The organism is Providencia sp. 2023EL-00965 (assembly GCF_033550225.1).
In the GTDB taxonomy this organism is placed as follows: domain Bacteria; phylum Pseudomonadota; class Gammaproteobacteria; order Enterobacterales; family Enterobacteriaceae; genus Providencia; species Providencia manganoxydans.
Window position 1 is genome coordinate 57,672 of record NZ_JAWUEH010000014.1, and the last position, 57,671, is coordinate 115,342.

57 protein-coding genes and 1 pseudogene (1 of these 58 only partly in view) are annotated in these 57,671 nt (G+C 38.2%); 37 read left to right on the top strand and 21 right to left on the bottom strand.

Translation table 11 applies throughout. The features are described from left to right. Positions 1-136 precede the first annotated feature (136 nt). The 3 genes from SC428_RS16775 (at position 137) to SC428_RS16785 (ending at position 1,252) form a co-directional block, all read left to right on the top strand. Positions 137-265, top strand: coding sequence for a type I toxin-antitoxin system Hok family toxin (locus tag SC428_RS16775; protein ID WP_257644857.1), 129 nt, complete (start codon positions 137-139; stop codon positions 263-265). Between the two features lie 365 nt (positions 266-630). After that, positions 631-759 carry a type I toxin-antitoxin system Hok family toxin gene (locus SC428_RS16780; RefSeq protein ID WP_257644857.1) on the top strand — a complete coding sequence of 43 codons (129 nt, stop codon included), beginning with the start codon at positions 631-633 and terminating at the stop codon, positions 757-759. Between the two features lie 364 nt (positions 760-1,123). Further along, positions 1,124-1,252: a type I toxin-antitoxin system Hok family toxin gene (locus SC428_RS16785; protein ID WP_261785760.1), complete on the top strand. Its 129-nt coding sequence runs from the start codon at positions 1,124-1,126 to the stop codon at positions 1,250-1,252. A gap of 97 nt (positions 1,253-1,349) precedes the next feature. On the opposite strand, the gene SC428_RS16790 is transcribed toward SC428_RS16785, so the two are convergent. The 4 genes from SC428_RS16790 to SC428_RS16805 all read right to left on the bottom strand — a co-directional run bounded on the left by SC428_RS16790 (position 1,350) and on the right by SC428_RS16805 (position 5,017). Further along, a complete protein-coding gene (locus SC428_RS16790) occupies positions 1,350-2,294 on the bottom strand; it encodes a phosphatidate cytidylyltransferase (RefSeq protein ID WP_070929936.1) in 945 nt (314 codons plus the stop codon). Then, positions 2,291-2,932 carry a lysophospholipid acyltransferase family protein gene (locus tag SC428_RS16795; RefSeq protein WP_318708973.1) on the bottom strand — a complete coding sequence of 214 codons (642 nt, stop codon included), beginning with the start codon at positions 2,930-2,932 and terminating at the stop codon, positions 2,291-2,293. Before SC428_RS16795 ends, SC428_RS16790 begins: the two co-directional genes overlap by 4 nt. Before the next feature lie 356 nt (positions 2,933-3,288). Next, positions 3,289-4,038, bottom strand: a complete 750-nt coding sequence (locus tag SC428_RS16800; protein ID WP_140183219.1) for a M48 family metallopeptidase — start codon at positions 4,036-4,038, stop codon at positions 3,289-3,291. Positions 4,039-4,474: 436 nt separating this feature from the next. Next, the gene (locus tag SC428_RS16805) at positions 4,475-5,017 is read right to left on the bottom strand and encodes a Spy/CpxP family protein refolding chaperone (RefSeq protein WP_070929933.1); all 543 of its coding nucleotides are present in this window, start codon (positions 5,015-5,017) and stop codon (positions 4,475-4,477) included. A 154-nt stretch (positions 5,018-5,171) separates the two neighbouring features. Here SC428_RS16805 and cpxR point away from each other — a divergent pair, with 154 nt between their 5' ends. The 23 genes and pseudogenes from cpxR to SC428_RS16920 all read left to right on the top strand — a co-directional run bounded on the left by cpxR (position 5,172) and on the right by SC428_RS16920 (position 29,370). Then, on the top strand, positions 5,172-5,870 hold the full coding sequence (gene cpxR / locus SC428_RS16810; protein ID WP_042846693.1) for an envelope stress response regulator transcription factor CpxR: 699 nt from the start codon (positions 5,172-5,174) through the stop codon (positions 5,868-5,870). Continuing rightward, positions 5,867-7,237 carry an envelope stress sensor histidine kinase CpxA gene (gene cpxA / locus SC428_RS16815; protein WP_070929932.1) on the top strand — a complete coding sequence of 457 codons (1,371 nt, stop codon included), beginning with the start codon at positions 5,867-5,869 and terminating at the stop codon, positions 7,235-7,237. Before cpxR ends, cpxA begins: the two co-directional genes overlap by 4 nt. A gap of 488 nt (positions 7,238-7,725) precedes the next feature. Further along, entirely contained in the window at positions 7,726-9,165 is a 1,440-nt protein-coding gene (locus SC428_RS16820; RefSeq protein WP_318708982.1) for a capsule assembly Wzi family protein, read from the top strand. A 1,088-nt stretch (positions 9,166-10,253) separates the two neighbouring features. Next, positions 10,254-10,322 (top strand): annotated as a pseudogene (locus SC428_RS16825) (NAD-dependent epimerase/dehydratase family protein); the annotation flags it as partial. 26 nt (positions 10,323-10,348) lie between these two features. Beyond that, complete coding sequence (locus SC428_RS16830) at positions 10,349-11,941, top strand: lipopolysaccharide biosynthesis protein (protein WP_318708985.1); 1,593 nt, start codon at positions 10,349-10,351, stop codon at positions 11,939-11,941. After that, positions 11,938-13,017, top strand: coding sequence for an NAD-dependent epimerase/dehydratase family protein (locus tag SC428_RS16835; RefSeq protein ID WP_318708988.1), 1,080 nt, complete (start codon positions 11,938-11,940; stop codon positions 13,015-13,017). Before SC428_RS16830 ends, SC428_RS16835 begins: the two co-directional genes overlap by 4 nt. Beyond that, positions 13,017-14,765, top strand: coding sequence for a 2-succinyl-5-enolpyruvyl-6-hydroxy-3-cyclohexene-1-carboxylate synthase (gene menD, locus SC428_RS16840; protein ID WP_318708990.1), 1,749 nt, complete (start codon positions 13,017-13,019; stop codon positions 14,763-14,765). The genes SC428_RS16835 and menD overlap by 1 nt, the downstream gene beginning before the upstream one ends. 3 nt (positions 14,766-14,768) lie before the next feature. Further along, a complete protein-coding gene (locus SC428_RS16845; RefSeq protein WP_318708992.1) occupies positions 14,769-15,884 on the top strand; it encodes a polysaccharide pyruvyl transferase family protein in 1,116 nt (371 codons plus the stop codon). Further along, positions 15,877-16,857: a glycosyltransferase family 2 protein gene (locus tag SC428_RS16850; RefSeq protein WP_318708994.1), complete on the top strand. Its 981-nt coding sequence runs from the start codon at positions 15,877-15,879 to the stop codon at positions 16,855-16,857. The genes SC428_RS16845 and SC428_RS16850 overlap by 8 nt, the downstream gene beginning before the upstream one ends. A 185-nt stretch (positions 16,858-17,042) precedes the next feature. Further along, positions 17,043-18,170 carry a hypothetical protein gene (locus SC428_RS16855; RefSeq protein ID WP_318708996.1) on the top strand — a complete coding sequence of 376 codons (1,128 nt, stop codon included), beginning with the start codon at positions 17,043-17,045 and terminating at the stop codon, positions 18,168-18,170. Beyond that, complete coding sequence (locus SC428_RS16860; protein WP_318708998.1) at positions 18,160-18,828, top strand: glycosyltransferase family 32 protein; 669 nt, start codon at positions 18,160-18,162, stop codon at positions 18,826-18,828. The genes SC428_RS16855 and SC428_RS16860 overlap by 11 nt, the downstream gene beginning before the upstream one ends. After that, a complete protein-coding gene (locus SC428_RS16865; protein ID WP_318709000.1) occupies positions 18,825-19,619 on the top strand; it encodes a hypothetical protein in 795 nt (264 codons plus the stop codon). Before SC428_RS16860 ends, SC428_RS16865 begins: the two co-directional genes overlap by 4 nt. Next, positions 19,594-20,439, top strand: a complete 846-nt coding sequence (locus SC428_RS16870) for a hypothetical protein (protein WP_318709002.1) — start codon at positions 19,594-19,596, stop codon at positions 20,437-20,439. The genes SC428_RS16865 and SC428_RS16870 overlap by 26 nt, the downstream gene beginning before the upstream one ends. 20 nt (positions 20,440-20,459) lie before the next feature. After that, on the top strand, positions 20,460-21,626 hold the full coding sequence (locus tag SC428_RS16875) for a nucleotide sugar dehydrogenase (RefSeq protein ID WP_140179879.1): 1,167 nt from the start codon (positions 20,460-20,462) through the stop codon (positions 21,624-21,626). 15 nt (positions 21,627-21,641) lie between these two features. Continuing rightward, on the top strand, positions 21,642-22,388 hold the full coding sequence (locus SC428_RS16880) for a glycosyltransferase family 2 protein (RefSeq protein WP_239605898.1): 747 nt from the start codon (positions 21,642-21,644) through the stop codon (positions 22,386-22,388). 15 nt (positions 22,389-22,403) lie between these two features. Beyond that, positions 22,404-23,351 (top strand): NAD-dependent epimerase/dehydratase family protein, encoded by a 948-nt coding sequence (locus SC428_RS16885; RefSeq protein WP_219370288.1) that lies wholly within the window; start codon positions 22,404-22,406, stop codon positions 23,349-23,351. Positions 23,352-23,402: 51 nt separating this feature from the next. After that, positions 23,403-24,548 carry a polysaccharide export protein gene (locus tag SC428_RS16890; protein WP_412544745.1) on the top strand — a complete coding sequence of 382 codons (1,146 nt, stop codon included), beginning with the start codon at positions 23,403-23,405 and terminating at the stop codon, positions 24,546-24,548. 5 nt (positions 24,549-24,553) lie between these two features. Further along, positions 24,554-24,982, top strand: coding sequence for a protein tyrosine phosphatase (locus tag SC428_RS16895; protein ID WP_166687048.1), 429 nt, complete (start codon positions 24,554-24,556; stop codon positions 24,980-24,982). Positions 24,983-25,016: 34 nt separating this feature from the next. Further along, complete coding sequence (locus SC428_RS16900; protein ID WP_318709019.1) at positions 25,017-27,095, top strand: polysaccharide biosynthesis tyrosine autokinase; 2,079 nt, start codon at positions 25,017-25,019, stop codon at positions 27,093-27,095. Positions 27,096-27,104: 9 nt separating this feature from the next. Further along, positions 27,105-28,130, top strand: coding sequence for a UDP-glucose 4-epimerase GalE (gene galE, locus SC428_RS16905; protein ID WP_318709021.1), 1,026 nt, complete (start codon positions 27,105-27,107; stop codon positions 28,128-28,130). Positions 28,131-28,277: 147 nt separating this feature from the next. Continuing rightward, positions 28,278-28,781 carry a tRNA (uridine(34)/cytosine(34)/5-carboxymethylaminomethyluridine(34)-2'-O)-methyltransferase TrmL gene (trmL, locus tag SC428_RS16910; protein WP_070929916.1) on the top strand — a complete coding sequence of 168 codons (504 nt, stop codon included), beginning with the start codon at positions 28,278-28,280 and terminating at the stop codon, positions 28,779-28,781. Between the two features lie 81 nt (positions 28,782-28,862). After that, positions 28,863-29,117 carry a type II toxin-antitoxin system Phd/YefM family antitoxin gene (locus SC428_RS16915; RefSeq protein WP_318709024.1) on the top strand — a complete coding sequence of 85 codons (255 nt, stop codon included), beginning with the start codon at positions 28,863-28,865 and terminating at the stop codon, positions 29,115-29,117. After that, the gene (locus tag SC428_RS16920) at positions 29,110-29,370 is read left to right on the top strand and encodes a Txe/YoeB family addiction module toxin (RefSeq protein ID WP_318709026.1); all 261 of its coding nucleotides are present in this window, start codon (positions 29,110-29,112) and stop codon (positions 29,368-29,370) included. The genes SC428_RS16915 and SC428_RS16920 overlap by 8 nt, the downstream gene beginning before the upstream one ends. 108 nt (positions 29,371-29,478) lie before the next feature. Here the strand turns inward: SC428_RS16920 and cysE are convergent, their stop codons facing one another. The 4 genes from cysE to SC428_RS16940 all read right to left on the bottom strand — a co-directional run bounded on the left by cysE (position 29,479) and on the right by SC428_RS16940 (position 32,359). Beyond that, entirely contained in the window at positions 29,479-30,300 is an 822-nt protein-coding gene (cysE, locus tag SC428_RS16925) for a serine O-acetyltransferase (protein WP_070929913.1), read from the bottom strand. Positions 30,301-30,322: 22 nt separating this feature from the next. Beyond that, on the bottom strand, positions 30,323-31,351 hold the full coding sequence (gpsA, locus tag SC428_RS16930; RefSeq protein ID WP_140179828.1) for an NAD(P)H-dependent glycerol-3-phosphate dehydrogenase: 1,029 nt from the start codon (positions 31,349-31,351) through the stop codon (positions 30,323-30,325). An 8-nt stretch (positions 31,352-31,359) separates the two neighbouring features. Beyond that, entirely contained in the window at positions 31,360-31,827 is a 468-nt protein-coding gene (gene secB, locus SC428_RS16935) for a protein-export chaperone SecB (RefSeq protein WP_140179830.1), read from the bottom strand. Positions 31,828-31,921: 94 nt separating this feature from the next. After that, positions 31,922-32,359: a rhodanese-like domain-containing protein gene (locus tag SC428_RS16940; RefSeq protein ID WP_070929911.1), complete on the bottom strand. Its 438-nt coding sequence runs from the start codon at positions 32,357-32,359 to the stop codon at positions 31,922-31,924. A gap of 704 nt (positions 32,360-33,063) precedes the next feature. Here SC428_RS16940 and envC point away from each other — a divergent pair. Together envC and SC428_RS16950 are read left to right on the top strand one after the other, a co-directional pair. Then, positions 33,064-34,356: a murein hydrolase activator EnvC gene (envC, locus tag SC428_RS16945; protein WP_140179832.1), complete on the top strand. Its 1,293-nt coding sequence runs from the start codon at positions 33,064-33,066 to the stop codon at positions 34,354-34,356. A 38-nt stretch (positions 34,357-34,394) separates the two neighbouring features. Continuing rightward, positions 34,395-35,387: a divergent polysaccharide deacetylase family protein gene (locus SC428_RS16950; RefSeq protein ID WP_318709030.1), complete on the top strand. Its 993-nt coding sequence runs from the start codon at positions 34,395-34,397 to the stop codon at positions 35,385-35,387. A gap of 45 nt (positions 35,388-35,432) precedes the next feature. Here the strand turns inward: SC428_RS16950 and tdh are convergent, their stop codons facing one another. After that, positions 35,433-36,461, bottom strand: a complete 1,029-nt coding sequence (tdh, locus tag SC428_RS16955; RefSeq protein ID WP_070929907.1) for an L-threonine 3-dehydrogenase — start codon at positions 36,459-36,461, stop codon at positions 35,433-35,435. Between the two features lie 23 nt (positions 36,462-36,484). Next, the gene (locus tag SC428_RS16960; RefSeq protein WP_070929905.1) at positions 36,485-37,681 is read right to left on the bottom strand and encodes a glycine C-acetyltransferase; all 1,197 of its coding nucleotides are present in this window, start codon (positions 37,679-37,681) and stop codon (positions 36,485-36,487) included. Between the two features lie 369 nt (positions 37,682-38,050). On the opposite strand from SC428_RS16960, the gene rfaD reads away from it, so the two are divergent. From rfaD to rfaC, 3 genes are read left to right on the top strand one after another with little or no spacing between them, the layout of a single operon-like run. After that, the gene (gene rfaD, locus SC428_RS16965; protein ID WP_070929903.1) at positions 38,051-38,989 is read left to right on the top strand and encodes an ADP-glyceromanno-heptose 6-epimerase; all 939 of its coding nucleotides are present in this window, start codon (positions 38,051-38,053) and stop codon (positions 38,987-38,989) included. Positions 38,990-38,999: 10 nt separating this feature from the next. Continuing rightward, complete coding sequence (rfaF, locus tag SC428_RS16970; protein ID WP_140179840.1) at positions 39,000-40,046, top strand: ADP-heptose--LPS heptosyltransferase RfaF; 1,047 nt, start codon at positions 39,000-39,002, stop codon at positions 40,044-40,046. Further along, on the top strand, positions 40,046-41,008 hold the full coding sequence (gene rfaC / locus SC428_RS16975) for a lipopolysaccharide heptosyltransferase RfaC (RefSeq protein WP_318709035.1): 963 nt from the start codon (positions 40,046-40,048) through the stop codon (positions 41,006-41,008). Before rfaF ends, rfaC begins: the two co-directional genes overlap by 1 nt. Before the next feature lie 37 nt (positions 41,009-41,045). Here the strand turns inward: rfaC and SC428_RS16980 are convergent, their stop codons facing one another. Next, entirely contained in the window at positions 41,046-42,506 is a 1,461-nt protein-coding gene (locus SC428_RS16980; RefSeq protein ID WP_318709037.1) for an ArnT family glycosyltransferase, read from the bottom strand. Positions 42,507-42,712: 206 nt separating this feature from the next. Next, positions 42,713-43,990 (bottom strand): lipid IV(A) 3-deoxy-D-manno-octulosonic acid transferase, encoded by a 1,278-nt coding sequence (gene waaA, locus SC428_RS16985; protein ID WP_070929899.1) that lies wholly within the window; start codon positions 43,988-43,990, stop codon positions 42,713-42,715. 341 nt (positions 43,991-44,331) lie between these two features. Between waaA and coaD the strand changes: the two genes are divergently transcribed. Beyond that, positions 44,332-44,817, top strand: a complete 486-nt coding sequence (coaD, locus tag SC428_RS16990; protein ID WP_140179846.1) for a pantetheine-phosphate adenylyltransferase — start codon at positions 44,332-44,334, stop codon at positions 44,815-44,817. Between the two features lie 4 nt (positions 44,818-44,821). On the opposite strand, the gene mutM is transcribed toward coaD, so the two are convergent. Continuing rightward, on the bottom strand, positions 44,822-45,631 hold the full coding sequence (gene mutM, locus SC428_RS16995) for a bifunctional DNA-formamidopyrimidine glycosylase/DNA-(apurinic or apyrimidinic site) lyase (protein WP_070929895.1): 810 nt from the start codon (positions 45,629-45,631) through the stop codon (positions 44,822-44,824). Positions 45,632-45,965: 334 nt separating this feature from the next. Here mutM and SC428_RS17000 point away from each other — a divergent pair, with 334 nt between their 5' ends. Then, on the top strand, positions 45,966-47,204 hold the full coding sequence (locus tag SC428_RS17000; protein ID WP_318709041.1) for an O-antigen ligase family protein: 1,239 nt from the start codon (positions 45,966-45,968) through the stop codon (positions 47,202-47,204). Between the two features lie 30 nt (positions 47,205-47,234). Here the strand turns inward: SC428_RS17000 and SC428_RS17005 are convergent, their stop codons facing one another. Then, positions 47,235-48,209: a glycosyltransferase gene (locus SC428_RS17005; RefSeq protein WP_318709043.1), complete on the bottom strand. Its 975-nt coding sequence runs from the start codon at positions 48,207-48,209 to the stop codon at positions 47,235-47,237. 588 nt (positions 48,210-48,797) lie between these two features. Between SC428_RS17005 and SC428_RS17010 the strand changes: the two genes are divergently transcribed. Next, a complete protein-coding gene (locus SC428_RS17010) occupies positions 48,798-49,577 on the top strand; it encodes a glycosyltransferase family A protein (protein WP_318709045.1) in 780 nt (259 codons plus the stop codon). Between the two features lie 110 nt (positions 49,578-49,687). On the opposite strand, the gene SC428_RS17015 is transcribed toward SC428_RS17010, so the two are convergent. The 7 genes from SC428_RS17015 to radC all read right to left on the bottom strand — a co-directional run bounded on the left by SC428_RS17015 (position 49,688) and on the right by radC (position 55,233). Further along, positions 49,688-50,698 (bottom strand): glycosyltransferase, encoded by a 1,011-nt coding sequence (locus SC428_RS17015; RefSeq protein ID WP_318709047.1) that lies wholly within the window; start codon positions 50,696-50,698, stop codon positions 49,688-49,690. A gap of 24 nt (positions 50,699-50,722) precedes the next feature. Continuing rightward, positions 50,723-51,520 carry a lipopolysaccharide core heptose(I) kinase RfaP gene (gene rfaP, locus SC428_RS17020; protein ID WP_318709049.1) on the bottom strand — a complete coding sequence of 266 codons (798 nt, stop codon included), beginning with the start codon at positions 51,518-51,520 and terminating at the stop codon, positions 50,723-50,725. Beyond that, entirely contained in the window at positions 51,513-52,637 is a 1,125-nt protein-coding gene (locus SC428_RS17025) for a glycosyltransferase family 4 protein (RefSeq protein ID WP_318709052.1), read from the bottom strand. The genes rfaP and SC428_RS17025 overlap by 8 nt, the downstream gene beginning before the upstream one ends. 1 nt (position 52,638) lies before the next feature. Continuing rightward, on the bottom strand, positions 52,639-53,703 hold the full coding sequence (rfaQ, locus tag SC428_RS17030; RefSeq protein ID WP_070929889.1) for a lipopolysaccharide core heptosyltransferase RfaQ: 1,065 nt from the start codon (positions 53,701-53,703) through the stop codon (positions 52,639-52,641). 197 nt (positions 53,704-53,900) lie between these two features. Then, positions 53,901-54,068, bottom strand: a complete 168-nt coding sequence (gene rpmG / locus SC428_RS17035) for a 50S ribosomal protein L33 (RefSeq protein ID WP_004924244.1) — start codon at positions 54,066-54,068, stop codon at positions 53,901-53,903. 11 nt (positions 54,069-54,079) lie between these two features. Then, positions 54,080-54,316 (bottom strand): 50S ribosomal protein L28, encoded by a 237-nt coding sequence (gene rpmB, locus SC428_RS17040; RefSeq protein ID WP_004265123.1) that lies wholly within the window; start codon positions 54,314-54,316, stop codon positions 54,080-54,082. A gap of 251 nt (positions 54,317-54,567) precedes the next feature. Next, positions 54,568-55,233 (bottom strand): RadC family protein, encoded by a 666-nt coding sequence (gene radC / locus SC428_RS17045; RefSeq protein ID WP_070929888.1) that lies wholly within the window; start codon positions 55,231-55,233, stop codon positions 54,568-54,570. A gap of 182 nt (positions 55,234-55,415) precedes the next feature. On the opposite strand from radC, the gene coaBC reads away from it, so the two are divergent. From coaBC to slmA, 3 genes are all read left to right on the top strand, one after another. After that, positions 55,416-56,621, top strand: coding sequence for a bifunctional phosphopantothenoylcysteine decarboxylase/phosphopantothenate--cysteine ligase CoaBC (gene coaBC / locus SC428_RS17050; protein WP_318709086.1), 1,206 nt, complete (start codon positions 55,416-55,418; stop codon positions 56,619-56,621). Then, complete coding sequence (gene dut / locus SC428_RS17055; protein WP_070929886.1) at positions 56,608-57,063, top strand: dUTP diphosphatase; 456 nt, start codon at positions 56,608-56,610, stop codon at positions 57,061-57,063. The genes coaBC and dut overlap by 14 nt, the downstream gene beginning before the upstream one ends. 560 nt (positions 57,064-57,623) lie before the next feature. Further along, positions 57,624-57,671, top strand: partial view of a nucleoid occlusion factor SlmA gene (gene slmA, locus SC428_RS17060; RefSeq protein WP_318709088.1) — the 5' portion only. 552 nt of this gene lie beyond the right edge of the window; only the first 48 of its 600 coding nucleotides appear in the window; its start codon is at positions 57,624-57,626; the stop codon falls past the right edge of the window.

Here is a 57,671-nt window from a genome sequence, read left to right on the forward strand (position 1 = left end):
GCAGTCTGGGCCAAAAATGAGAAAGCCCCGTTAGTGAATATGTTCAACCAACGGGGCACACATCTCAAACCCAAACATTTGAGATTGTGCCTCTTAGCCAATAAGAGGTCAAGGAGAAATGACCAAGTACGCCTTTATGGTGATACTGACAGTATGTATCACTGTACTGTGTTTATCATCGATGCTACGCGACAAGCTCTGCTCGTTACATATCACCAGTGGTCACACTGTAGTCCAAGCAACCCTCGATTACGAACCGAGGTAGTTGCTGAGCAGAGGGAGCTTTTCCCTCTGCTGTTTCTCTTTCAAATGTTGACGTTAGGCTTCAAGCACCCTGTCTTTTCCAGTTCAATCCACGACACATTCCCCCATAAGAGGTAATGCCATCATCCATAAAATGCGGGCTCGACTGTGCTAATCATAATGTCAAAATGCAGAAGGAATTTAATTTTGATAGGCTTTCGGTGGGTGCTTGATCCTTTTTGGTTCAAGCATGCAGTCTGGGCCAAAAATGAGAAAGCCCCGTTAGTGAATATGTTCAACCAACGGGGCGCACATCTCAAACCAGACATTTGAGATTGTGCCTCTTAGCCAATAAGAGGTCAAGGAGAAATGACCAAGTACGCCTTTATGGTGATACTGACAGTATGTATCACTGTACTGTGTTTATCATCGATGCTACGCGACAAGCTCTGTTCGTTGCATATCACCAGTGGTCACACTGTAGTCCAAGCAACCCTCGATTACGAACCGAGGTAGTTGCTGAGCAGAGAGAGCTTTTCCCTCTGCTGTTTCTCTTTCAAATGTTAAAGTTAGGCTTCAAGCACCCTGTCTTTTCCAGTTCAATCCACGACACATTCCCCCATAAGAGGTAATGCCATCATCATAAAATGCGGGCTCGACTGTGCTAATCATAATGTCAAAATGCAGAAGGAATTTAATTTTGATAGGCTTTCGGTGGGTGCTTGATCCTTTTTGGTTCAAGCATGCAGTCTGGGCCAAAAATGAGAAAGCCCCGTTAGTGAATATGTTCAACCAACGGGGCACACATCTCAAACTCGACACTTGGGATTGTGCCTCTTAGCCAATAAGAGGTCAAGGAGAAATGACTAAGTATGCCTTTATGGTGATACTGGCAGTATGTATCACTGTACTGTGTTTATCATCGATGTTACGCGACAAGCTCTGCTCGTTGCATATCACCAGTGGTCACACTGTAGTCCAAGCAACCCTCGATTACGAACTGAGGTAGTTGCTGAGCAGAGGGAGCTTTTCCCTCTGCTGTTTCTCTTTCAAATGTTGACGTTAGGCTTCAAGCACCCTGTCTTTGGATTTCAATCAACCTAGTATTAGGTATAAAAATAACGTGTAAAATGAAAGAAAATAGGGGCGGCAAAACATAATGAGTCAATGCGGTCTAACATTCCGCCATGTCCTTCAATAATGGCTCCAAAATCTTTAATGCCACTGTCTCGTTTGATCGCAGACATACACAATCCACCAACAAACCCCATTAAGGTAATCGCAAGAGACATTAACCCCGCAACCCACCAGTTAAATGGCGTAACCCAATACAAGCAGATCCCAATCAATACAGAAGACAGTATCCCACCTAAAAAGCCTTCTATCGTTTTATTCGGGCTCAACTTAGGCACAATCGGGCGTTTGCCAAAGAGCTTACCAAATACATACTGTAAAACGTCTGAAAGTTGCGTCACGACAATAAGGAATAATAGCAGTTTTACATTTTCACCTTCGTAGCCTTTAATATCTAGCATCAATAATGCAGGTACATGGCTTAAACAGAATACAGTGACTAACATTCCCCACTGAATTTTGGCTGTGCGCTCAAGAAAATGGTAAGTGTCCCCTGCTATTGCAATACGGGTTGGTAAAAATAAAAACACAAATACAGGAACAAAGATTGAAAACATGCCATACCATTGGATCCCAACTAAAATATATTGCAGAGGTAGAAAAATAAAGAAACACCAAAACAAAGCTTCGTGATCACTACGTCTTGTCGGTGCTAAAGTAATAAATTCTCTCAAGGCAAAAAAGGAGATCAATGCAAATAAGATCACAACTCCAATATTACCAATCACTACAGCCAATACACACACAATACACATTAACCACCAAGCACGTATTCTGGCATTTAAATTATCAATTGTTGGGTTACTCTTTTCCCCTGAATAACGATAGGCAAGGATCCCACCAATAATACTTGCCACAACTAAGATGCTGAAAACACCTGATAACAATAAAGCTATTTCGCTATCCCAAATACTCATGGCATCAACTCCTCTAAAGCAAGTTTTGCTCGTTGTAAAAACTCGGCTTTAGACTCTTCTTCCGCTAATGGCGCTAAAGGTTGACCGACAACCGCAGAGCAAATAATTGGCACAACCAATTTTGAGCCTTTTGGTAAAACACGATTTAAATTCTCAAGATATACAGGTACCACTTCAACATTGGGATATTTTTTAGAGAGATGGTAAATACCACTTTTGAAACTGCTCAGCTCTTCACCATCTCCACGGGTTCCTTCGGGAAATAATATCAGTGACTCACTTTTTGCTAATATCGCTTCAAGGGGTGCTAATACATTTTCTTTGGCTGGGCCATCCCCTTTTCGATCAATTAATACTGCGCGAAAAACTTTATTAACCAAATAACGCCTAAATGGCGTTTTATCCCAATAATCTTTGGCAGCAACAGGATGAACTGCATGGCGCATTAAAGGCGGTAGCCCCGCCCAAATAACTAACCCATCTAAATGACTAGAGTGATTCGCATAATAAATCCGTGAAGCGATTGTTGGCTGGCACCCAACCCAACGTGTTCTTACCCCTGTTAACAGTCGACAAGTAAACGACAGTAACATCCCCATACCTTTTGCTAACAAAGAAATTCTTTGTGGTTTTTCCATCTTTATTCCTTGCAACACGTTTTCTATTTTTATTTATTAATACTTATTTTTCTTTTACAAAAATAAAGATATATAGCCCCACTAAAGAGCACAACAAGGAAGGTCTGATTTCACTTTTTTTGAGAGGATACTCTCAGATAAATAAGTAGAAATAAGTCTGGAAGGGAACAAAAGCGAATAGTGGTAGCAAGAAACCTATTATGTTTGGCGGCAGTGACTACGGTTCTTACAATAGATTAGAAAATCAATTTATTGATTTTCGGCTGATAACACGAAGCGGGAAAAACTATGCTTTTATCCCGCTTCGTCAACAACTTCAGTCGTGGTAACGACTGAATGGCTTTAACAAATACAGATTACTTGTCTGCGGCGATACGCTCACGAATGTGCTGAGCACGCTCCGCTGATGGTGGGTGAGAATCAAACATACTGCTTTCACTACCACCTAATTTAGCTAGTTTCTCAAAGCTAGTTGCTAAACCTTCGGTTTTAATACCGCGTTTTTTCAACAGGTCATAAGAGAAATCATCCGCTTGACTTTCTTGGTGTTGAGAGAACTGAGAATTAACCAGTTTCTCACCCAAAGCAGCAACTTGTGATGCGCTTAGTTGTTCAACCACGCCACCTGCTGAAGCAGCGGCAGTACGTGCAGCAACTGTTGCATAAGCCACTTGCATTGCTTTACGTGAATGACCTAGCGCAACGTGACCCATTTCATGACCAAGAACACCTTCGATTTCGTTGTCATTCATCAGATCCATCATACCGCTATACACACGTACACAGCCATTTGCCATCGCCCATGCGTTAACATCATCAGTCATATAAACTTTATAGTTAACAGGTGTTCCATCAACTTCATTTCCTAGCGCTTTAGCAATTTTGTCTAAACGTTTTGAATACTTGCTAGAAGAAGGAGCGATTTTATTTTGAGCGTCCATCTCTTTACATGATTGGTCGCTTAGTTGCTTCACATCGCTATCAGTTAATGTAGCAGCTTGAAATAGTTGCATACCTGAATTCGTTAGCATGCCCTGATCTAAATTTTTACACCCAGTCAAAATGACAGCTGATACAGCGACTGCAACAAGTGCCTTCATTTTCATAATATTTTTTCCTTTGCAATACACACAACTATTCTTTTTAAGCGTTAAAGACTATAAATTCTGAAAAAAATAACAATAGGAATATAGAGAGATAATACTCATCATACGAATTTTATCTGATTACTATTCAAATAGCAGAATTGCTAGCAGAATAAGTCATACTATCTCAAATAATTCACTGAAATTTCAATAACTGCAAAAAATAATATTTTATAAATGACTTAAAATGCAAGACGAATAAGATATCAGGCAAGACAAACATGAGGAAATTAACAAGCCAACAAAGTCACAATCGATAATGCAAACATGACGATCAGCAAAAAAATAGCCCCTAAAAGGGGCTGTAAAAGACAGGGATGGTGTCTATGGCAAGGAAAAACTTCACTTATTGCTACTTCACTACTACGATCAAGAGAATTTAGATCAAAAGAATTCGTTACTGCAAAGCCTGAAACTGAGACATTTTTTGTTGATGTATCTTCTCTAATTGGGCTTTCTGCTCAGGAGTTAATAACTGGTACAATTCATGATGAATTCGAGCCATTTCAACACGCTGATTCAATTCTTTTTGCAAACTTTTTTCTAACTGTTCACGAATGGCTTTTTCATCAAAGTCGTCCGCGACAATTAGATTGTGCAGTGCTTCACGCTCTTGCACAGAAACTGGGTTATCAAATTGATAACGACGCTGAGTTGCCATTAAATCACGCAATTGCTGACGCTGTTTTTCATTTAACGTGATACCATTAAACATAAATGTACTTGTGCGTTCTTCACTACCAAACAACTCATAGTGTTGAAGTTGAGTCATGACAGGCACTGAAGATGCAGACTCATTTTGCATTTGTAGCATTAGCGGGCTAGATGTATCACCAGTTTGTTGAACACTTTCTGGTGTATCCCCAAAAGCCGTCACTGAACCGATAATAAATGCAGAAGCTAACACTAACTTGACTGTTGTTTGTGAAGTTCTTTGCATTCCAATACTCCTTGTTCTCGGACAGTGCTCGTGATTCAATGTGGATAACTATACGCCGGTGGCTGCAAACTAGCGTCAGAGCATGTAAAAGAACGTAAAGTCATGGAATCGTGAAGATTGTTATCGTATTTTGGCAGTTGGAGGACTTAAACACATGCATAAAATCCTATTAGTTGATGACGACCGTGAACTCACGTCGCTCTTAAAAGAACTGCTCGAAATGGAAGGTTTCAACGTTGTCATCGCCTATGATGGTGAACAGGCTTTACAACAGATTGACTCATCCATTGATCTATTATTACTCGATGTCATGATGCCAAAGAAAAACGGCATTGAGACCTTAAAAGAACTACGTCAGATCCACCAAACCCCTGTCATTATGTTGACCGCACGCGGTAGCGAACTCGACAAAGTATTAGGGCTTGAATTAGGTGCAGATGACTATCTTCCTAAACCATTCAATGACCGTGAATTAGTTGCCCGTATTCGTGCGCTACTACGCCGTTCAAATTGGAGTGAACAAACCCAAGGTGACAATAGCAATACACCTGTTCTGCAAGTGGATAAGCTACAACTCAATCCAGGCCGTCAAGAGGCCAGTTTCGATAATGAAATCCTTGACTTAACCGGAACTGAGTTCACCTTACTGTATTTATTAGCGCAGCACCTTGGCCAAGTCGTTTCAAGGGAACATTTAAGCCAAGAAGTACTTGGAAAACGTCTGACTCCGTTTGACCGTGCGATTGATATGCACATCTCAAACTTACGTCGTAAGCTTCCAGAACGAACAGATGGCCAACCTTGGTTTAAAACCTTGCGTGGTCGTGGATACTTAATGGTTTCTGCAACATGATAAATAGCTTAACCGCAAGGATATTTGCGATTTTCTGGTTCACCCTCGCACTAGTATTAATGCTAGTGCTGATGGTGCCCAAGCTTGACTCTAGGCAGCTCACTGTCCTTATGGAGAGTGAGCAACGCCAAGGGGAAATGCTTGAGCAGCACATTGAAGCTGAACTGGCTCAAGCACCGATGAACGACCTACTTTGGTGGAGGCGAATTTCCAATTCCATCAAAAAATGGGCGCCCCCTGGCCAACGTCTCATTATTGTGACCAGCGAAGGACGCGTTATTGGTGCGATGCCAAGTGAAATGCAAGTTATCCGTAATTTTATTGGGCAATCAGACAATGCTGATCACCCTAAAAAGAAAAAGTATGGTCGTGCCGAAATCTTAGGCCCTTTCTCCATACGCGATGGTGAAGACCATTACCAACTCTATTTAGTTCGTCCTGCAAATAGCCCACAATCTGACTTTATCAACTTATTGTTTGACCGGCCATTCTTACTGTTAATTGCCACCATGCTCATCAGTGCCCCGTTATTGCTCTGGCTATCTTGGAGCCTTGCCCGTCCTGCGCGCAAACTCAAAATGGCAGCAGATGATGTCGCAAAAGGCAACTTACGGCCTCACCCAGAACTTGAAGCTGGGCCTCAAGAATTTTTATCTGCGGGAAACAGTTTTAACCAAATGATCAGCGCTCTCGATGGCATGGTGAGTGCCCAACAGCGACTGATCTCTGATATCTCTCATGAACTGAGAACCCCACTGACGCGTTTGCAATTAGCGACAGCTTTATTACGCCGTCGGCATGGTGAAAGTAAAGAATTAGAGCGTATTGAAACCGAAACCCACCGCCTTGATAGCATGATCAATGACTTACTCGTACTATCACGCAGTCAGCACAAAAATGAAATCTTAAGGGAGAACATTAAGGCTGATGATCTGTGGGGCGATATTTTAGAAGACGCAAAATTCGAAGCGGAACAGATGAATAAAACCCTTGATGTCACATCACCACCGGGCTCATGGCCTATCTATTGCAATCCATCGGCGATTGGTAGTGCCTTTGAAAACATCGTCCGTAACGCACTGCGCTACTCAAATACTCATATCGCTGTCGATTTCAAAGAAGAAAACAATGGTGTACTAATCACTGTTGACGACGATGGCCCTGGCGTTAGTCCAGCCGACCGTGAACACATCTTCCGCCCTTTCTACCGCACAGACGAAGCGCGAGATAGAGAAACCGGAGGCACTGGCTTAGGCCTTGCCATTGTGGAAACTGCCATCTCACAGCATAAAGGTTGGGTGAAAGCCGATGATAGCCCATTAGGGGGGCTACGTTTGCAAATTTGGCTTCCTGAACATGGGCGCTAACGCCACTCAATCATAAATTTAACTTAAGGCTTCTTGAATATTAAGTTTAAGAAGCCTTATTTTATTACACATCATTAACAGTGTATTAATTTCAACCTAAGCAATATTCCTGATATTTATTACGCACCAAACTAAATAACTCCTTTAATCAAGAATAAAAGTTATTTAGAAAAAATAGACACGGAATAATTGTCAAAATAACACTTAACCTCTGAATTCTAATAAATCGTATTTAGAGTTATATCGTTATACCGATATCTAGAAAATGCCGTTTGTCTGATATATTGATATTCTGCTTTTTATTTACAGATAGATTACCTATTATAAAAAGGCCGAAGCACGCATACCTAATCAACACAACGAATATAAGGGTAATGTTAGCGTGGGTATTACCACACTAAATTCGTGTGCTGCATTAAATTAATATTTTGCATATTTTTTTCATAAAAACACAAAAAATTAGACGACTCAACTCAATGGATTCATCAATGAAAAATATCAAGTTGACCAAACTAGCCATCCTAACGTTATTGAGTGCAATGAGTGGCAGCACACTAGCGGGTGGACTAGTCCTTCCAGACAATAACTTAAGAAACGATCTTGCGTGGCTCTCAGAACGGAACGTTATCCAAATTAGCCTTTCGACTTGGCCGTTATCTTCAGAAGAAATTACCCGCGCATTAAATAACGCCAATATCACCAATAATGAACAAGAAGCTCTTGTTCAACGTATCAAACAACAGCTCAACCGCACTAAAAACAGCGTTCAGCTACAAACCTACCTATCAACGGGTAAATCACCAATGCCACAAGGGTTCGCACAAAGCGAATACAGCGACTTCCGCTACACCGTTGAGGGTAACTACAGCACTGATGATGTTGATTTAAATTTAAAAGCCAATGCGGAACGCGCACTGCGGGTTGAAAATGGTTCCGACTACAACCTAAACGGCTCCTATGGCGGCGTTAAAGTGTGGAACCAATGGATAAGTTTTGGTGAGATCCCTCAATGGTGGGGGCCTGGCCATGATGGCAGCTTAATTCGTACTGACGCTGCAAGACCAGTAACAGGTTTCCTACTACAGCGTGCTGACCAAAGCCCATTTGAGACGCCTTGGCTTTCATGGATTGGCTCATGGCAATATCAGCTAACCGCAGGCCAAATTAAACAGTACTCCTCACAGCCGCATACTAAATTGATTGGCCTACGTATGACCATGAACCCAACTGACTTCTTTGAATTTGGCGGTTCACGTGTAGTCATGTGGGGTGGTGAAGGCCGTCCAAATAACTGGAATTCGTTCTGGAATGCCATGGCTGGTAAAGATAACACGGGTGATAAGGATGAAGACCCAGGTAACCAACTTGCTGGCCTAGATGCAAAAATTAAACTTTATCCGCTAATTGGTTTACCTGTCAGTATTTATGGTCAAATGATCGGTGAAGACGAAGCCGGCATGTTCCCATCGAAAAATGCGTTCATGGGCGGTATTGAAGGTTATCACACCGCTTGGGGTCAACCTCTGAGCTGGTATATTGAAGGCGCCAATACGCATACCGAGTGGAATAAAAATGGCGTGATGTACACTCATTTTATCTATCAAAATGGCTACTACCAACAAGGTGCCCCGCTAGGCCATGCAATGGGCGGTGACGGTCGCATGATATCAGGGAAAGTAGAATATACCCTTGATGATGATAACCGTGTCAGCACTCGCTTAGTGTATGCCAAGGTCAATAAAGAAAGTTATCCACAAAATAAAGTCTATCCAAGATCCGAAACCATTAAAGGTATTGATTTAGGTTGGTGGCATAACTTTGATGACCGAGTTAATACCGATGCTAAAGTCTGGGTTTCTCAATCAGATTACAACACACGTGATGATGTGGGTGCATCCGTTATGGTTACCCTGCCATTTAAGTGGTAGTACTTGGTTTAAATAATTCGAATTATAAGTAGTCGGTAAGTCAAAATAGTCGGGGAGCATAGGTAAACAGTGTAACCCGGCTAACTGAGTACAGTTGTCACACCTCAATAGAGAACATTGCAACTTGCAGTATGACGAGTAGATACCCTAAATAATTCGAGATGCAGGTAGGCGACAAGCGAAGATAGGCGAGGAGCATAGATAACTATGTGACTCAGCTAGCTGAGCGCAGTCAACACCCCTGTATCTTGAAGTATGACGAGTAGATACTCTAAATAATTCGAGATACAGGTAGGCGACAAGCGAAGATAGGCGGGGAGCATAGATAAACTATGTGACTCGGCTAGCTGAGCGCAGTCAACACCCCTGTATCTTGAAGTATGACGAGTACCGTGTTGTTATTTATTCCCCCCCCAACTACACTTCATTATATCGACATAAAAGACAATAAACGTCGGTAAAATTAATTTACTCTAGACGCTTATTAATTGTTTTCAGATAATTTATAGTTGTTTTTTATTAATAAAACACTGTTTACGCGTTTGAAACACAATTAATGAACAATAATTATGTTTCTCTAAGTTATTTAACTTAAATCAACACGGTACTAATGTGCCAATAGATACTTAGCGTCAATAAATAGAATACCTCGATAAAAAATAAGGTTATTTCCAACTGTCCTAAAATAAAATTTTAGGCCTTCGATAAGCGATGATTAGAATACGTATAACATGATAATTTAAAAGGAATTATATAATTGATTAAATAAAGTAAGACTATTCTCTAAGGGAATTACACCGATAGTCACGACCTATATTTAATGCTATTATTAGGCGCATTTGCTTGACCGTGTCAGCGCAGAGGCATACTCTTTCGCGAGTATAAAATGATAAGAAATGCTTATCAATTGACCAGTTACGAAAAAAGGTAACATTTTCAATTAATAAGCATAACTACAGAATTCAATGGTGCTCTGGGACCCGACAACCCAGTGCGGTAGCTATGGTCTAACCTAATTAAATGATGAACATTTATACCATAGTTAAATCCCTCCTTACTTAATAGATTATTAATTAGCAAGGTTTTCAGTGAAAATATTAGTTACTGGTGGTGCAGGCTTTATTGGTTCTGCGGTTGTTCGTCATATTATTAATAATCTCATTTTATGATAATAGTTTTTTAAGTGAGAGCTTTATCAATAGATAATTTAAATTTACTTATTACCAATATTGAGCTTTATTTTTCAATGTCCAATAAAAAAATTCTTAAAAATACAGTATCTCTTTACATACGCCAAATTATTATTATTCTAATTACTTTGTATTCTATGCGGGTAATTTTGAATGAGTTAGGCATAGAAGATTATGGTGTTTATAGTGTTGTTACTGGCTTCGTTACTTTATTGACATTTTTACCAGGAAGCATGGCAAGTGCCACTCAACGTTTTTTTTCGTTTGCTATGGGAAAAAAAGATATATTAAAATTAAAAAAAACGTTCAGTGTGAATTTGATTATGTATGTCATCATTGCGTTACTTACTTATGCTCTGTTGCAAACTCTAGGTCTTTGGTATATTAAAGAATATTTAAAAATACCTGATACACGCTTTAATGCCGCATTAGAACTCTATCATTACACTTCTATTTCTTTTGTTTTTTCTATTTTTAGTGCACCTTTTATAGCAATCTTAATTGCTCACGAGGATATGCATATTTACGCACTTATTTCTGTGGTTGATGCTATTTTAAAGTTGAGCATCGCAATATCTTTAGCTTATGTTAACTACGACTTACTTATATACTATGGAATATCTCTTTTTATTATATCCGCATTGATAGCATGTGCTTATATTTATATTTGCATAAGAAAATATACTGAGTGTCAACTAAGAAAGTTTTATTGGAGCACTACCATATTTAAAGAAATTATAGGCTTTACAACTTGGACTTTATTAGGGCAAATTAGCACTGTATTTCGAAACCAAGCTGTCACTGTGTTAGTTAACCAAATGTTTAATCCAAGTATTGTTGCAGCAAGGGCTATTGCTCTTAATATTGCTAGTCAAGTAGCTGTATTTTCGAACAACTTGAATACAGGATTATATCCACCGATCATTAAGTCTTATGCTTCAAATCAAAAAAATGAGATGATGAGCTTAATTTTTAATGGTTCTAAACTCACTTTTTTCTTAATGTGGGTATTTGCGCTACCAATGCTGCTTGAGATGAAAACAATTTTAACACTTTGGTTAAAAAACCCACCACAAGAAGCCATTCTATTTACTCGATTAGCAATTGTTGAATCATTAATATTAGCCATAAGTATGCCATTGACAACAGCTGCAAGAGCCCCAGGTAAAATGGCACTGTATGAAATAACTTTAGGTAGTATTCAAATCGCAATATTTTTTGTTTCATGGTGGGTTTTGAGCTTAGGATACTCAGCTGAGTCGGTTTTTTACGTAGCAATAGCTGCTAACCTTTTTATGTTTCAAGTGCGCCTATTGCTGGTTAAATATCTTATCTCTATGCCAATCTTACCTTATTATAAGAAGGTAGTTGGCCCTGTTCTAGTAATTCTAATTATTTCAGTCATTCTTAGCGTACTTTTATCAAATAGCCTTCCAAGGAACTTATATACCTCTTTAATTGTTATAATATTCTCTATCACAACTTCAACTCTTGCTATGTACTATTTAGGATTAGATCAGCATTGGCGTAGAAAAACAATTAATGTCTTAACCAGTAAGTTATTAAAATTTAGAGGTGCTAAGTGAAAGTTTTAGTTCTAGGTGGAACCGGTGCTATGGGTATTCACCTTGTGCGTATCTTAGAGAAACAAGGTAATCAAATTTATGTTACTTCACGTAACCGATCAGGTATAAATAATAATGTTAATTATATTCAAGGAAATGCCCACAGCCAAGAATTCCTAAATAATTTATTAAGCCAAAGCTGGGACGTAATCGTCGATTTTATGGTGTACTCTACACCTGTTTTTCAACAACGTTATGCTCAATTTTTAAAATCAACAAAACAGTATATTTTTATCAGCTCTGCGCGTGTTTATGCAGATTCTACAAATCCAATAACAGAAAATTCACTACGATTACTCGACGCAATAAAAGATAGTGATTATTTAAAAACTGATGAATATGCATTAACAAAAGCAAGACAAGAAAATCTTTTATTTGATAGCAATAGTAAAAATTGGACAATCATCCGTCCTTATATCACATATGATGATGAACGATTGCAGTTGGGCGTACTTGAAAAAGAAGATTGGTTATATCGTGCATTACATGGACGTAGCATAGTTACAGCAAAAGACATTCAAACTAAAATGACTACTCTCACTGCAGGCAAAGATGTCGCTAGGAGTATTTGTGCATTAATAGGCAACAAACTTGCATTAGGTGAAGCCTTTCATATAACAAACGATCAAAGTATTAGCTGGCAACAAATTTCAAAAATTTATATACATTCATTAGCGGAAAATGGGTTTATGGTAAAACTAGTCGAACAAGATTTGGATAGTTTCTTTGCTTGGCGCGAAGGGAAATATCAAGTTATTTACGATAGGCTATTTAACCGAATATTCAATAATGAAAAAATTAATCAATTCATAGATACCTCAACCTTTATTCCACCACAAATCGGTTTAGATACGTGTCTTCAAAATTTTCTCAGTAGTAAGCCTTATTCATTCAAGCCAATAAATTGGCAAGAAGAAGCACTTAAGGATAAAGCATCAAAAGAAAGCACCTGCTTAAGTGAAATATCTGGATTCAAAACAAAAATCAAATATTGTTTATTCAAAAACCTACCAACGGTAGGAAGGTTACTAACATAATGAAATTCTACTCAACGCCAGAAAAAAATGCACTGATTGTTATTTCTCTGCTCAAAGCTCATGGTATACGTTATATAATTGCTTCACCTGGTACTACAAATAATGCACTTATAGGTAGTATACAAAAAGATCCTTTTTTCAAAATTTATTCAGCCGTTGACGAACGCTCCGCTGCTTATATGGCCTGTGGTTTGGCAGCTGAAACTGGTGAGCCAGTAGTTATCAGTTGTACTGGAGCCACAGCCTCAAGAAATTATGCACCGGGTATGACAGAGGCTTATTATCGTAAACTACCTGTATTAGCGATTACCTCAACTCAACCAATTAGTCGTATTGGGCATCATGTTGCTCAAGTGATTGACCGTAGTGTTATTTCAAATGATGTAGCAAATTTCAGCGTTACTTTACCTGTCGTTAAGGATGAAGAAGATTTTTGGGATTGTGAGGTCAAAGTCAATCAAGCTATTTTGGAGTTAACCCGACATGGAGGGGGACCGGTACATATTAATCTACCAACTACATATAGCCTTCCCTTTACAGAAAAAGAAAATATCAGCTGTAGAGTAATAAATCGCTTAACCTTAGCTGATAAGCTACCAATTCTTGATGCAAATAAGCGCATATCAATTATTATTGGCTCACACCACAGTTGGAGTGACGATGCTATAGAGGCATTAGAAGGTTTTTGTAGTAAGTATAATACTGCTGTTTTTTGTGATCATACTAGTGGTTATAGAGGTAAAAACCGTGTATTACTTTCACTTGCAGCAGCACAAGAAATTCATTCAAAATCAGAACTAAAATCAGATATAACACTGCATATAGGTGAAGTAACTGGAGATTACCCTTTAGCTGGAATGGCTGGAAATGAAGTATGGCGTATCAGCCCCGATGGGGAATTACGCGATACATTCCGTAGGTTACGTTATGTGTTCGAGATGTCAGAAACATCATTTTTTCAGCATTTTGTAGAGCAAACAGACCAACCATCTACTAATGAATATTTTCAACAATGTACTGATTTTTTAAAAACAGTACAAAATAAAATACCAGAGATACCTTTTTCCAACATCTGGCTAGCTTCCAAGCTGGCATCGAAAATACCATCAGGTTCAGCTATCCACTTTGGGATTTTAAATAGCTTAAGAACTTGGAATTTCTATGACCTTCCTAATACCGTAACTTCTTTCTCAAATGTCGGTGGATTTGGAATTGACGGTGGAGTCTCTACGCTACTTGGCGCATCCTTAGCAAATCCGAATAAACTCTATTATGGTGTGATAGGTGATCTAGCCTTTTTCTATGATCTCAATGCCATAGGCAACCGCCATACAGCAAATAACTTACGTATCCTTCTTGTAAACAATGGAAAAGGAACCGAGTTTCGAATGTATAATCATCATGCCGCACATTTTGGTATAGATGGTGATGAGTTCGTAGCTGCCGCTGGGCATTATGGAAATAAATCAAGAACTCTTATTAAAGACTATGCCGAAAACTTAGGTTTCGAATATTTTTCTGCATGCAATAAAAAAGAATTTGAAGACATTTATCAACGGTTTCTTGAACCTGAAATCACTGATAGACCAATGCTCTTTGAGGTATTTACTGATAGTGATGACGAAAGTAAAGCACTTCAAATAATGCATAGATTAGAAGTCAGTGCAGAAAGTAAAGCAAAGCAGACATTAAAAAAAGTACTTGGTCCTAAAGGTATTGATACAGTTAAAAAGATAATAAAAAGGTAAAACATGAAAATTGGAATTTTAACTCAACCATTGCACAATAATTATGGCGGTTTATTACAAGCTTATGCATTACAATCGTTTTTGAAAAAACTGGGTCATGATGTACTGACAATAGATTTTAGTATTGACAAGGAAAGAGATTCTAAAATAAAACAAATGGTTATAGATATAGTTAAAAAATATCTCTTTAAAAGACAAGCTGAACTATCTAAGCAAGATAAATATAAAATTAGTCAACACACCTCTCATTTCATTGCAGAGTATATAAAAAGAACACAACATATATCACAATATAGTGATTTTTCATATTTAAAACAATATCAATTTGATGCTTATGTAGTTGGTAGTGATCAAGTATGGAGACCTATATATTCACCAGGAATGCCTGCTTTTTTTCTCGATTTTTTAGCGAATGATGATAAAACAAAACGCATCGCATACGCCGCATCATTCGGTGTTGATCATTGTGATGAATTTACTAAAAGTGAGCTTCAGCAATATTCATTGCTAGCAAAAAAATTTGATGCCATTGGAGTTCGAGAAGATACGGCAATAGAATTATGCCAAAAATATTTAAATGTAAACGCTCAACTAGTATTAGATCCAACACTACTTTTAGATAAAGATGAATATATAAAATTAATTGATGAAAATATCACTACTACTTCAAATGGTAACTTGATGGTTTATATTTTAGATAAAAATGATGAAAAAAATCAAATAATTGATCTTGTTGCTAAACAGTACAAATTAAAACCATATACAATAATGCCGAATGAATATGATAAAATTTACCCTCCAGTAACACAATGGTTACGTGGTTTTTTAGATTCACGTTTTGTTGTCACTGACTCTTTTCATGGCGTTGTATTCTCAATTATTTTCAATAAGCAATTTATTGCAATAGGAAATAAATCTCGTGGAATAGCGCGTTTCTTATCGATTTTAAAATTATTTAATTTAGAAAATCGCCTTATTTTATCCCTCAGCGATTTAGAAAATACCTTTAATTTACCAAAAATAGATTTCTCTGAAGTTAATGAAATAAAAGAAAAATTAATAACAAGCTCAACTATGTTTATAAAAAACTCACTAGTAAACTCAAAATCTAATGGCTAAGATATCTGTAATAATTCCAGTGTATAATGCTGAGAAATATATTAAAAAGTCGCTTACGAGCTTAATGACCCAAACACTTGATGATATAGAATTTATCATTATCAATGATGGTTCAACAGATAGCTCAATGAAAATAATTGAAGAAGTGATTAATAACTACCCAGAGAGAAAATCAAATACTATTCTTGTAAATAGAGAGAATAAAGGTGTTTCTGCCACAAGGTCTGAAGGATTAGCATTATCAAATGGTGAATATATCATTCATGCTGATGGTGATGATTGGGTAGAAAGCAACATGCTAGAAAGCTTATATTTAGAAGCAATATCATCATTATCAGACATTATCATTTGTGATTACTATATCAACTCCGAAGAAATACAACTATATGTAACACAAGAAATAGGTAGCACAAACTTAGAATGTATAAAAAAAATATTACTTGGTGAATTGCATGGTTCTAGCTGGAATAAACTTATAAAAAGAAGTTTAATTTCTGAAAATAACATTGACTATATAGAAAATATTGATTACTTAGAAGATGTAGTATTTAATATTAAATCTTTATATTATGCAAAGTCAATATCCCATTTAAAAAAAGCACTCTATCATTATAATAAATCCAATAACAATTCAATAACTAGCTTTATCAATGACATTAAAATCGACCATGTTAGTGAAGCTATTTCTTTAGTAAGTGATTTTTTATCTTCAAAAAAACTGAACAATATAAAAGAGAACGAATTAAATATATTCAAATTGAATCAAAAGTCTTGGTTTATTTTATCTAATAGAAAATCTGTCAGTAAAAAAATTTTAAATTTATACCCAGAGTCAAATAGTAAAATATTGAAAACAAAACATAAAATTCACATGAAACTAATATTAATAAGCTCAGGTTATAAATTACATTATTTAGCTCAAATACTACTGAAAATACTAAACTTTATGTATTTTATTTTAAAAGGAAAGTAACTTTCACTATATCATTTTAATAATATATCTATTAATAACCTAAAATCCAAAGTTTTTATTACTGAAACAATAATTTTAAATTTGCTTAGCATTATGGAAAACATATGAGAAATTAGAATCATTAAATATAACAAAGGATAATAAAACATTATTTTTCAATAGCAAAACTCCAAATGGAGCCATTGATGAAAAAAAACAAGTTAAAATTAAAATTTAATTTAAATAAAACTATTTATACTATATTAATGTTTATTTCTGGAATGTTTTTTTCTTTTTCAACTCAGATTTCTTATCTGAAAAATGATTATGCCTATCTATTTTTACCCTTGTTGATATGTTCTATATTAATGTTATTCATGGTTGTGGCATTAAGTAACCCCAAAGATATAAAGTTAAATATAAACAAACCAAATGTGATTTTGTTTTTTATTTCAATATCAACATTCTTATTCAGCACAGTAATTTCTCATTACGATTATATTAACCTTAGAGATGCTTTTATTTTTTATTATTTATTATTTACCGCCATACTAATAAATGTAATAATATTAAAAAACAATACTCTATTGAGTATATACATATATGGTTTACTCAGTCCACTATTGATAACAATAATTTTTTCATTAGCTGAAAGTGTTTCTCCACCTATTAGTGGTTACTACACAAACCCTAATTCTTTAGGATTGATTTCTTCTTTTAGTTTATTATGTACTATTTTATTACTATGTGAAAAACAGAATTTATCTGTAAAAAACTTAATATTCAACTATACTCTAATTTTAATATCATTACTAGCATCAATATTAAGTTTATCTAGGACTTCTATATATTCATCCATTCTAATCTTATTTTTATTTTTATTAATTAGAATGAGGCTAAATATACTTAAGTGGTTCTTTATTTCCATATGCCTAGTATTCATATGTTATATTCTAAATGATTTACTTTTATCCTCTTTAACTGGTATTATTAATAAAACGAATAACAACTCTAATTTAGTTAGTGGTCGCGATATTATAGCAGCATATTATTGGGATCAAATTAATGCGTATGGTGCAATATTTTTTGATAATCGCTATCCTGTTGATAATACTTATATTAAATTATCTATAAAGTATGGATATATTCCGGTAATTCTATTTTTATTATTCATATTAAAAGTTTCATTTTCATCATTAAAAAAACCTCAACTACTACTCAGTTTAACGTTATTCTTTCTTGTATCCACAATGGAAACTATTTATTTTTCAGTTCCATTTATGTTGTTAATAATTTTTGCATTTAAAAGAGAAGTAAAAGAAAATGATACCTAAAATATTACACCTAATATGGGTTGGTGATAAAGAAATTCCAGAGTTATATAAAGCATGCATCAACTCTTGGGAAAAATATGCACCTAAAAAAGAATATAAATTAATGTATTGGAATAATGATACATTGCCCACAGATGACCCTTTTATTTCAAATATGTTAAAAAAGAAAAAATATGCATTCTTATCTGATTATCTAAGATGTAAAGTACTATTTGAGTACGGAGGAATCTACTTAGATGCTGATATGGAATTAATTTCATCATTGAATTCATTATTATTAAATGAGTGTTTTTTAGGGTATGAGAGTCTGGGTCGAGTAGCTAATGGTATAATGGGAGCTGTACCACAACATTGGTTTTTAAAAGAGTTATCTGAAGAAATATCATCTAGTGAAACATTTAAAGCAATCCCACTGCATACTACTAATTTGTTATTACGTCATGGATTAATCGATACATCTAACTCAGTAAAAGATATAACTATTTATCCAAAAGATTATTTTTATCCATATAACCCCTATGACCCAGATAAAAAAACAAAGCAATTACTATATAGCGATATAACTAAAAACACTATAGCAATTCATCATTGGGCTAAGAATTGGGAAATAAGTTTTCTAGATAAATCTATAAGCAAACTACGAAGGTTATTTAAATGAAGTATATTATAGGTTCAGGCTGGTGGTGTTCTAATAGTAATATAAATAATAGAGATGTTCTCTTCGGTGATAATAACATTCGTTCAGCTCAATTTCATTATGACTGGATTAATTCAGTAAATGTTAATACTACACCTGATAGAATATGTATTATTGATAGTAATTCTCCTATAAAACCGCCTATAGATATAAATAATGATAAAATTATATTTATCTCGCTAAATGAAAACGGAGGTCACTCAACAAATCATACTGGTAAATATTCTGGCTGGATGCGTTCTGTATTACAATCAATGTCTTATGCTCAAAATTGTAACTGTGATTATTACATCTATGTTGAACAAGATGTTCTATTATCTGGAAAAGGTATAATTGAACATTGCATAAAAAGCATGAAAAAACCATATATGTTTGGCAAATGTAATACATTTAAAAATCCACTACAGCAATCCTTTTTTATTATAAGAAAAGATTATATTGATATATTTTTATCCAATTTATATTCTATTAAATACACTGATAATCAAATAACCCCTGAAAAAAAATTTGCACTAGCTTCCTCTCGCTTTTTCAAAATAATACCCAAGTATTTATTCATATCCCCTAATAATAAATTTCTAAAAAAATTAACATGGCGTGTGCAAAATACTCTATGTAAATTTATAGGTAATTACCAATACCTCCCAATAGGATATGGTCGAGACAGGCCTATTATCTTCTCTGATGATTACTATTATTTTCAACATGCAAGCAAAGAAGAAATTAATGAATATTATTCCAGAAAAAATTAAACTAATATATTTATCAATTATAAGTCAAATATATTTTTCTTTCGAACGAAGAGATTCAAAAACTGTTAGTTCCTCAAGTTATATTATATCCCTTACATCTTATTCGGGTAGATTTAAATCCTTACATTTAACGATTGAATCATTATTGCAACAATCCTTGCCACCAAAAACAATTTTTCTTTGGTTAAGTATGGACGACATTAATAATAATAATGGTATTCCTAAAAAAGTTTCCAAGCTAGAAAAAAGAGGTTTGATAATTAAAATAAAAAAGGGAAATATACGTTCTTATAAAAAACTATCCTATATAAAAGAAATTTTATCACCTGATATAAGTCATGTTATAACTGCGGATGATGATATTTTATACCCCAGATATTGGGCTGAAAGTCTAATCAATAAAAGTATAAAAAATAACTGTGTTTCCTGTTTTCGAGGCCATAATTTTATAGTTAAGGATGATATATATAATTACAAATGTGCAATGAAAAATAATACATCATATGATTTACCATCATTTAATCTAATCCCTACTGGTTGTTCTGGAATTGCATATCCGAAAGAAGCGATTTCAGATTTAGTCTCTGATGCTTCTTTATTTAATACACTAGCGCCTGATACAGATGATATTTGGTATAAAATGATGACGTTAGATCGTAATTTCAAATGCTGTAGAGTAAATAAACATAACGTCCATTTTCCTATTATTCTTAGCTCATTAGGAGATTCATTATTTTCTAAAAATGTACATAAAAATCATAATGAAATAAATTTAGAAAAATGCATATCTTATTTCCATTTTAAACATTATTTTAAGTAGATTTTACTGGGGAATATACTTTGAAAATAGCAATAGCAGGTACAGGCTATGTGGGTCTGTCTAACGCCATGTTACTGTCACAAAACCACGAAGTAGTGGCCGTCGACATCGTGCCTGAAAAAGTGGCGATGCTGAACAATAAGCAATCGCCGATTATCGATACCGAAATTGAACAGTTTCTGCGTGAAAAAACACTCAATTTCCGTGCCACCCAAGATATTGTTGAAGCCTATACGGGCGCACAGTATGTGATTGTTGCCACACCGACTGACTATGACCCGAAAAGCAACTACTTCAATACCAAGTCAGTTGAATCAGTCATTCATGATGTGCAGAAAATTAACCCAGCAGCCACCATTATTGTTAAATCCACCATCCCTGTTGGCTTTACTGAGCGCCTGCGTGAAGAGTTTGGCTACACCAATGTGATTTTCTCCCCTGAATTTTTACGTGAAGGCCGCGCGCTGTGGGATAACTTGTACCCATCACGCATTGTGGTGGGTGAACGCTCTGAGCGAGCGGAAATCTTTGCGGATTTGCTGCTCGAAGGCGCTATCAAAAAAGATGTCCCTGTGCTGTTTACCGATGGCACTGAAGCAGAAGCGATTAAATTATTCGCCAATACTTACTTAGCGATGCGTGTGGCCTATTTCAATGAATTAGATACCTATGCAGAGAGCCGTGGCTTGAACGCACGTCAAATCATCGAAGGGGTGTCTTTAGACCCACGTATTGGCAGCCATTATAACAACCCTTCATTTGGTTACGGCGGTTATTGCTTGCCGAAAGACACCAAGCAGCTACTGGCTAACTATGACGATGTACCGAATAACCTCATTAATGCGATTGTGGAATCTAACCGTACCCGTAAAGACTTTATTTCGGATGCGATTATTGCCAAAGCACCGCGTAAAGTCGGGGTATATCGCTTAGTGATGAAAGCGGGTTCGGATAACTTCCGCGCCTCGGCGGTACAAGGTGTGATGAAACGCATCAAAGCCAAAGGCATTGAAGTGATTGTGTATGAGCCGGTGCTTAAAGAGGACGAATTCTTCCGCTCCAAAGTGTATCGTGATCTTGAAGCATTCAAAGCCGATAGCGATATTATTTTAGCCAACCGGATGGTGCCTGAACTCGAAGATGTCGCAGAGAAAGTGTATACACGTGATCTATTTGGTAACGATTAATTTGGTAATAAACCCATGTCTGATGCCTCTACTCAAGAATTAGTTTCTATTATTATGCCCTGTTATAATGCAGAGCAATATATTAAAGAATCTATTAATTCTGTAATAAATCAAACCCATAAGAACTTCGAACTGATTATTGTTGATGATTTATCTACAGATCGCTCTATTGATATTATAAAATCATTTAATGATGACAGAATAAAATTAATTCAATTAACCCAAAATGGTGGAGCTGGCGTAGCTAGGAATGCAGGTATAGAAGCTGCACGGGGACGGTTTATTGCTTTTCTCGATAGCGATGATTTATGGCGACCGAATAAGCTTGAAATACAATTAAAACATATGCTTTCTGGTAACTACCCTCTTTCTTATACTCAATATCAGAAATTCACTCAAGAGGGAAAAGGTAAACTCGTTATCCCACCAAATACCGTCACATATAATGAATTACTCTACTGCAATGTGATTGGATGCTTAACTGCTATTTATGATACGAAAATAGTAGGCAAACAGTTTATGCCTCTCATTCGAAAAAGGCAGGATATGGGTCTATGGCTAAAAATATTATCACAAGGCCACACTGCTTATTGCTGTCCTCAAGTACTTGCTGACTATCGCACTGATTCTGGTATGACTCAAAATAAACTTGATGCAGCAAAGTATCAATGGAGATTTTATCGCCAAGAATTAAATTTCAATATTATTAAATCAACAAAATATTTTATTGGTTATGCTATTAAAGGCGTTATCAGAAAATAATACTTAGGATTAATTATGTTAACTATCATCGGTGGATCCGGTTTTATTGGAACCCGTCTCTCCAATCAATTAAAATCTCAAAATATCGACTTTAAAATTGTTGATATCCAAAAAAGTGAAGCTCATCCTGAAAAATGGGAATTTGGTGATGTCACTAAACCAGAAACGCTTATCGAACCACTAAAAGGGACTGACGTCATTATCAATTTATCTGCTCAGCATAAAGATAATGTTCACCCTATTAGCCTTTATTATGAAGTAAACGTTGATGGAGCTAAAAATGTTTGTGATGTCGCTGAACAACTTGGTATTAAACATATAGTATTTACTTCTTCCGTAGCTGTTTATGGCTTTGTCGAAAAAGAAACTGGCGAAGATGGTGAGTATCATCCGTTTAATGATTATGGTAAATCAAAGTTAGAAGCCGAATATGTGTATGATGCTTGGCAGGCTAAATCAGCGAATCACACTCTTGTTACGATACGACCAACAGTGGTTTTTGGCGAAAATAACCGAGGTAATGTCTATAACCTATTCCGCCAAATTGCATCAGGTCGTTTTTTGATGATTGGTAGTGGTAACAACCAAAAATCGATGGCGTATGTTGAAAATGTTGCTGCATTTATCCATTTTGCAACTACCTTCACTGAAGGTAAGCACGTATTCAATTATATTGATAAACCTGACTTCACCATGAATGAGCTCACTACCGTTATCTGTAACGCACTAGATAAACCTAAATCAAATATTCGTATTCCTTATCCTATTGGGATCATGGGTGGATATTGTTTTGATATTTTATCTAAAATTACTGGTAAAGAATTTCCAGTAAGCAGCATCAGGGTGAAAAAATTTTGTGCTAGAACGCAGTTTAAATCAAATTATATTGCAGATACCTCTTTCAAGGCACCAGTGACACTTGAAAAAGGTATTGCTAATACTGTTCAATATGAATTCAAATAAATTAAAATATTTTCTTTTATCATCATCTTGCTAAAGGGATCGCGAGTGTCTATGAAACGCCTTTCTATTGCTGCACTAATGCTTACAGCATTAACCGGCTGTACCGTTACCCCTGGTGTCTATATGTCCACATCAGGCAAAAATGTCGTCGACACTGGCGATCGTGATATCTCTAAATTTGTGGATATCTATCCGATTTCACCAAAACTGTTAGATGAGATGTACGTGGCTCCAGTGATCGCCAAACCAAACCCTACCCTTGAAAAGCAACTTTCAACCTATGAATACCGTGTGGGAGTGGGTGACGTATTAACCATCACCGTTTGGGATCATCCTGAATTAACTATTCCAGCGGGTTCTTATCGTAGCGCCGCCGACTCAGGTAACTGGGTTCATTCCAATGGCACCATTTACTACCCTTATATCGGTAACGTGAAAGTTGTTGGCAAAACGCTGTCGGAGATCCGTAATTTAATCAGCAGTAAACTAGCTACCTATATTGAATCACCGCAAGTGGATGTCAGTATTGCGGCATTCCGCTCACAAAAAATGTATGTTTCTGGTGAGGTCGCAAAACCAGGTACATTGCCAATTACCAATATCCCTCTGACCGTTCTGGAAGCCTTTAATAATGCGGGCGGCCTCACCGAAAAAGCCGATTGGGATAACGTCGTGCTGACCCGTAATGGCAAAGAAATTAAACTCTCATTGCAATCATTGGTACAGTATGGCGATATGACCCAAAACTACCTAATGATCCCAGGCGATACACTTTATGTACCACGCAACGACGGGCAAAAAGTATTTGTGATGGGTGAAGTCGGCCAGCCAAATACCCTAACTATTGACCGTGCAGGTATGAGTATCACTGAAGCACTGAGTAAAGCCGGGGGTACCGATCAAACAACCGCTAATGCAACCGGTGTGTTTGTTATCCGTCCAATTAAAAACCAAACCTCTGGCGATAAAGAACTTGATGCGTTGCTACCGAAAAAAATGGCAGCGGTGTATCAGTTAGATTTATCGGATGCCACGGCAATGGTGATGGGTACAGAGTTTAAACTACAACCATACGATCTGGTCTATGTTACCGCCGCGCCTGTGGTACGTTGGAACCGTCTGATCACTCAATTACTACCAACCATCGCGACCTATAATCAGTTAACTGAAGGTACAAAACGTATTCACGACTGGTAATCGTCATGTTTAACAATATCCTAGTTGTTTGTATGGGTAATATTTGTCGCTCCCCCACAGGGGAGCGTTTATTACAGGCCCATTTCCCCAATAAAAAAATACACTCTGCTGGCATTATTGCCAAAGACGATCGCCCCGCTTATGACAGTGCCATCCGTATCGCACAGCAACATGATCTCTGTTTAGACAATCATCAATCACGACGTTTAACCAGCGAATTATGTAAAGAAGCAGACTTAATCCTAGTGATGGAAAACGATCATATTGATAGGATCCATCAACAGTTTCCCGAAACTCGTGGCAAAGTCATGTTATTCGGCCAATGGCTTAATAAAACCGAGATCCCAGATCCACATAAACGCAGTGATGAAATGTTTGAACATGTTTATCAACTGATGGAAAAAGCCGTTATACAGTGGCAAGGGAAAATTTAATTTTAATTTTGGAAGGCTTAGCATTTAACTGATTATGAACACGACAAAAAATAGCTCCCCTGCCTCGGACGAGATCGATCTGCTGGCACTTTTTAAAGTATTAAAGTCTAGTTATCTTAAAATTGGCTTTTTTACCCTGTTTTTTATTTTGCTTGCAGCAGCTTACAGTTTTTTAGCGACTCCTATCTATCAAGCTAATGCGACACTGCAATATGACAAAGCCAGCCAAGTTTCTCTTGTTGACCAAATGAGTGAAATGATGCCATTAGCCAGCAGTGGTGGCCAAGTCGATTCCGAAATTGAAGTCATTAAGTCACGAATGGTGCTGGGCAAAACCGTGACTAACCTGAATTTAGATACTCAAATCGCACCAGCAGGCTTTTTTGATAAGCTGTGGGGTGATAAAACCGATGCTGTCGTGGCTCTCTATTTAGTTCCTGAAGACTTTATTGGAAAGCCTGCGACGTTGACCTATTTGGGCGATAACAAATATTCTCTCAATATTGAAGGTCAAATTCTTGAAGGCACCGTTGGTATTCTCTTAAAACAAGACGATATTAGTTTATTGGTTTCATCCTTAGTTGCAGAGGTTGGTCAAGAATTTACCTTAGTTAAAAATGCGCGTTATTCAACCATTGAAAATCTACGTAACACTTTAACTATTGCCGAAGTGGGTAAAGGAACCGGTATTATCAATATGGCCATTAAAGGTGCCGATAAAACCGAAAACGTGCAAATCTTAAACAGCATTATTCAAAATTACGTCGACCAAAATACCGAGCGTAAAAAAGAGGTCACGAATAACACCTTATTATTCTTAGATGAATATCTGCCTAAGATTAAAACCAAGCTGGATAACTATGAAAACCAGCTAAACACTTTCCGTAAAAAGAATGAATCTATCGACTTATCATTAGAAGCCAAATCCGCCCTTGATAGTGCTTTGCAAGTCGAAGAAAAGTTAAATGAACTCACCTTTAAAGAAGTTGAAATTCAGCAATTATATACACGCAACCACCCAGCTTACCAATCACTGCTTGATAAGCGCCAGCAGCTGTTACGTGAGAAAGAGAAAATCAGTAAAGCGATTCAAAAACTGCCAAATACTCAACAACAAATTGTTCGTTTAACCCGTGATGTAGAGTCTGAACAAGCTATTTACAATCAATTAGTGGCAAAACAGCAGGAACTGAGTGTATTAAACTCAGGGATCACCGCTGATGTGCGTATTATTGACTCTGCCGAATCTCAACCGAATGCCGTAGCACCTAAGAAAGCATTAATCTTAGTATTAGCTGCAATACTCGGCTTTATTGTGGGTTGTGCATATGTGATTGCTCGTGAGTTCTTTAATAATAAAATTAAAGGCACTGAGGATATTGATGCACTGGGCATCAACGTCTATGCCACTATTCCTTTCTCTAGCTATGAGAAGAAATTAATTGCAGAAGGTAACAAGCACCCACTCGCATTAGAAAACCCTGCCGATACGGCGGTTGAAGCCATTCGTTCTTTACGTACTAGTGTTTATTTCTCGGTCATGAACCAAGGTAATAATCTGGTTATGGTCACCAGTGCTTCACCGGGTGTAGGTAAAAGCTTTGTTACCTCCAATATGGCGGTGGTGCTAGCAAATGCAGGCAAAAAAGTATTGTTAATCGATACTGACTTACGTAAAGGCCGTATCCATAAAGCCTTTGGATTAAGCAATAAATTAGGTCTATCCGATTATCTCTCACAATCAGATACTAGCCAGCCAAATATTCATAACAGTGTGATTGAAAACCTCGACGTGATTTGTCGCGGTAAGAATGTCACGCACTCTTCTGAATTGCTGATGAGCGAGCGCTTTAAACGTTTACTTGATACAGTGAAAGGTCAATACGATATCGTCGTGATTGATACTGCGCCAATACTGGCAATCACCGACTCAGCTATTATTGGTAAGTACGTTGGTACCTCATTGCTTATCGCTTACTACGGTGTAAATACCGTAAAAGATGTCGAGCTATCACTCAAACGCTTTAAGCAAAACGATATCGAAATTACGGGTGTGATCTTAAATGGTATCGATGCCAAGTCAGACGATTATAATTATGTTTATGAGTACTAGGAAAGTACAATGAAAAACGCAAAAGTATTAGTCACTGGTGGTCTTGGCTACATTGGTAGCCATACCTGTGTACAGATGATCGAACAAGGCATGCAGCCAATTATTTTAGATAATCTCTGCAATGCTAATCCTGAAGTACTAAATCGCATTGAAACCATTACTGGCACTAAACCTATTTTCTACGTCGGTGATGTACGTGATAGCAAAATTTTAGATACCATTTTTGCTGAACATAAAATTGCATCGGTGATTCACTTTGCAGGGCTAAAAGCAGTGGGTGAGTCAGTTCAAAAACCGATTGAGTACTATGACAATAATGTTAATGGTACTTTGGTTTTAATCACATCAATGCAAAAAGCGGGTGTAAAAAGCCTCATTTTTAGTTCTTCCGCGACGGTGTATGGTGAACCTGAACATATTCCATTAACCGAAGAAGCTTCTGTTGGTAACACCAATAGCCCTTATGGTACCAGCAAGTATATGGTTGAGCGTATCTTAGCCGACTTAGTGATTTCCGATCCGATGTGGTCGGCAGTACTCTTGCGTTATTTCAATCCTGTTGGTGCACATAATTCAGGCTTGATGGGTGAAGATCCTAACGGTATCCCAAACAATTTAACGCCATTTATCGCTCAAGTTGCTGTTGGTCGTCGCCCTGAACTCACTGTATTTGGTGGTGATTATCCAACTAAAGATGGTACCGGTGTTCGTGATTATATTCACGTGATGGATTTAGCTGACGGCCACATTGCTGCCTTGGAGCATGTTAGCCAAAAAGCAGGGTTGCATATCTATAACTTAGGTACTGGTGCAGGAACAAGTGTATTCGAAGTCATCGCCGCATTTGAAAAAGCAGTAGGCAAACCCATTCCTTATAAGGTGGCTGAACGCCGCCCTGGTGATATTGCTGAATATTGGTCAACACCAGCAAAAGCACAACGTGATCTTGGTTGGACAGCTAAATACTCAATTCAAGATATGGCGAATGACGTGTGGCGTTGGCAATCGCAAAACCCCAACGGCTATAAAAAGTAATTGTCACTGTTCATAATCACACTAAAGCAGGCTTAATTTTCAGCCTGCTTTTTTATTTGCATCATTTAAATGCAACTTCTTTCATTTACGCGTAAAATCCCTGTCCATTGTTTTCTTTAACCATGCTGTTCACTACAGCCATTCGTTATGCCACATATCGTTTTATTCGAACCTGAAATTCCACCCAATACGGGTAATATTATTCGTCTTTGCGCTAATACAGGCTTTAGCCTGCACCTGATCCACCCGTTAGGCTTTACTTGGGATGATAAACGTCTACGCCGAGCAGGCTTAGATTACAGTGAATTTGCTGATATCAAACATCATCATGACTATTTTGCTTTCTTAGAAAGCGAAGGGCTCAATCCAGATAATAATCAGTCTGCAACGGGTGCCCGTGTGTTTGCTTTAACCACCAAAGGTAAGCCAAGCCATAGCAATGTGAGCTATCAACAAGATGACTATTTGATGTTTGGGCCAGAGACGCGTGGATTGCCACCTTACGTACTCGATAATATGCCAATCGAGCAAAAAATTCGTATCCCAATGCTAGCAGATAGCCGCAGTATGAATTTATCTAACTCTGTTGCGGTAGTGGTGTTCGAGGCATGGCGGCAGTTGGGTTACGCTGGGGCATTATTACGCGACTGAGTCAGTAATTATGCTTTACTTGAACTTCCCTCATCACACGATTATACTTGTACAGAATTCAGTACAAGTATTGGAGGGTAAATGAAAACCATTTCATTCAGTGATGCAAGAAGTAATCTAAAAGCAGTATTAGATAGGGTTGTTGATGATGCAGATACAACTATCATCACTCGTCGTGATTCAGAGGATGCTGTGGTTATGTCTTTAGAATATTACAATAGCCTTATGGAAACGATTTATTTATTACGCTCACCAGCAAATGCCGAACATCTAAATAAATCAATCGCTCAATTTAAAGCTGGTCAAGTAAAGAAAAAAGAGCTTATAAATGAGTAGATTTTTAATATGGACTGACCAAGGATGGGAAGACTATCTATACTGGCAAACCCAAGACAAAAAAACGCTCAAACGCATTAATAAGCTCATTGATGATACTAAAAGAACCCCCTTTTATGGGATAGGAAAACCAGAACCACTAAAAGAAAACTTAGCTGGCTTCTGGTCTAGACGAATAGATGAAACAAATAGGCTCATTTATTCAATAGACGATGAAGGTTTAACTATTATTGCTTGTCGTTATCATTATTAGAAGATTCAATAACTTCTGATGCAGTAACATGAAACAATTCATCTGAATGGCGATTATATTCATCCAAACCTTTTAACAGCGCCAATTCAGACAAAATAATTACCTTTCTCAAATCCCATCACCATCTTCAAAACCATAAATCGCGCCATTAAAGTTCTGATCCATCTCAAATGATGGCTTATCGCTATTGGGTTTACCGACAATACGTGCAGGTACCCCTGCAACGGTCGTATGAGGGGGAACTGGATGAAGTACCACAGAGCCTGCGCCAATTTTCGCACCGCGACCAATCTCAATATTCCCCAAGATCTTCGCTCCTGCACCAATCATCACCCCTTCACGAACTTTAGGATGGCGATCGCCACACGTTTTACCCGTACCGCCCAATGTTACTGATTGCAATATCGAAACATCATTTTCAACGACAGCGGTTTCACCGATAACAATGCCTGTTGCATGGTCAAGCATGATGCCACAGCCAATACGCGCAGCGGGGTGAATATCAACGGCAAAAGAGACGGAAACTTGGTTTTGTAGATAGATAGCGAGTGCTTGGCGGCCTTCTTTCCATAGCCAATGACCAATACGATAGGCTTGCAGTGCGTGGAAACCTTTTAAATACAAAAGTGGCGTCGAGTACTTATCCACTGCGGGATCACGTAAACGCACAGCGGATAAGTCCATAGCAGCAGAAAAAATCATTTGTTCATCATTACGATACGCTTCTTCAACAATCTCCCGCACTTCCATCGCTGGCATAATTGGGGAGCTGAGTTTGTTGGCTAACATATAACTCAGTGCACTACCTAAGTTATCGTGTTTTAGCAGCGTTGCATTGAAAAAACTGGCTAACAGCGGTTCACAATCAGCAAGTGATTTTGCTTCATCTTTAATAAACCCCCAAATCCTATCCAGTTCTTCACGCGACATAATAACTCACTTAATTTTTCGTTTAGTCCTTTGACGTTGGCGTATGCGCAATTTCATCTTTGGTTGCTCGGCCTAATAAGGCTTGCGCTGCCTCTAACACATTTTTATGACAATAGAGGATTTGATAAATTTGCTCCGTGATCGGCATCTCAACACCCGCACGTTCAGCTAATGCTTTCACTTCTTTGGTATTACGATAACCTTCCACCACCTGCCCGATCTCTTTTTCAGCTTCAGCCACACTCACGCCGTTACCTAGCATCATACCGAAACGGCGGTTACGTGATTGGTTGTCAGTACAGGTTAACACTAAATCACCTAAACCTGCCATGCCCATAAAGGTGGAGGGGTCGGCACCTAAAGCAGCACCCAATCGACTCATTTCTGCAAGGCCCCGTGTAATCAAGGCGGTACGTGCATTAGCGCCAAAGCCCATACCATCAGAAATACCAGCACCGATGGCGATCACGTTTTTCACGGCACCACCAAGTTGCACACCAATCATATCGGGGTTTTTGTATACACGGAAACTTTTGCCACAATGGAAAAGTTGTTGCAGTTCATCGCCAAACTGGCTGTCAGTTGCCGCAATTGAGATAGCAGTAGGCATACCTGCCGCTAATTCTTTAGCAAATGTGGGCCCAGATAGCACTGCAAGTGGAATTTCATTACCTAATACCTCACGCGCCACATCTTGTAATAAGCGCCCAGTATCTCGTTCCAAACCTTTGGTTGCCCAAATAATACGTGAACCTGTTTGGAGGTAAGGTTGGATCTGCTTAAGTACATCACCAAAAACATGGCTTGGTACTACAATCAAGATATTAAGACTCGCTTCGACGGCGCTTTTTAGATCCGTTTCCAGCGATAAACTATCAGGGAAAGAAACACCAGGCAAAAACGCCTGATTACTACGTTCTTGTTGTAATTTTTGGATATGCTTAGGGTCATGACCCCATAGCACGACCTGATGGCCATTACGCGCTAACGTAATCGCTAAAGCGGTGCCGTAAGAGCCGGCACCGATCACTGTCATTGAAGCAGTATTCATTAAGCGTCCTATTGAACTTCTGTGTTCTGCGCTTCTTCACCTTGCTGCTGTTGTAGGTAGTTCATGAACAGAGCATCAAAGTTGACTGGCGCAAGGTTCAGTTGAGGGAATGTACCACGACCCACCATGCTAGTGATTGCTTCACGTGCATATGGGAACAGAATGTTCGGGCAGTATGCACCTAGGCAATGTGCCATTTGTGTGCCTTCAATACCTTCGATAGAGAAAACACCTGCTTGTTGCACTTCACACAGGAATGCCGTTTCTTCACCGAGTTTTGCAGTCGTTGTCACGCGCAAAACAACTTCGTAAACACCTTCAGTCAGTTGAGTTGAAGAAGTATCTAAATCAAGTTTAATTTCTGGCTGCCACTCATGTTGGAAGATGTGTGGTGCGTTAGGTGCTTCAAATGAAACATCTTTTGTATAGATACGTTGGATCTGAAATACCATTTCTGAGTTGTTTTGTTCTGACATAATGTTAATACCTTTTAACTTCCGTATGAGTTTGACTATATATACTCACATACTCGTAAAACAAGAGAGTATCGAGCTATATCAAGCAGATAAATTACTTCTTACCACGCGCTAATGGTAGGTTTTCACCTGACCAACCAGCAATCCCTTCTTTCAGGACAAAGACTTTTTCAAAACCGTGTTGCACTAAATGCTCAGCAGGTTTGCCTGACTCCATGCCACTTGCAGAAACAACAATCACCGGTTTTTGTTTATGTTTTTCTAACTCACCTAAATTATTATCTTTAATTTCAGAAGGTGTTAAGTTGATAGAATCAATAATGTGTCCCTTGCGGAAATCATCACGAGAACGTAAATCCACAATGACTGCCTCTTCTTTATTAATCAGAGCAATCGCCTGCGCGCGAGTGATTACTTTTGACTTAGAGAACAAACCTTTAAAGGTCATTACGACCACCGCGACGAGCAGCGCTATCCAAACCAGACTCAATAACATGTTCCGGCTGACAAATTGCATGATTTCTTGGATCATGGGGGGCAATCACTCCCGTTAGTTAAAAATGAATATCAAAGGGCTCAGAGTATACCTTTGTGTTGAGCTAATTACAGCCAGTTAGCGCAAACTAGATTGATTTTTTTGCGAAACGCTACGCAGAAACGGTCTTTTTTCCAACAAAAACGTCATTTATACTCTAAATAATTAATGTGCAGTTAGGCAACAAATGAACCAGTCGCTAGACGCATGCCTAAGTAGGTCGCTGACTCAGGTCACCATGCCTTAACCAACGGTGCTGCAACTTGAGCTATAAAGAGTATCACTCTCAATATAGACCTATAATCCATCCTATCACAAACCCATTGCGCCTCAAAAAATCACGGATAAGGAGGATCTATTCTCGGTTTAGCTAAAATTTAGCCCATAATATTTGATTTAATGATACTAATTAGCGAGATAAGCGATACAATCAATTATACTCTAGATCATTCTAGGTGAGGCTAGGCGATAAGTAAGCGTAGTCACTTCGACTTCAACGAAAAGCGCTACAACATGAAGTATGGCGGGTATAGATTAAAAAATAATGGCAGCGAAACCATAGCTAACCTGTCATGTTAAATCACAGTGTAGCCTTTTGGTTTATCACTGTTTATTTTATAAGATTCAGAATTGGGCACTGGTAACCATACCTATCAGATGAAATAATTAGCTATCGTATTTATTCGAGGTTTTCTATCAGAATGGCCAATATATATAACCGGATGAAAATAACCTTTATTCGTCAGGCTATTACCTCAGCACTGTTTGCTTGTGGATTAATAGCGCTATCGCCAACTCAGGTGATGGCGGCCAATCAGATCACCCAAAATAAAGATCAGCTACAAAGTTTACTGCAAAATATCGCTGAAAAAGAGAAAAGCGTCAAAGATCAACAAGCAAAACGAGCGGCGTTGCTTAATCAGCTTCAACAGCAAGAAAAAAATATTTCAGCGGTAGGTCGTGGGCTTCATGAAACACAAACTGAATTAAAACAATTAGATAAAGAAATATCTACCTTAAATAGTAATATTACGCGCCTACAAAAACAAAAAGCCGCACATGAAAAACTACTGGCTGAACAACTCGATTCTGCATTCCGTTTGGGTAAACACCAAGGTCTATCACTATTTTTAAAAGGTGAGGAAGGCCAACGTGAAGAGCGGATCCTCGCTTATTACAGTTATCTTAACCAAGCCCGTGAAAAAAATATCAAACAACTGGAAGAAACAACGCTTGAACTCAATCAGCAAAAGCAGCTAGAACAGAAAAAACAAGCTGAGCAAAAAGCCGCGTTAGCCAAACAGCAGCAAGAAAAACGCAAGTTGGATAATGCTCAAGCGGCTCGTAAGCAAACACTTACTGCGCTTGAAAGTACGTTAAAAGAAGATCAAAAAAATCTCGCTGTGATGAAACAAAACGAGTCCCGACTGCGTGATAAAATAGCTCGAGCAGAGCGTGAAGCCAAAGCGAGAGCGGAACGTGAAGCACGTGAAGCGGCGCGTATTCGTGCAGAAGTTGCCGAAAAAGAACGTAAAGCGAAGCAAACTGGTACTTCTTATAAACCATCCGAAAGTGAGCGTTCACTCATGTCGCGAACTGGGGGACTTGGTCGCCCAGCGGGGCAAGCTTTGTGGCCAGTTCGAGGGCAAACGCTGCATAATTATGGCGAGGCAATTTCAGGCGAGCTGCGCTGGAAAGGCATGGTTATTGGTGCCAATGAAGGTACCCAAGTGAAAGCGATCGCCGATGGTCGTGTTTTACTGGCTGACTGGCTGCAAGGTTATGGTCTGGTTGTGGTGGTTGAGCATGGTAAGGGTGACATGAGTTTATATGGCTATAACCAAAGCGCACTGGTTAATGTAGGCCAAGAAGTGCGCGCGGGTCAGCCTATTGCATTAGTGGGAAGTAGTGGTGGTCAGGAACGCCCTGCACTGTACTTCGAAATTCGCCGGCAGGGTAAAACAGTTAACCCTCGCCCTTGGCTAGGTCGATAGACAACAAAATAGCCGAAAAAATTGTTAGGAAAATAAATATGTTGAAACACCAGCCTTCTAAGTTACTCATTGGTTTATCGTTGTTAATGGTGACTCTTCAGGCTAGTGCGGCAAAATTAGCGATAGTCATTGATGATTTTGGCTATCGCACTAAAGAAGATAACCAAATACTAGCACTACCAACACCTATTACTATTGCCATTCTTCCTGACTCCCCTCACGGTAAACAGGTTGCCACAAAAGCACACCAGCAGGGCCGAGAAATTATCATTCATATGCCAATGAAACCATTGAGCAAACAGCCGTTAGAGAAAAATACCCTAGCGCCTTCAATGAGTGCAAAAGAAGTTGATCGCATCATTAAACGCGCCATTGGCCAAGTGCCTTATGCAACCGGTATGAATAATCATATGGGCAGTGAAATGACATCGAGTCTTTCAGGCATGCGCAATGTAATGGGCTCACTTTCTCAGTCTAATTTCTTTTTTTTAGATAGCGTCACTATCGGTAATACTCAAGCCGCGAATGCAGCAAAAGAGTTTGGTGTCCCTGTTGTTCGTCGAAACATTTTTCTTGATAATCATCAATCAGAAGAAGAAACTCGCATTCAACTTAATAAGGCCGTTGCCTATGCACGTAAAAATGGCAGTGCCATTGCAATTGGCCACCCACACCCATCGACAGTACGTGCATTACAAAAATATTTACCACAACTGCCAGCAGATATTGAATTAGTCGCGGTTAGCGCATTACTGAATGGTCATGAAACGCCAAAACAAGACAAACCGCTGAAAATGCAGCCTGAACAGCCAAAACCATTGCCTAATGACCCCCCTGTAATACCAAAAGATAAGCATCCTCAGTTGATCCATGTGGGGACTTGTGAATTTGAATTGTCAGAAAATCAAACGGTTAAATTAAGTGGTATTCAGTTTTTAATGTCAGTGGTTGAATCTCTTTATCAAGACAAAACGTTACAGCCATTATTATTAAACAGTAAAAAACCCCTGTTTTCTCAACAAAAACCATAGACCGCCTAACGGATTGCTGCCATTAAACAGCAATCCGTCTTTGGATCATTCATCCCAATTTAAAATCACTTTACCTGATTGGCCTGAACGCATAATGTCGAAGCCTTTTTGGAAGTCATCGATCGAAAATTGATGGGTAATAATGGGTGAAAGGTCGAGACCTGATTGAATAAGCGTCGCCATTTTATACCAAGTTTCAAACATCTCACGACCATAAATACCTTTAATAAATAGCCCTTTGAAAATCACCTGCCCCCAATCGATCGCCATTTCCGAGGAAGGGATCCCCAACAGAGCAATACGCCCGCCGTGGTTCATGGTTTCTAGCATAGAACGAAATGCTGCTGGGGAGCCAGACACTTCCAGCGCCACATCAAAACCTTCTTGCATACCTAATTCTTTCATTACATCTTTAAGATTTTCACGACTGACATTCACGGCACGAGTAACACCCATTTTTTGAGCAAGTTCGAGTCGATAATCATTAACATCAGTGATCACAACATGGCGTGCACCAACGTGCCGACACACTGCGGCAGCCATAATTCCAATCGGCCCCGCCCCTGAAACTAAAACATCTTCCCCTACTAAATCAAATGACAGCGCAGTATGAACAGCATTACCAAACGGATCGAAAATAGCCGCAATTTCATCTGGAATATTATCGGGGATCTTAAATGCATTAAAGGCAGGTAGCACAAGGTATTGTGCAAAGCACCCTGGGCGATTTACCCCAACACCAACCGTATTTCGACATAAATGTGTACGGCCACCTCGGCAGTTCCGACAGTGTCCACAGGTAATGTGCCCTTCACCTGACACCCTATCGCCTATTTTAAAACCTTTAACTTCCTGTCCTATTTCAACAATTTCGCCAATATATTCATGACCTACAACCATCGGAACTGGGATAGTTTTTTGCGACCATTCATCCCAGTTATAGATATGCACATCCGTACCACAAATTGCGGTTTTACGGATCTTAATCATCACATCATTGTGCCCAAGTTCCGGTTTCGGCACATCTGTCATCCATATACCTGGTTCTGCTTTTAATTTGGACAATGCTTTCATAGAGTGGCCTTATTTAATGATCATTAAGCAATGACACCTAATTTTTTGCCAATGCGGGTGAATGCGTCAACAACACGTAGGATATCCTCTTCACTATGAGCAGCAGACATTTGCGTGCGAATACGCGCCTGCCCTTGAGGAACAACAGGGTAGAAGAAACCGGTAACATAGATCCCTTCTCCAAGTAATTCATTGGCGAAAACCTGTGCTAGTGCAGCATCGCCTAACATAACTGGAATGATGGCATGATCCGCTCCCGCTAAGGTGAAGCCCGCAGCAGACATTTTTTCACGGAACAAGGCCGCGTTGCGCCATAAACGTGCGCGTCGCTCCCCCCCCTCACTCATCATATCGATAACTTTAATTGAAGCGGCAACAATTGCTGGGGCTAAGGAGTTAGAAAATAAATAAGGACGGGAACGTTGGCGTAACCACTCTACCACCTCTTTTTTCGCTGCCGTATAACCTCCTGAAGCCCCACCGAGAGCTTTACCCAATGTGCCAGTAATAATGTCAACTCGCCCCATAACATCGCAATATTCATGGGTGCCGCGACCATTTTTACCAACAAAACCAACCGCATGAGAATCATCGACCATCACCAGTGCTTGGAATTCATCAGCAAGATCACAAATGGCTTTCAGGTTAGCTATCACACCATCCATTGAAAATACCCCATCCGTTGCGATCAAAATATGTCGAGCTCCCGCAGCTTTAGCATCTTCAAGGCATGCCCTTAATTCAGCCATATCATTATTTGGATAACGATAGCGCTTAGCCTTACACAAACGTACACCATCAATGATCGATGCATGGTTAAGTGCATCCGAAATCACGGCATCTTCAGGCCCTAACAGAGTTTCAAATAAGCCACCATTCGCGTCAAAACAGGAGGAATAGAGGATGCTATCTTCCATACCTAAAAAATCCGCCAGTTTTTTTTCTAATTGTTTATGGGCGTCTTGTGTACCACAGATAAAACGCACTGAAGCCATACCAAAACCATGGCTATCCATACCTTGCTTGGCGGCTTCAATAAGATCGGGGTGATTAGCTAAACCGAGGTAATTATTAGCACAAAAATTAACCACATGCTGACCTCCAGCAATTTCAATATCAGCATCTTGCGATGAGGTAATAATGCGCTCGTTTTTGAATAAACCTGCGGCCTCAGTTTCATTGAGTTGTTGTTTGATTTGCTGATAAAATTGCTGCGACATGATGTTCTCCCATAACTTAACCATTTCTAGAGTTTAATAATAGACACCAGAACTATCGACTTACGCAGCATAAATAAGTTAAGTTTGTAGCCAAGATCACGATCATTAGCTTATAAAAATATCGCGAGTAGAATGTTTGCCTATCAGTTAAAGCTGTTGTCACCCTATATAAATGTTATTATGGAAAGATTCATATTCTGTATAGACTCTAAATCATTCGAGGGGCAGCTAGGCGGCAAGTGAATGAGTCGCTAGGAGCATAGAAAACGATGTGGCTGATGCGAGTGAGCGTAGTCACTTCGACTTCAACAAAAAGCGCTGCAACTTGAAGTATGACGAGTATATCATTAACCCACTGAGGTACACCCGATGATCATAGTCACTGGCGGAGCTGGTTTTATTGGTAGTAACATTGTGAAGGCATTAAATGATGCTGGCCGCACCGATATTTTAGTTGTCGATAACCTGAAAGATGGTACGAAATTCGCTAACCTTGTTGATCTCGATATCGCTGATTACATGGATAAAGAAGAGTTCATTGTCAGTGTGATGGCGGGTGATGACTTTGGTGATATTGATGCGATATTCCATGAAGGAGCTTGCTCATCAACCACCGAGTGGGATGGAAAATACATGATGGATAACAACTATCAGTTTTCCAAAGAGCTCCTGCATTTCTGCTTAGATCGTGAAATACCTTTTCTCTACGCATCTTCAGCTGCAACCTATGGTGGCCGTAGTGATAACTTCATTGAAGAGCGCCAATTCGAAAAGCCATTAAACGTTTACGGTTACTCCAAATTCCAGTTCGACCAATATGTACGTAATATTTTGCCTGAAGCACAATCACAAGTGTGCGGCTTCCGTTATTTCAACGTTTATGGACCACGTGAAAACCATAAAGGCAGTATGGCCAGTGTGGCTTATCATTTAAATAAGCAAATTAACGAAGGGCAAAATCCAAAGCTCTTTGAAGGTAGCGAAACTTTCCGTCGCGATTTCATTTACGTTGGTGATGTTGCTGCCGTCAATTTATGGTTCTGGCAGAATAATGTGTCAGGGATTTTTAACTGCGGTACGGGCCGTGCAGAATCTTTCCAAGCTGTTGCTGATGCAGTCACGCAGTTCCACAATGATAAAAACGTTTCTGTTGAATACATTGAGTTCCCTGAGAAACTCAAAGGTCGCTATCAAAGCTTCACCCAAGCGGACATGACTAAATTACGCGCAGCAGGCTATCAGGCACCATTTAAAACGGTGGCCGAAGGTGTCGCTGAGTACATGCAGTGGCTGAATCAAGCAGACTAATAAATAATCTATGAAAATATTGGTGATCGGCCCCTCTTGGGTAGGGGATATGATGATGTCACAAAGCCTTTATCGTACATTAAAGGCGCAATATCCTCACGCACAAATCGATGTGATGGCGCCACAATGGTGTCGTCCTCTTTTAGCAAAAATGCCAGAGGTCAATGCAGCGATCCCTATGCCACTCGGTCACGGCGCTCTCGCTATTGGTGAGCGCCGGCAACTCGGTATTAGCCTGCGTAACCATAACTATGACCAAGCGATCGTGTTACCTAACTCATTTAAGTCTGCCTTAATACCGTTTTTTGCAAAAATCGCCAAACGTACTGGCTGGCGTGGTGAAATGCGTTACGGTTTGCTTAATGATATCCGAACCTTAGATAAAACCGCATTTCCTCTTATGGTACAGCGTTATGTAGCACTTGCTTATGATAAGCACACTATCCACAACGCAACCGATATTCCTGAGCCTATCCTGTGGCCAAAACTAGCCGTTAAACAGCAAGAAGTTATTGATGCCGCTAACACATTTAATATCGATACTTCACGCCCGATTATTGGTTTCTGCCCCGGTGCCGAATTTGGTCCAGCGAAACGTTGGCCTCACTATCATTACGCAACTTTAGCAGAGCAGCTAATCAGTGAAAAAGGTTATCAAGTGCTGTTATTTGGTTCACAAAAAGACCATGAGGCAGGCGAAGACATCAAACAAAGCCTAACGGATACGGCTCGCGAGCATTGTATTAACCTCGCAGGTAAGACATCGTTAGAACAAGCCGTTAACTTAATAGCTAGCTGCCAAGCCGTTATTACTAACGATTCAGGTTTAATGCACGTTGCAGCTGCACTAGATAAACCACTCGTTGCTTTATATGGCCCTAGCAGCCCTGATTTTACGCCGCCGTTATCAAATAAAGCGGAAGTGATCCGCCTAATCAGCGGATACCATAAAGTACGCAAAGGCGATGGCGAAAGTGGTTATCATCAAAGTTTAATCGATATCCAGCCTGAATTAGTCATCGAAGCTCTCGCTCGCTTACAAATAGGTTTCGATTAATGCGTGTGCTTTTAGTCAAAACATCATCTATGGGGGATGTCTTACATTCCCTACCTGCATTAACCGATGCTCAGCACGTTTTCCCTGAGATCCAGTTTGATTGGGCCGTCGAGGAAGGATTTGCACAAATTCCAACTTGGCACAGTGCGGTTAACCAAGTGATCCCCGTTGCAATAAGACGTTGGCGTAAAAATTGGTTTTCAGCACCGATCCGTGCTGAACGAGCGGCATTTCGTCAACAACTTACTGCAACTCACTATGATGCCGTTATTGATGCGCAAGGGCTACTTAAGAGCGCATTTTTAGTGACTCGCCTCGCCCATGGTGCAAAACATGGTTATGATCGCCACAGCATACGCGAACCGATTGCCAGTTTTTTTTATGACTACAAACATCAAATCAGTAAGCAACAGCATGCTGTAGAGCGCATTCGCCAATTGTTTGCCGCAAGCCTTGGCTATGATTGCCCAAAAACACAAGGTGACTACGCCATCGCCCAGCACTTTTTACATGCACCCACAGAGTTACAAGGTGAGTATGTCGTTTTCTTGCACTCGACAACGCGTGATGATAAACATTGGCCAGAAGAATATTGGCGTAGCTTAATCGCTCTTATGGCTGAAAGTGGTGTCAAAATAAAATTACCTTGGGGTGCCGAACATGAGTATCAAAGGGCACTACGTCTTGCTGAAGGATTTGACTTTGTCGACGTTTTACCCAAACTCACCTTGGCCGAAGTGGCACTTCAAATTGCCAATGCAAAGGCTGTTGTCTCTGTTGATACTGGTCTTAGTCACTTAACCGCTGCGCTGGATAAGACGAATTTTACCCTATTCGGCCCAACAGACCCTGGGTTAATCGGCGGCTATGGTTTAGGCCAACATGAGATTAAGTCAGTAGATAAGACAATGAAGTCGATTGAACCCGATCTTGTCTTTAAACAGTTGAAAAGCGTTTTATAACAAAGCGGCTACTGATGTAGCCGCTCTAGCAATTTGATTATTTCTCTGGCGCAATAAACCCAAAACACATGGTTTCTGGCTTAGCATCAGGCTCAGAACGGTAAATCACATCTTCTTTTTCAATTGTAAATTGTGGCCAATATTTACGCACTTTATCAAAGTTCTCGTGAGCACAATCATCATATTTACGACCTAATAATATTGCCCCATTCTGACGGATCTCTGCTTCTGTAATATCGCGGTTATACACATTAGGTGGCATATGGTGTTCTAGGGTCCATGGTTGGATCACATGAGGTCTGTCTTTTGCATAAATAATAAACCATTGGTGTAAATTATCTTCTCCACCGACATATTTTAGAGGTGTGCCATAACGTTGATGCCAACGTTGTTCACCTTCTGCAATCAAGGTTTTGACACCAATAAACTTTTGTCCAGCACCACGAATATTCGCACTTTGTACGATAGAGTAACCAATCAGTACCAATACACCAAAGAGAGCTAAGCCAATTAATGGTTTTCGAAGTGGCTTTTTCGGCATGACAGTAATTGAACCAATAAATAGAGGTGCGCACACTGCCATAAAAGGTTGTAACCACTCAGTGATCCGACCGCCATCATGGAAAGAAAACCAACCATAAATAACCACTAATGGGAACAGAATAATAAAATTAACCATGCGATTAGCCAATGGCTTTGGCCAACCGAGCTTACCACCGCAACTGTATACAATAATGGCTGCGATAATTAATGGATAAAAAACACTTAACGCTGCTTGAGTGGTATGTAAGTTAAATCCAGGATCAATCTGTGAATCTACCCATTTGAAGGCCGAGAAGTCACTCGCCATCAACCAAAAGAAGTTAGGTAAAACAATCGCAAACCAGAGCGCTATCGCTAAATAGAAAACAGGGTGTCGATAGCTTTGACGAACTTGCTTAACAAATAGCGTTAATAAAAATACGGAGCCAACTAAAGCGAGAGTTGAGTATTTACCCATTGTGGCAAGGCCTGCACACAAAGCAAATAACAGCCACCATGCTGGATTGTCATAAACCGCACGCAAAAAGAAATATAGGATCCACGCCCAGAAGGTGACTAAAATATAGTTGTCATTATAAGGAATGATATCGAAATTAATTACACCAGATAAATTCAACATCAACATCGCAAACCATGCAAGATCACGACGTCCTGTTAAGCGATATGCTAGCTTCCAGACACCTAACAATCCAAATGCGATACCAACAAAATGAATAAAGTACCAATAAAAACTATAAGAAATACCTAGATGTATAGCTGGCCACATCACCATTCCCACAAACCAAGGGTTTTTTGGTGAGCCCCATTCTCCATTCATACCCCAGTTAACGGCTTCAACTGTATCGTAAGGTACTGTTGGATCTAAATAAAAACTGGCCAAAATCCATGCAATGGCATAGCCAATGACCCACAAATAAACATATTTGTTCGATATCGATTGATTGATTGCTGGCATACTATTTTAAATAATCAAGTAAAGGTACCCATTATCTATTAGATGCATGTATAACACCCATGAATATGCGCCTAATAGTGCAAATGGAAATAGAACGGCGAATTCTACTATAGTTTAGAGTGAATAATAAGGAAGGGAGACAAATAGTCATCATCTATTGTCGTTTTATTCAAGTTTTCTGTCACAGACTCAAAAATTTGACCGTGTTATTGTTCTTTCGGCGGTAAATATGGCTGTAATAACTTGAGCAAACGCTGCAATGCCCCTTGATTTTCATGCAATACTTCTGCGGCATGGCGACCATAATATAGGCGATAGTCTTCATCAGAGAGCAGGCTAGTGACAGCTTGTGCCATTGTGTCACTATCCGTAACCGTGATCATCCCATCAGCTTGCTTTAATTTTCCACAAATATCTTTGAAATTAAACGTATGCGGTCCCATCAACACAGGTAAAGCGTGCGCTGCGGCTTCTAACGGATTATGCCCCCCCGTTTCTACAAGGCTGCCACCAACAAAAGCTAAATCGGCAATGCCATACAGTAGCATCAGTTCACCCATAGTATCACCGATCACCACCTGAACATCTGAAGTAGGAACGATACCTTGGCTACGGCGAATAGATTTTAGCCCAGCCTTAGTCGTTAACTCTTCAGCTTTCGCAAAACGTTCAGGATGGCGGGGAACTAAAATGAGCAATAAATCAGGGAAACGTTTTAACAATTGCTGATGTGCATCTAAAACAATGGCTTCCTCACCTTCATGGGTACTTGTTGCTATCCAAACCGGCCGATGTGCAGCCCATTGTCGACGCAAAGTAACGGCTCTCACCGCAAGCTCAGGTGTCACTGAAATATCAAATTTTAAGCTACCAGTCACATTCAATTGAACTCGTCGTAACCCTAACTGAATAAAACGCTCACCATCTTCTTGATGCTGCGCCGCAACCATTGTGACATTACGCAGCATTCGCTTCACAAAACTACCTAATTTTTGATAACCCGCGGCCGAGCGTTCAGATAAGCGGGCATTAGCAATCACCAAAGGTATTTTACGGCGGTGAAGCTGATTTATCATATTCGGCCATAGTTCAGTTTCCATAATAATCACCAACTTTGGGTCAACTTGATTAAGGAAACGACGCATAGAGCCAGGAAGATCATAGGGAAGATAGACATGATAAACATCATCACCAAAAGCTGACACAACACGTTCTGAACCCGTAGGTGTCATCGTTGTTACTGTAATTGGCAATGAGGGGTAATGATGGCGTAGTGCACGAACTAAAGGCACTGCGGCAAGTGTTTCTCCGACCGAAACAGAGTGCAACAATATCCCACCTGACGCAACTTTGCCTGCACAGAAACCATAGCGTTCCCCCCAACGTTTACGATACGCGGGTGCTTTGCGGCCTCGCACTAATAGGCGAACCCAAATAAGAGGCTGAATGAGATAAAGGAGTACCTGATATAAACGCAATAACATTCGATCTGATTCACTTACCAAAATTGGCGCTATCTTAACACAAAGCTTTCGTGAAGGTGTGTAGAATATACACCTAAAAATAGCCTTAAAATTAGATAGTCTACTCTAAATAATTCAAGTTGTGGCTAAGTAGTACATGAATGAGTCACTAAAAGTATATGATGAGAGAATGGGTATAGTCACGATACTGTAAACAAAAGCGCCGCAGCCTAAAGTATGACGAGCAAAGCCATTCCTCAGTTGCAACAACACTCAATTGTCGATAATGTTGAGTCCATTCAGATGTTACTTAATCCAAACGGTTTACATTAAGTACTTACAAACGTTGAGATACCAACATTATGCAACATAAAGCTATCTACCCTGGCACCTTTGACCCCATCACATCAGGACATATTGATATTGTTTCACGTGCAGCAGCCATGTTCGATCATGTATTGCTGGCAATTGCCAATAGCCAGCGCAAAAGCCCTATGTTTACCCTTGAAGAACGCGTTGACCTTGCCCAACAGGTAACAGCACATTTAAGTAACGTTGAAGTCGTTGGTTTTTCAGAGTTGATGGCAAATTTCGCACAAAAGCACGATGCCAATATTCTTATTCGGGGAGTTCGCTCAGTCGCAGATTTTGAGTATGAGTGGCAACTCGCTAATATGAATCGCCACTTAGTCCCCAAATTGGAAACTGTATTTTTGCTTCCTTCACAAAACCTATCTTTTATTTCGTCATCATTGATAAAAGATGTTGCGCTTCATGACGGTGATGTTTCCTCATTTTTACCCCCCGTTGTTGAACGGGCGATGTTAAAAAAACTCAACAAGCTTTAAAACGCTATCTTTGGCAATTTGGGCAATAAAATGTACTGCGCTGGCCTTGTTTAATACTTAAGATTAATGTGCCACACATTAAGCAAGGCTCACCTTTTTTACCATAAACAAATAATTCTTGTGCAAAGTATCCCGGTTTACCATCTGATTGCAGAAAATCTTTTAATGTCGTACCCCCCTGCTCAATCGAACGCTGTAGGACTTTTTTGATTTGAGTGACTAACTCAATTGATTGTTCCAGTGTCAGAGTGTTGGTGATCTTCTCTGGCGAAATTCCTGTCGCAAATAAAGCTTCATTTGCATAAATATTGCCAACACCAACCACCACTTTGTTATCCATTAGCCAAGGCTTTATCGCAATTTTTCGTTTTGCTGCTTGCTCAAATAAATATTGGGCATTAAATTCATCCGAGAGTGGTTCTGGCCCTAAATGTGCAAGAACTGAGCTTGTTTCAAGATCTTCACACCATAGCCAAGCTCCAAAACGCCTCGGGTCGGTATACCTCAAAACTTTACCATCTTTCAAAACAAGATCGACGTGGTCGTGTTTTTCTTCGGGCAGTTCTTCTAGCAAAATACGCAAGCTACCAGACATACCTAAATGAATGATGATCCAACCTTTTTCCAATTCAAGCAGCAGATATTTAGCACGACGCTGTACACTGAGGATCTTTTCATCAGATAAACGTTTTATTTGTTCAGAAACAGGCCAACGCAAACGGCTATTGCGTACAATCGCATATTGAATTGAGTTTCCAACAAGATGAGGTTCTATTCCTCTACGACTGGTTTCGACCTCAGGTAGTTCTGGCATGAGTAGATCCCTCAGTAACAATTAATTTTATATATGCTAAATAATTCTAGATCCAACAAATCGCTAGGAACATAGAAAACACTGCGAGTTGCATGAGTGAACCTGATCACCATAGGTTAACCAGAAGCGCTGCAACTTGAAGTATGACGACTATAAATTAACAAAACTTAAACTAAAATATCGCTTTTTCCGCTAGGTCGCTGGACATCTTTCCATATGATAAATACAATCCTGATATAAGCAATATAAGATGTTATGTTTAACATGATAAAGATACTACTGGTATCTTATGGTTTCTAAAAAGAAATCATTAACGATAAAAATAGGAAAATTTGTGGATATTAAGAAAAACATTATTAGCCAAATCCCTTTTCTATTAGTATCACTGGTTATTTTGGGTATGTTCACTAATGATACTCAAGGTGTTCTCAATGTTTCCGCTGTATTACTCTTCATCATAACAATTGGTATTGCTATAAAAGAAAAAACAAACATTAAAAGTGATATTGTAAATCTAATAAAATCTAGAAAGGTTTTTTTCTTATTTAGTGGTTGGTGTTTACTCTGTATAGCCTTATTTACTTATTCAAGTTTTACTATAGAGGCATTTAAAGAGTTTTTTAATGACTGGCGATATGTGATAATTATTTCATTATTTTTATTTGTATTTAAGAATGATAGCTCAAAAAATATTAAAATAATAAGTTATGCCCTGATAGCGACATTAGCCTTTACCATTTTTATTAGCCCCATACTCAAACAGTTTAAAGATAGCAGCCTCCCCTTATTTATACAATTAAGGTACGGCTTTGCACATTATATGACTTTGCTTTTCCCATTTACCTTTAGTGCTGTATTTATATTTAAAAACGTACTAATGAAGCTAGCAATGTTTTTGCTGTCAATATTGGCATTTGTGTTTTTATTATATACGGGTAGCCGAGGTGGGGTTCTTGCCTTATTTGTAGAGTCTGTTTTAATTTTATTTATTTTTTCTAATACCATAAAATCATTTATCTTAAGTATTGCTATTTTCGCTATCAGTTGCTTGGTAATAACTACGGTCGCATATAATGAAATCCCTCAAGTTAAAAGAAAAATTGATCAGACTTTATATTCGAAAAATATTACCTCAAGCCGCGATAAAATTATCGCGACTCGATTACCTATTTTCATGAATAATAAAGAAATTTTTATTTTTGGTGCTGGTTACGGCTCGGTATCATACAACCAATATTTAAATGATAATAAGGCTGAAAGATTCTCCGGGGGCGGAGGATTTTCTAAGCGTAAAAATGAGTATGTACACAATAATGATGACCCATTCTTTTTAAACATTATTTATAATGTTGGCCTAGGTGGATTAGTTTTATTTTGTATAGCATTCTTTATAAATCAAAAAGATCTCTATCGAAGCATAAGAATGCAAAAAAGCATACTTAACGTAGGCATTTTTATATCATCAATTGGCTATTTTTTGGTTTATTGTCTTTTTGAATTTATCTTCCTAGATATCTTCTTTTTATACAATGTATTAGTGGCTCTATTGATAAATAAAAAATCATCAAAATAACAGCTTAGTATCACTAAACTGTTAAATATATCAGTGAGACATTTTCTTTATTAAGTATTCTGCCGTTGCAGTGAGAAAAGGTAAAATCTTCCAGTTTCTTCTTAGGTGAGATTTTTTCCGCGATAACTGCTTATAGCTATCCGCTTTAAGTAAAGGAATATTTTTCCACGGCGACTCTTGCCTTGCAGCTTCAAAAAACTGATATTCTTTATAAAATTTAGCCCACTCATGAAAAGGTTTCGTTAGGCCGACAAAATGAATAAAAATAACATCATCTGATATATTACTAATATCTCTTTTACTCGTAATATACCAATCTAAAGAAAACATAAAATTAAAATTTTCACTAATATTAATTAATTTATCATTAAGTAATATATTTAATGCATCCTGATCTGGGTGCGTAAATTCGTTATTTTTCACCAGCTCAATTACTCTGTTAGGTATATCATCCCTAACCATGCGTTGAACTGACATATATAAAAAACCAGAATTAAAGTATTTATGCATATCCATAGGCAGAAATTTCTTTTCACTACGGAATTTATCTTTTACTGCATACAGATAAGTATCTTCATTAAATTCTAACGTTTTTAAATATGAAAGATCACCTTTACAGATAATATCTGCATCCAAATAAAGTAATTTATCAATTGTTTGTGAAAGATAATCGATAATTACCAATCTAAAATAAATGGCGTGACTCCAAGCTTTGGACGGCAAAGGCAATCTCTTAAATTCTTTGTTATCAATCAGATAGATTGTGATTTTATGTTGAGTGTTAGCCACTAACTCATCAAAAAAACTTTGCTTCGTGATACTATCGACAAGAATATGGAAATGAAAATGCGTCTCTTTATTATTAAGAATGATTGAAGCGATCGACGTACCAACCCCATAGAGAAATTTATCGTCTACCCCATAGGCGATATGAAAGTATTCTTTATCACTCGTTATATCATCATTAATTTTTACCAGTGATTTGATAATTTCATGGGTCAACATTTTTCATCCTTCAATGACCAAAACCCCCCTAAAGAGTATAAGGTCTTTATTTTAAGAGTTAGTCTTTTTAAGATGACACTTCTTTACATCACATCATCTATCAAGCATTACTCTAATCTACTATCCTAAATTATATAACTTTTTGACAAAAAATATCACTATTGATTCAACTAAATAATAGATAACAGATCATTTTCAGAGCAATCAGAGAAAGTACACACGACTGCAACCAAACCTATTGATTTAAAGTGTATTGAAATAGAAAATATCTATTTATAATAACTCCCTTTACCCTCAATAATGTTACACTACATCAAGTAACTGAATTAGCGTCATTAAGTATTTTAATTTTTGCAAAAATAGATAAACACACATACCTGTAACATACAATATGTATGTCACATTTAAAAAAACCAGAAAGATACTTTATCAATAATTAAATTAAAATTCAGATACAAGTATTTAAAATTAAAATATTTCTCTTTCAGATAAATTATGAGCTTTCATCTTGAAAAAAAATATCCTACAATAATAATTGTATAAACTTAACTAAATCTGCTTGATAGGCTTGTAAAAACAGGTGGTTACATGATATTCGATGAAAAAAGTAATGTTACAGTTGTAATTACGAGCTGTGGCCGTTTTGATTTGTTAAAAAAAACATTATCATCTTTCGAAAAGTATAATTCTTATCCTATAAAAAAAGTTATCATAACAGAAGACTCAGGTGATAATGCTGTATATGATTCACTTCCCGAAAAATGGGCTCCCTATACCGAAATTATTCTTAATGAAAAAAAATTAGGACAAATAAAATCTATAGACTTAGCTTATAGCAAAGTTGATACAGACTATATTTTTCATTGTGAAGATGATTGGGAATTTTATCGTGATAATTTTATTGAAGATTCATTATGTTTATTAGAAAATGATGATAAATTATTACAAGTATGGCTACGTGATTATGATGACGATATAAAAAAATATTATTCTTTTATATCGATAGAAGATAATAAAAAATTTAATAATATCCAATTCTCAAGAATAAAAAGTACCCACTCTATGATGAGAGGCTTTAGCTTTAACCCCGGTATAAAAAGGTTAGCTGATTATCAAAAAATAGGTCAATATAATATCGGTAAGAGCTCTGACCTTACTGAAGGTGTTTTATCAATAGCCTATAGTATGTATGGTATGTATGTCGTTATATTGAAAAAAAGTGCGGTTAAACATATTGGCTGGGATAATCATATTCCTACTGATAAAGAGATTTTTAAAAAAAGTAAAAAAATAAAATATATTTCTGTTGGTTTTTTTAGCGGTGTTGTAATTACATCTGCTTTAATCTATCTTATGAAAAGCATATAGAATATATTTAAAAATTTTCAATAAGATGCATCATTTAATTATTTTAAATAATGTATCTTATTTAAAAATTAAATTATCATTTATGGTTTTTAAGTTTCATTATACAACACTTATATATTGAATATTTTTTTATAAAAATAAATAACATAATATATAAAACCTTTGATTTTTTTCCCTTGATATAGATTATGCTTCGCACAATAACGTAAATGGTTGCTATTCTTAGCTTTTAATAATGGAACTGTACTCCAAGGCGATGCTGCTCTTGCATCCGAAAAAGGCTTCGCAGTTTCATAAGTTGCCCATTCATGCCACGGTTTTGTCGGCCCAACATAATGAATAAAAACGGTATCGGTCTTAACCGGATAATAAAATTTTTCTTTTAATTCATAATTTAAACTAAATTGCGTATTATAAATACTATCTAGGTGAATAACTTTACCAGATAATAATATATTCAATACATCCTGATCAGGATAACTGATTTTATGACTTAAGTTGTCATCTAAAAGCAAGGCTATAGATCGATTTGTGACCTCATTCTCTTTCCAAGCAACTAAGTTCACATACATCACGCCGCTGTTAAAATAACCATTTGAAATATCAGGGTAACCTAAAGTATTCGCACGTTTTTGCCACCATTGCTCATCACGCTCTGTCGCAACAGCAGCAACTTTACCAGATAAATTTAACCGCATTAGCCCTTGAATTGAATTATTGCATACCACATCAGCATCAAGATAAAGCAATTCGTTGATTTTACCGATGAAGTACTCAGCAACAATAAATCTGAAGTAGATCGCATGCGTCCAATTTTTTGTAGTTGGCAGAGATTTAAGATTATATGCATCAATAATATAGATAGAAACCCTTGTATTATACTTGGTACAAATTTCATTAAATCTAGCTATATCATCATCATTAATTGAATCATCAATAAAAATATGAAAAGAAAAGTTAATATTTTGATTATGTATTAATAGCGAAGTAATAGATACACCACTGCCATACAAGAAATTCTGATCAATACCATATGCGACATGAAAATAGGATGATATATCTGAATCTGATACACCGAGTGAAATAACTCGCTTAATCATTTTATCAAATTCAACAATCATACAATTCCTCAAATATTTTTTTATCTATAGGCCACGACGTTTTGTGCGTTCTTGGATTTTTTCTGCTCTAACTGATGCTTTCGCTATCAACGCTTGCTCTGTACGAATAATCTCTCTTAATGATAAACCAAAATAGGTTTTCATAAAACGGAAGAGATCACGCGAAGTTAATCCTATATTCAAAGAAGAAAAATATAAACCAATCAGATCTTTATCTCGCCAACGAATTGGTACCTTATTTCTTAACTGTGCACGGTGCAAATCGATAACTGAAATTTTCAAATCTGATTCACTTCCCGTAAAAGGTAAATGAAGTAAGAAATGACAAATATAGCAATCCCTATGATTAATACCAATCGCATGCATCTTTTTCACCATATCAGCAACGCGGTGGATAATCATTTGTTTCGTCTTAAAATCAGGGGGAGTATTTAACCAATTAGCACAGTAATCTTCCAAACTAATTGTTGGCGTTAAGTCTCGAGTAATAATAAATGAGTGGCGCCGTAATGGATTGCAACCTTTTTGCCCATAGGCACGGCCATCCATGGTATCTACACCTGCATTCGCTAAACGATGGATTGCATTCCATTCTCTGTCAGCTCCAAGTACAGGCAAACGCAGTGAAAATAGGTTTTTTATTACTTCTTTTAGCGCCGTGCCATAATGGATTTTAATAAAGTAACTCTGCCCTTCTAGCTCAAAACGCAATGTTTTACGGCTTTCTAGTTGACGAAAAACTTCACCCTGTAAGTGCTCTGTTTCAATAAATGGATCTTTGTTTTTCCATAACTCACTAAAAGGCGTTTTAAGCTCAATCATCTAGAGCTCCTAAAATAATATCCGCTGCTTTTTCAGGCAGGCTATATAAATCTTCTGTATCAGCAAAATAACGTGCGTTCTCCGCCCAGTTGTTTAGCTGGGACGTATTTTGCAGACTTTCCGATAGGGCCGAATTTAATTTTTGCTGATCGAAGGGCTCATTGATAACAACACCACACCGCGCTTTAGTAATGAAAGGTGCGTAGCCACACACTTGTGTCACAATGATGGGTAAACCAGCCGTAATCGCTTCAAGTAGCACAATGCCCGCCGCTTCTTGATATGCAGGATGCATCAATATATCGGCAGCAGCCATTAATTCAGCAATATCATCACGTCCACTAAAAAATGATACTTGGTCGCCTATACCTAATTGCTCTGCTAGTTGTCGATATTTCGTGGGTTTATCCTGACCAACAACCATGAGTACCGTATTTTTCTTAACGGTATCCGGTAATGCTGCCATTGCTTTTATTGTGCGATCAACACCCTTTCGCTTAAAATCAGAGCCTACTTGCAACAAAAAATAAGCTGATTGTGATATTTGATTTTTTTCTCGGTAAATATGCTTAGCATTTGAAATTTGCTGATCATATTTCCTATCTTGCGCAATACCTGGAGGCAACATATAAAAACGCGATGTTTCTGTTGCATAGTGTTTTTTAAAATGTTCAATTTGGTGCGGTGTCAACATTAAAAGTTTGGTCGATTTCCCAACTTGAAACACGGCTTTTTCAAATAATGCGTAATGTTTATAACGCGGCGTTAATTTGTAAAAAAAACCTTTTTCGTTAGCAACTTTCTCCGCATAACACACATCAGCAGCATAATAAACGTCTAGGCCAGGCATCTTATTAAAGCCAATAATACGATCTACAGGATGAGATTTAAGATGCTCTTGCACCCACTGACAATACTGTGCGTTGCGTCCATGATTCGTTTTTGATGTCACTGGAACAATGATAATTTCAAACCCTGCGGGAGCATCACCACTCCAAGATTGCGTGTAAACTCGAATATCATGGCCTCGGTTTTGACACGCTAAAGCGATACGCAAGAAATCACGCTGTAAGCCACCAAAAGGAAAATATTTATACAGACAAAAGGCCAAAATCATATTAAAACCTTGCCATCATTGAGCGAATATTCATTGGCAACATATCCTCTGTCGCTTTAATAACATCAGAAGCAGGGATGATAGAAAGGTATTTTTTATTTCTATCAAGTTGCTCTCTTGGCGGCATAGGCTCATAGTCCCCAGCCCAAAATTGCACAACATTATCGCTCCATGGTCGCCAAAACACATTATTTGTTGCACCGAATAAACACACTATTGGCGTATTCACCGCAGCAGCAATATGCATAGGCGCAGAATCAACACCAATAAATAACGCTGCATGAGCAATCAATGCACCTAGTTCAGGGAAAGTGGTTTTTCCAGCTAATTCAATGATAGGCTTAGATTGGCAATGAGAAGCGATATTTTCTATACAATCAAGGTCTTCTTTTGCTGGGCCCGATGTCAAGACAACTTGATAACCACGTGCTTGCAATGCATCAATCACCTCAGAAAATTTTTCGTCATCCCAACATTTAAAAATTTGCCGAGCTGTCGGTTGAATAACAACATAACTGCTATGCACCCCTAAATCTAATAACCGTTGATCAATATTTTTCCAATCCTGCTCTGAATATGACATTGTTAGATGTGTTTTTGATTGAGTTATCTCTAACGGCTCAAGAACAGAGAGATTATTAAGAACAACATGTTCGCCATGAGGAACGACTAAGTGAGTAAAACTATTTCGCCAAAATTTTGAGTCGCGATGAGCGAAGTCATGTGAGATTTTAACTGGTGCGGGGATCGCTCGAACAAGTACCGATACCATCCATTGATCGGCTAAATTCACGATAAGGTCGTACTTATTTCGGCGCAATTTTCTCAGTAAACTTAAAAAATTACAGGCTTTACTCAACCCATTCGTTTTTTTGCCTTTCATGCCGTACAAAGCATGAATTTCCCTATTTTCTGATAAAATAGGGATCGTATCTTGATAAAGTAACACGTCAATCTCGGCATCAGGATAGTTTTGTTTTAATGTGCTGATAACCGGCGTCGTCAGTAACATATCCCCATGAAACCGCATCTTGATAACAAGAATTTTTTTAAACTGTTTTTTCACCAGACACTCTTAATTATATCTATACGCAAAATGACATAGTTCTTTGACAAAAACTAACACTATTAATTCAATTCATAGTGAATATGTTACTACTTTAGGAAGAATCGATATAGCGTTGAATGCCTATCTATATATTTTACTGATTTCTTACATAAAAAAACCCAGCCGAGGCTGGGTTTTTCACAAGAAAGCAGCAATTATTTAATTTTTGCTTCTTTGTAGATCACATGCTTACGAACAACTGGATCGAATTTTTTCATTTCCAGTTTTTCTGGCATTGTGCGCTTGTTCTTCGTAGTGGTATAGAAATGACCTGTACCTTCAGAAGAGACTAGCTTGATTTTCTCGCGAATACCTTTAGCCATTTTTTAGCTCCTTAGTACTTCTCACCACGGGTACGCAGTTCAGCAAGAACAGCATCAATACCCTTTTTATCGATAACACGCATACCTTTAGCAGATACACGCAGTGTTACGAAACGTTTCTCAGACTCAACCCAGAAACGGTGAGAGTGCAGGTTTGGCAAAAAACGACGCTTGGTCGCGTTTAATGCGTGTGAACGATTGTTACCGCTCATTGGACGCTTGCCAGTAACTTGGCAGACTCGTGACATGTCTATTCTCCAAAAATCTAATCAGCTCGAGCTTTTTTTGTTCTGGGTATGGCCGCCTCGTCAGGCTTAGGAGCCCATCTCAGCAAACTTTATGACTGAAAAGATTGTTATCATCTTAGTAAAAAATTTACTGAGATAGGCTCTTCTCGCCAAACCCAAGATCCTCAAAGGTGGCGTAGTATACGCTTTCATTCATTTTCACTCAAGCCCAATGCGGCAAAAGTTGTCATTTTTTAGTCAAAAAAATGATTTTACAGCCACCCTCGTTCAAGAAACGAAACACAATGTTTATGACCAACGACAAAATGGTCTAACAGAGTCAGCCCCATTAAAGCACAAGCATCTTTAATACGGAAAGTGACTTGCCTATCTGCTTCACTGGGTTCCGCATTCCCTGAAGGGTGATTATGTGCCAATATCACTGCACTTGCATTCATTTTCATTGCATAACGAATAATTTCACGAGGGTGTACTTCAACACGATTAATCGTTCCTTTGAATAACTCATCATGACAAATTATCTGGTGTTGATTATTCAATAGCAGTACCACAAAAACCTCTCGTTCCTGACCTGCAAATAGTTCCAGCAGCCTTTTTTTTAGAAAGTTTGGCTCGGATATCACATCTTCATATAAAAACTGCTTAGAAAAACAACGGCGAGCTAGCTCACTGATTGCCTGAAATTGCGAATATTTGCAAATCCCTACCCCCTTGCATTGCGTAATCCTCGAATAATCCGCTTGCAGGAGTAAATGTAATGAACCAAACTCATGCAATAAACGTTCGGCGAGTTGTAAAACAGGCTCTCCGAAGCTGCCTGTACGAAGAAAAATTGCTAATAATTCCACATCCGTCAATGCTGGTGCCCCATAGGCTAGCAGCTTTTCCCTTGGCTTTAAGTGTTCTTCATATTCCATAAGCAAACCCTTGCTGAGTTATTTTCACACACTTTTATATGTAGAAAATAATCACAACAATGTATCCTTTACTGATTTGCGTAGCGCTTCGCAAAAATAAAAGGGTGATGATATATACAGTGCTCTCAACAATATTTCTGATATGATAATATGCTCTTCACGATGATCGGATGGACAGAACAATGACGCAGCTATTAGGTAAAAAAATAGTTCTTGGTATGAGTGGCGGTATTGCTGCTTATAAAATTCCTGAGCTAACCCGCCGCCTACGTGATGAAGGGGCTATTGTTCGTGTAGTGATGACTGAAGGAGCAAAAGCATTTATTACACCTTTAACCCTACAAGCAGTGTCCGGCCACCCTGTCGCTGATGACTTGCTTGATCCAGCCGCTGAAGCTGCCATGGGCCACATTGAATTAGCGAAATGGGCTGATATTATTATTTTAGCACCAGCAACTGCGGACTTAATCGCACGTGTTGGAGCTGGAATGGCTAATGATTTGCTGACGACAATTTGTCTAGCATCTTCTGCACCTATCGCGGTTGTTCCAGCAATGAACCAACAAATGTATCGTGCTGCTGCCACTCAAGAAAATTTAATCATATTGAAACAACGCCAGTATATGATCTGGGGTCCTGATGAGGGTAGCCAAGCCTGCGGCGATATTGGCCCCGGAAGAATGATCGCCCCATTAGACATTGTGCGTTTTACCCGTGAATATTTTAATGCTAAATCTGATCTAACGAATTTAAAAATTATGATTACAGCAGGGCCAACTCGTGAAGATTTAGATCCTGTTCGTTTTATTAGTAATCATAGTTCTGGAAAAATGGGCTTTGCCATTGCCGAAGCGGCAAGCCAACGCGGCGCACAAGTGACTTTAATCGCTGGCCCCGTGAATTTACCTACACCTAAAGGCGTAACTCGTATTGATGTTATTAGTGCACTTAATATGTATGAGCAAGTACATAAAACAATCACTGAACAAGATATTTTTATTGGTTGTGCTGCCGTCGCTGATTATCGTTCAAAAACAATTGCTGAAAATAAAATTAAAAAACAAGGTGATGAGGTCATCATTACTCTCGTTAAAAACCCTGATATTGTTGCCAGCGTCGGCTATTTAACCGAACACCGCCCCTATGTTGTTGGGTTTGCTGCGGAAACTCAAAATGTGGAAGAATATGCACGCCAAAAACGCCTGCAAAAGAAATTAGACCTAATATGTGCGAATGATGTTTCCCTTGCAGATAATGGTTTTAATAGTGATAACAATGCGCTACATATATTCGACGCTTCTGGCGATGTACTGCTTCCCCACAATAACAAGCTGACATTAAGCCATTACTTACTTGACGAGATACTTCAACGTTATGAAAAAAATTGATCTGAAAATCCTTGATCCCCGTATCGGTAACGAGTTTCCTTTACCAACATATGCAACATCAGGTTCTGCTGGATTAGACCTACGTGCTTGCCTTGATGCTCCAATTGATTTAGCACCTGGCCAAACTGAGCTTATACCTACAGGACTCGCTATTCATATTGCTGATGAACAACTTGCGGCAGTTATTCTTCCTCGTTCAGGTTTAGGTCATAAACATGGCGTGGTACTTGGTAACTTAGTGGGTCTCATTGATTCAGACTACCAAGGCCAGTTAATGGTTTCCGTTTGGAATAGAGGAAATCAAACATTTACAATTGAGCCAGGAGAGCGTTTAGCACAAATGGTTTTCGTCCCTGTTGTACAAGCACAATTTAATATTGTTGATGACTTTGATGCAACAGAACGTGGTACCGGTGGATTTGGCCACTCAGGTCGCCAATAACAAATTGATATTACTGGTAATATTCAACCATTATTGATGTTGAAATAAAAATAAATCTACCAGTAAATTTAACTAAAAATGTGGATGGTGTGGTTGTGGTATTAGGGTTTTATCCCTCTTGAAGGAGTAAATCTATACTCTAGAATAACTCTTGATGCAGCTAAGTGACGAGTCAATTAGCTACTAGGAACATAAAAAACATGTAACTGGTACAAATAAACGTCGTCATTATCGCTTAACAAAATGTGCTGCAACTTGAAGTATTATGAGTGTATATATATAGAAACAGTATGTTTAGTGGTCAAAATTGAATGTTGTTTGGCAGTAATTGGAATTTACAAGGTAGAGTTTACCAAGTATCAACACCGAGTATCTTTATTACTCATTCTGCCAAATGCATAGATTTTTACCGCTTAATGTACTAAACGATTTATGTATACGATTTACATCCCTTTCACAACTATCACCCTGCTTTATCTTATACTTACCCTCGATTATATTTACTTAGGGTAAAATTTTAGATAATTTGTTGTGCTGTTTTAGCAGGGGTCTCATAAGACATGGCAGAAAAAGCGATAACAAAAAAACGCAACAGGCGTGAAGAGATA

What these genes read in the sequence shown, in the direction of transcription:
- coaBC (WP_318709086.1), top strand. Translation starts at nt 55,416, where the DNA reads ATGACGCAGCTATTAGGTAAAAAAATAGTTCTTGGTATGAGTGGCGGT.
- SC428_RS16915 (WP_318709024.1), top strand. Translation starts at nt 28,863, where the DNA reads ATGAAAACCATTTCATTCAGTGATGCAAGAAGTAATCTAAAAGCAGTA.
- SC428_RS16890 (WP_412544745.1), top strand. Translation starts at nt 23,403, where the DNA reads ATGAAACGCCTTTCTATTGCTGCACTAATGCTTACAGCATTAACCGGC.
- SC428_RS16795 (WP_318708973.1), bottom strand. Translation starts at nt 2,932, where the DNA reads ATGGAAAAACCACAAAGAATTTCTTTGTTAGCAAAAGGTATGGGGATG.
- SC428_RS16800 (WP_140183219.1), bottom strand. Translation starts at nt 4,038, where the DNA reads ATGAAAATGAAGGCACTTGTTGCAGTCGCTGTATCAGCTGTCATTTTG.
- SC428_RS16900 (WP_318709019.1), top strand. Translation starts at nt 25,017, where the DNA reads ATGAACACGACAAAAAATAGCTCCCCTGCCTCGGACGAGATCGATCTG.
- SC428_RS17010 (WP_318709045.1), top strand. Translation starts at nt 48,798, where the DNA reads ATGATATTCGATGAAAAAAGTAATGTTACAGTTGTAATTACGAGCTGT.
- SC428_RS16785 (WP_261785760.1), top strand. Translation starts at nt 1,124, where the DNA reads ATGGTGATACTGGCAGTATGTATCACTGTACTGTGTTTATCATCGATG.
- SC428_RS16780 (WP_257644857.1), top strand. Translation starts at nt 631, where the DNA reads ATGGTGATACTGACAGTATGTATCACTGTACTGTGTTTATCATCGATG.
- cysE (WP_070929913.1), bottom strand. Translation starts at nt 30,300, where the DNA reads ATGTCGCGTGAAGAACTGGATAGGATTTGGGGGTTTATTAAAGATGAA.
- coaD (WP_140179846.1), top strand. Translation starts at nt 44,332, where the DNA reads ATGCAACATAAAGCTATCTACCCTGGCACCTTTGACCCCATCACATCA.
- SC428_RS16950 (WP_318709030.1), top strand. Translation starts at nt 34,395, where the DNA reads ATGTTGAAACACCAGCCTTCTAAGTTACTCATTGGTTTATCGTTGTTA.
- SC428_RS16895 (WP_166687048.1), top strand. Translation starts at nt 24,554, where the DNA reads ATGTTTAACAATATCCTAGTTGTTTGTATGGGTAATATTTGTCGCTCC.
- SC428_RS16855 (WP_318708996.1), top strand. Translation starts at nt 17,043, where the DNA reads ATGAAAAAAAACAAGTTAAAATTAAAATTTAATTTAAATAAAACTATT.
- cpxR (WP_042846693.1), top strand. Translation starts at nt 5,172, where the DNA reads ATGCATAAAATCCTATTAGTTGATGACGACCGTGAACTCACGTCGCTC.
- SC428_RS16880 (WP_239605898.1), top strand. Translation starts at nt 21,642, where the DNA reads ATGTCTGATGCCTCTACTCAAGAATTAGTTTCTATTATTATGCCCTGT.
- secB (WP_140179830.1), bottom strand. Translation starts at nt 31,827, where the DNA reads ATGTCAGAACAAAACAACTCAGAAATGGTATTTCAGATCCAACGTATC.
- SC428_RS16920 (WP_318709026.1), top strand. Translation starts at nt 29,110, where the DNA reads ATGAGTAGATTTTTAATATGGACTGACCAAGGATGGGAAGACTATCTA.
- galE (WP_318709021.1), top strand. Translation starts at nt 27,105, where the DNA reads ATGAAAAACGCAAAAGTATTAGTCACTGGTGGTCTTGGCTACATTGGT.
- SC428_RS16850 (WP_318708994.1), top strand. Translation starts at nt 15,877, where the DNA reads ATGGCTAAGATATCTGTAATAATTCCAGTGTATAATGCTGAGAAATAT.
- SC428_RS17015 (WP_318709047.1), bottom strand. Translation starts at nt 50,698, where the DNA reads ATGATTGTTGAATTTGATAAAATGATTAAGCGAGTTATTTCACTCGGT.
- rpmB (WP_004265123.1), bottom strand. Translation starts at nt 54,316, where the DNA reads ATGTCACGAGTCTGCCAAGTTACTGGCAAGCGTCCAATGAGCGGTAAC.
- SC428_RS16940 (WP_070929911.1), bottom strand. Translation starts at nt 32,359, where the DNA reads ATGATCCAAGAAATCATGCAATTTGTCAGCCGGAACATGTTATTGAGT.
- envC (WP_140179832.1), top strand. Translation starts at nt 33,064, where the DNA reads ATGGCCAATATATATAACCGGATGAAAATAACCTTTATTCGTCAGGCT.
- tdh (WP_070929907.1), bottom strand. Translation starts at nt 36,461, where the DNA reads ATGAAAGCATTGTCCAAATTAAAAGCAGAACCAGGTATATGGATGACA.
- radC (WP_070929888.1), bottom strand. Translation starts at nt 55,233, where the DNA reads ATGGAATATGAAGAACACTTAAAGCCAAGGGAAAAGCTGCTAGCCTAT.
- gpsA (WP_140179828.1), bottom strand. Translation starts at nt 31,351, where the DNA reads ATGAATACTGCTTCAATGACAGTGATCGGTGCCGGCTCTTACGGCACC.
- mutM (WP_070929895.1), bottom strand. Translation starts at nt 45,631, where the DNA reads ATGCCAGAACTACCTGAGGTCGAAACCAGTCGTAGAGGAATAGAACCT.
- cpxA (WP_070929932.1), top strand. Translation starts at nt 5,867, where the DNA reads ATGATAAATAGCTTAACCGCAAGGATATTTGCGATTTTCTGGTTCACC.
- menD (WP_318708990.1), top strand. Translation starts at nt 13,017, where the DNA reads ATGAAATTCTACTCAACGCCAGAAAAAAATGCACTGATTGTTATTTCT.
- SC428_RS17005 (WP_318709043.1), bottom strand. Translation starts at nt 48,209, where the DNA reads ATGTTGACCCATGAAATTATCAAATCACTGGTAAAAATTAATGATGAT.
- SC428_RS16775 (WP_257644857.1), top strand. Translation starts at nt 137, where the DNA reads ATGGTGATACTGACAGTATGTATCACTGTACTGTGTTTATCATCGATG.
- SC428_RS16805 (WP_070929933.1), bottom strand. Translation starts at nt 5,017, where the DNA reads ATGCAAAGAACTTCACAAACAACAGTCAAGTTAGTGTTAGCTTCTGCA.
- dut (WP_070929886.1), top strand. Translation starts at nt 56,608, where the DNA reads ATGAAAAAAATTGATCTGAAAATCCTTGATCCCCGTATCGGTAACGAG.
- rfaF (WP_140179840.1), top strand. Translation starts at nt 39,000, where the DNA reads ATGAAAATATTGGTGATCGGCCCCTCTTGGGTAGGGGATATGATGATG.
- rfaP (WP_318709049.1), bottom strand. Translation starts at nt 51,520, where the DNA reads ATGATTGAGCTTAAAACGCCTTTTAGTGAGTTATGGAAAAACAAAGAT.
- waaA (WP_070929899.1), bottom strand. Translation starts at nt 43,990, where the DNA reads ATGTTATTGCGTTTATATCAGGTACTCCTTTATCTCATTCAGCCTCTT.
- rpmG (WP_004924244.1), bottom strand. Translation starts at nt 54,068, where the DNA reads ATGGCTAAAGGTATTCGCGAGAAAATCAAGCTAGTCTCTTCTGAAGGT.
- SC428_RS16820 (WP_318708982.1), top strand. Translation starts at nt 7,726, where the DNA reads ATGAAAAATATCAAGTTGACCAAACTAGCCATCCTAACGTTATTGAGT.
- trmL (WP_070929916.1), top strand. Translation starts at nt 28,278, where the DNA reads ATGCCACATATCGTTTTATTCGAACCTGAAATTCCACCCAATACGGGT.
- SC428_RS17025 (WP_318709052.1), bottom strand. Translation starts at nt 52,637, where the DNA reads ATGATTTTGGCCTTTTGTCTGTATAAATATTTTCCTTTTGGTGGCTTA.
- rfaC (WP_318709035.1), top strand. Translation starts at nt 40,046, where the DNA reads ATGCGTGTGCTTTTAGTCAAAACATCATCTATGGGGGATGTCTTACAT.
- SC428_RS16865 (WP_318709000.1), top strand. Translation starts at nt 18,825, where the DNA reads ATGAAGTATATTATAGGTTCAGGCTGGTGGTGTTCTAATAGTAATATA.
- SC428_RS16980 (WP_318709037.1), bottom strand. Translation starts at nt 42,506, where the DNA reads ATGCCAGCAATCAATCAATCGATATCGAACAAATATGTTTATTTGTGG.
- SC428_RS16860 (WP_318708998.1), top strand. Translation starts at nt 18,160, where the DNA reads ATGATACCTAAAATATTACACCTAATATGGGTTGGTGATAAAGAAATT.
- SC428_RS16960 (WP_070929905.1), bottom strand. Translation starts at nt 37,681, where the DNA reads ATGTCGCAGCAATTTTATCAGCAAATCAAACAACAACTCAATGAAACT.
- rfaD (WP_070929903.1), top strand. Translation starts at nt 38,051, where the DNA reads ATGATCATAGTCACTGGCGGAGCTGGTTTTATTGGTAGTAACATTGTG.
- SC428_RS16790 (WP_070929936.1), bottom strand. Translation starts at nt 2,294, where the DNA reads ATGAGTATTTGGGATAGCGAAATAGCTTTATTGTTATCAGGTGTTTTC.
- SC428_RS16870 (WP_318709002.1), top strand. Translation starts at nt 19,594, where the DNA reads ATGAATATTATTCCAGAAAAAATTAAACTAATATATTTATCAATTATA.
- SC428_RS16885 (WP_219370288.1), top strand. Translation starts at nt 22,404, where the DNA reads ATGTTAACTATCATCGGTGGATCCGGTTTTATTGGAACCCGTCTCTCC.
- SC428_RS16845 (WP_318708992.1), top strand. Translation starts at nt 14,769, where the DNA reads ATGAAAATTGGAATTTTAACTCAACCATTGCACAATAATTATGGCGGT.